The organism is Bacillus infantis (assembly GCF_020171945.1).
Classification (GTDB): Bacteria; Bacillota; Bacilli; order Bacillales; family Cytobacillaceae; genus Bacillus_AB; species Bacillus_AB infantis_A.
Genome location: NZ_JAIVAP010000003.1, coordinates 346,029 through 402,719 on the forward strand (window position 1 = coordinate 346,029; position 56,691 = coordinate 402,719).

The following is a 56,691-nucleotide window of genomic DNA, read 5'->3' on the forward strand; positions in this document are numbered from 1 at the left end:
TGGCACACAAGAAAATGATGCTGAAAAAATCAGTAAACCAAGCCTGTCGTTCTGGAAAGATGTTACACTTAGATTCCGAAAAAACAAGCTTGCCATGTTCGGGATTGTGCTTTTGGCCATCCTTGTATTTATGGCAATCTTTGGACCATATATGACACCATACGATTATGCATCAAATGATCTTGGCAATAAAAATCAGTCGCCATCATCCGAGCACTGGTTCGGTACAGATGACCTTGGACGGGATGTATTTGCCCGTACATGGGAAGGTGCGCGAATTTCCCTGTTCATCGGTCTGGCAGCTGCTTTGATTGATCTCTTCATCGGCGTACTATGGGGCGGCATCGCCGGATTCAAAGGCGGACGCACCGATGAATATATGATGCGTGCAGCGGATGTCCTTTATGGTATTCCTTACTTGCTGCTTGTTATCCTTCTTATGGTTGTATTAGGACAGAGTGTCGGCACAATGATCCTTGCCATGACCATTACCGGATGGATCAATATGTCCCGTATAGTCCGTGGACAAGTCCTGTCACTCAAAAACCAGGAATATGTTCTCGCTTCACGCACCTTGGGAGCAAATGTATCGCGCATCATGTTCAAGCACCTGATCCCGAATACAATGGGCCCAATTCTGGTAACCATGACACTTACAGTGCCTTCAGCAATCTTTACTGAAGCATTCCTTAGCTATCTGGGACTTGGTTTGACACCGCCTGTAGCGAGCTGGGGAACCATGGCAAATGACGGCCTTCCGGCACTTAGATATTATCCTTGGCGCTTGTTCTTCCCTGCAACGTTTATCTGCTTAACCATCTTTGCATTTAACGTAATCGGAGACGGACTTCGTGATGCGCTAGATCCGCGACTACGCAAATAAGGAGTGAGATAAATGGAAAAATTACTCGAAGTAAAAGATTTAAGAGTCTCATTCCAGACTTATGGAGGAGAGGTCCAGGCTGTCCGCGGCGTGTCCTTCGATCTTCATAAAGGTGAGACCCTGGCGATTGTCGGCGAGTCCGGTTCAGGTAAAAGTGTTACCTCCCAGACAATCATGAAATTGATTCCAATGCCGCCGGGCAGAATAGCTGGAGGACAAATCCTCCTTAATGGCGACGATATTGTTCCAAAGTCAGAAAAGGAAATGGAAAAGATCCGCGGTAAAGAAATCAGCATGATCTTCCAGGATCCAATGACTTCCCTCAATCCAACGATGAAGATCGGCCGCCAGATCATGGAGGTGCTGATCAAGCACCAGAATATGTCATCTTCCACTGCTAAGGAGAGGGCAACAGAACTTCTGCGCCTTGTTGGAATTCCTATGCCGGAGAAGCGTGTAAACCAATATCCACACGAATTCTCAGGCGGTATGAGGCAGCGTGCCATGATCGCCATTGCACTTGCTGCGAGTCCAAAGCTCTTGATTGCCGATGAGCCTACAACAGCACTTGATGTAACAATCCAGGCTCAAATCCTTGATTTAATGAAGGATCTGCAGAGCAAAATGGATACTTCTATTATCTTCATTACCCATGACCTTGGCGTAGTTGCCAATGTAGCTGACCGTGTTGCTGTTATGTATGCCGGACAGATTGTTGAGATGGGCACGGTCGATGAAATTTTCTATGACCCGCGCCATCCTTATACATGGGGATTGCTGGCATCCATGCCTAGCCTGGAGAACAGCAACCAGACTGAACTGACAGCTATTCCTGGAACTCCTCCTGATTTGACAAATCCTCCAGCAGGAGATGCATTTGCAGCGAGGAACCAGTTTGCATTGGCCATAGACTTTGAAGAAGAGCCGCCAATGTACCAAATCTCTGAAACGCACTTTGCAAAAACATGGCTGCTTCACCCGGATGCACCGGAAGTAGAACCGCCTGAAGCTGTCAAGCGCAGGATCCGCAAGCTCTCTTCCACATTTGATAAGCCCGTTTTAGTGAAGGAGGGCAAATAAAATGGCTGAAAAATTAATTGAAATCAAGAACCTCAAGCAGCACTTTAATGTCGGCCGCCCTAATATGGTAAGAGCAGTAGACGGCATTACATTCGACATCTACAAAGGTGAAACACTCGGCCTTGTAGGCGAGTCAGGCTGCGGTAAGTCGACGACTGGGAGAACAATCATCAGACTGTACGATGCTACAGACGGACAAGTCCTTTTTGAAGGCGAGAATGTCCATGGAAGGAAATCTGCTAAAGAGCTGAAGAAATTCAACCGCAAAATGCAGATGATTTTCCAGGATCCATACGCTTCCCTGAATCCAAGGATGACTGTAGCCGACATCATCGCTGAAGGCATTGACATCCATGGGCTTGCCGCAAGCAAGAAAGAACGCATGGAAAGAGTCTATGAACTCCTGGAAACAGTCGGCTTGAACAAAGAGCACGCTAACCGTTACCCGCATGAGTTCTCAGGCGGACAGCGCCAGCGTATCGGGATTGCCCGCGCTCTTGCCGTAGAGCCTGAATTCATTATTGCTGATGAGCCTATTTCTGCTCTTGATGTTTCCATCCAGGCACAGGTAGTAAACCTGATGAAGCAACTGCAGCGTGATAAAGGGCTGACATATCTGTTTATTGCCCATGACCTTTCCATGGTTAAATATATCAGTGACAGAATTGGGGTTATGTACTTCGGCAAGCTGGTTGAAATCGCTCCAGCTGATGATCTGTATAACAACCCGCTTCATCCATACACACAGTCCCTCCTTTCCGCCATTCCTCTTCCGGACCCGGAAACAGAGAGGACAAGAAAGCGTACAACCTATGATCCTGCTGTTCATGGCTACTCTGACAGCGATCAGCTGGAAATGCGTGAAATTGCACCAGGACATTATGTTTACTGCTCTGAAAAGGAAGCAGTCCAATATAAGGCCCAATACAAAAAATAACAAAAGACGATCTCGTTCCGAGATCGTCTTTTGGCTTTTAATTACATCAAAAAAAGAGAACAGCAAAATTTCAAAAATTCGTTGCAGGTGATGTAAAAAGCCAAGTTGTAAAAACGATCTATTTCGGAATGTGAAGTATCACTTTACCCCTTTTTCTCGTTAACGCATTTATCTTGTAATAATAATACAACATTTTGATAACAATTACTATTACAAATTTTCTATATATTCATTAAAGCAACTAAAAACTAAAAAATACTAGTTTTCATGTGTAACAGGAAAGAAGAAAGGGAATGAGTACCATGTTGTTGCTTTTTACATATATAAATGAAAGCAGGCTGCCTTTATAATGAAATTATAAGGATAGAAGGGAGAAGAATATGAAGGCTTTAAAAATGACTGCAGCTGCAGCTGCTTTGTCTTCACTTATCACAATACATGCCAGTGCTGAAGAGAGTGAAAGACTGTCAAACAGCTCCATGCCCGTAAGAGAATACATAGAATTGAAAAAAGAACTGCCAGCAGCCATGGCACGATTTAAATATGATTCAGGCTACACATTTGAATATCCTGATGCTGTAAGGGGAGTCTATGTTACTGGACATTCTGCCGGCGGAGAAAAATTTAATAAGTTAGTAGACCTGATGGATAAAACAGACTTGAATGCCATGGTCATCGATATAAAGGATGACTGGGGCAATCTTACTTATATTCCTGAAGGAGATTCGCCTTACAGTTCCATCGGCAAACCTTACATCAAAGAGCCTGCGAAGGTTTTGAAAACGATGGAGGAGAAGAAAATTTATCCTATTGCCCGTGTGGTTGTCTTCAAAGACAGCGTATTGGCCAATAGCAAGCCGGAATGGTCCTACAAGGATGGAAATAAGGTTTGGTCAAATGGCAGAGGTGAATCATTCGTAAACCCATTCCTGAAAGAGGTATGGGATTATAATGTCGGGATTGCCATTGAAGCTGCAAAGATGGGCTTCCAGGAAATTCAGTTTGATTATGTCCGTTTTCCTGAAGGGTTTGAAAAACGTGAAGACACTTTAACCTATTCTACTGGAAAGTATAATGGCGCTGAAGACAATGTGCAAAAAAGGGTTCAGGCTGTCACAGACTTTGTAGCCTATGCCAGGGAACAGCTTGAGCCATATGATGTCCAGGTTTCCGTTGATATATTTGGCTACAGCGCAACACTGCCGGAAGCACCGGGGATCGGCCAGAATTTCTCTAAGATATCCTCTAATGTTGATGTGATTTCTTCCATGATATATCCTAGTCACTGGACATCCTATTTCGGGATCAGCAAGCCTGATCTAGAGCCATATAAGCTTGTGGCTGAATATTCTAAGCTGGAAAAGAAGAAGCTTGCAGAGCTGGAAGAAGCTCCTGTATCAAGGCCATGGCTCCAGGACTTTACAGCTTCGTGGCTGGGGGCAGGGAATTACAAGGCATACGGCAAGCAAGAGGTAGAAGCCCAGATCAAGGCGCTTAAAGACCAGGGCATCAATGAATATCTCCTTTGGAATGCAGGCAATTCCTACACAGAAGGCGTTGACTATACACCAGGGGAATAACAAGAGAGAAGCCGGGCAAATTTGGCCCGGCTTCATCTTTGTTCAATGGAACGGCCTTTTTACAGGATAAGGCCGCATATGAATGATGTTTTCCAAAGAGCATTAACAGCATGCTGTTATTTGACACAGGATCTGTATGCGGTATCATAGTATATGGCAGGATCAGTTTTGCTTTCTGCCGCCTACATTTTTCCACCCAGTCTGCACCTTTGCGGATTGATCCACAAATTCGGATTTTCGTTTACCGCCGAACAGCTTCTCGCCGATTCCATTCGCTGCAACTCCAATTATAGCAGTAATCCCAATCACGAGCAGGGCAACAATCGATAAATCCGCAGCAAATTCAATCATATAAACCTCCATCTTTCTTTTCACAGCGGCGCTGCGAATAATTTGTATTGCCAAATGTCAGTATCCCTTTCTATTTATTGTAAAAGAACCGCAGTTATTAGAAAAGGTTTATTGTATAAATACTTTACAATTTGGCAAATTATTAGTGTATTTTACGTGTGCGTTTCCAAGCGGGGAAATTATGCCCTGCATCAGCCGGGAAAGTGTGGAGAAAGATGGATGCTTATCGGACTGGACTATTAAATAAAAGGAGTTAAAATATGCATTGGTATGAAAAATTAAATCAATATTTCCCTATTGAAGAAATGAAGTCCCGCGAGCATATGGAGACACTTCTCAAGGAACGCTCTGAAATCTATCATAAGGACGAAGGCGATAACCATGTTCTGATGTATGTTGAACTGGATAACTTCGTGTTCATCGACTACCTGTTTGTTTCAAAGGCAGCCAGGGGACAGGGGCTGGGCCATAAACTCCTTGATAAGCTTAAGAAAAAGCGAAAGCCGATCATCCTTGAAGTAGAGCCGGTTGATTATGAAGACACCGACACGGAAAAAAGGCTCAAGTTTTACAAGCGGGAAGGCTTTGAGCATGCCCAATCGATCGGATACAGAAGGCGTTCGCTGGCAACAAAGGAAATCAACAGCATGGAAATCCTTTATTGGGCCCCTGGAAATGAATCGGAAGAACTGATTTACGACAGCATGAAGAAGACATATGAGCTGATTCATACGTATAAAGATGCTCACTTTTACGGAGAATCGTACCAGCCGGTAGAGGAAGTGCTGACATTTGAAGAAGATAAAAGTTCTGAAGACGTTTTGAAAGGTCTTTAGGAAAAGTGCTGCTATTTTTAATAGCAGCATTTTCATTTTCATAAATTAATTGAGAATTAAAAATAAGGTTTACTGCCTGGGCAGCATGGGTATAAAACATATAAAGGTCATTTAAGGCATCAGGCCATTAAAAGTTCTACATAAATATGGCCATCAAGCAGGGAAAGGTAGAATCTATTAAAATTTTTGAAACTTTTGTCTCTCTCGTACGTCTTATATAGTAGAATGCTTTAGAAAAATGAACTGTAGAACCTTTGCATAAGTCTTTTAGCATATTTCTAAAAAGGTATACCAAATGCATGTTTAATGGTGTATAATAATTAATATAAATTACTAATTTAAAGTAATTTTAATTAAGGGTTCATATTTTCTGAGTATAATTCTTGTAAAAGATCTTTATATATGTCTAATTTAAGGAGTGTGAATTTGTAAAATGGTCACATTATACACTTCACCAAGTTGCACATCTTGCAGGAAAGCGAAATCATGGCTTGAAGAGCATGAAATAGGCTATAAAGAGCGGAATATTTTTTCCGAACCCCTTTCAATTGATGAAATCAAGGAAATCCTCCGTATGACGGAAGATGGTACGGATGAAATTATCTCTACGAGATCAAAAACGTTCCAAAAACTTGACGTAAACCTCGAAACCATGCCGCTTCAAGAGCTGTTTGAATTGATTAAGGATAACCCGGGCCTGCTCCGCCGTCCAATCATTATTGATGAAAAGCGCCTTCAGGTTGGCTATAATGAAGATGAAATCAGACGATTCCTTCCGCGCAAAGTACGTACGTATCAGCTGCGGGAAGCACAGCGTATGGTTAACTGATGAATCAGCTCTTTATCTCTTTGAGATAGGGGGCTTTTTATTTTGTGCTTTTTTGTTCTTTTCCGCTGATTTATATATACATAAGCCATACTGGCTTATCGGCAAGCTCAGTTGTTTGTACACAATTAAAATTTTTGGTAAGATTAAATGTACTAAAATGAAGCATATAGGCATACAATGGTTTTTTAAAACCTGCTTCGTTTTAATTCCCTTTATCCCCTTTTTGTCATAAAATAGGAGTATAAGGCAACAATACAGTTACCTTCCTAGAAAGATTAAAGCCAACTTTATTGGGTAAAGGATATAAACAACATCTTATGGGGGTATTTAGTCCCTTCAACAATCGCCGGAAGGGAGAGTTCTGAATGGAAATTGAACGGATTAATGATAATACTGTCAAGTTTTACATTTCTTATATTGATATAGAAGAGAGAGGCTTTGACCGGGATGAAATCTGGTACAACAGGGAGCGGAGCGAGGAACTCTTTTGGGAAATGATGGACGAAGTGCATCAGGAAGAAGAGTTCATGGTGGAAGGGCCTTTATGGATTCAGGTACAAGCTTTGGATAAAGGGCTCGAGGTGCTTGTTACCAAGGCGCAGCTTTCCAAAGACGGCCAGAAATTCGAACTTCCCGTCCCTGAGGATAAGCTGAAAGATCTGCCTGTTGAAGAGAGGATCGAGGATTTGCTGGATCAGCATTTCACAAAGCATGAAGATGAAGAAGACTCTTCTTATGAAGATAATCTTGAGTTTCTTCTGAAATTCGATGATTTTGAGGATATCATTTCCCTTTCCAAAACCTCCAGCCTTGATTCCTTGGCGACAAAGCTTTATTCATTTGAAAATAAATATTATTTGTATGTTGAATTTCCTGACGAGGAAGATCTTGATGAAGAGCAGATTGATAATGCTTTAAGCATCCTGCTTGAATTCGGCCATGAAACCCAGACGACGATCCACCGGATTGAAGAATACGGTAATCTTATCATAGCTGAGAATGTATTCGGGGAGCTCAGGAAATATTTTGATTAAACAATGCCGATTTCTGAATGAAATCGGTGTTTTCTTTGTATATAGAAGGCAGCATGATTTTGCCGGTTGGGACAGGTGACAGCAATAATGAAAAACGCCGTTAGGGTTACCATATTCAGCGGATCCCTGATCTTACTCCTTTTTGCAATCAACAAATTTTTTCCGGTCAATGGCGGCTTTCTGGGTTATTTCAGCCTATTGGTAACTTTATCCGTCATTTTTATTGGGTTCATCATTTTCCTTGAAAACCGCCATCCCTCACAGACTTTGACCTGGCTGGTGGTATTAGGGGGGTTTCCCCTGCTCGGATTTATTTTCTACCTCCTTTTCGGGCGGAACTACCGGAAAGAAAAGATGTTCCGGAAAAAATATTTTTTGGATAAAGAAGCTTTCAGGAAAGTGCAGGAAAACCATGGGAGAAATTACGCTGAAAAAGTACGGCAGATGGGAGAGCATCAAAGGAAGCTTTTCCGTTTGGCCCATGAAATCGGGAACAGCCCTATCTCCTTTGCCACCAGCACAAGAGTTCTTACAAATGGAGAAGAAACCTTTGATCAGATCCTTGGAGCTCTCAGGAGTGCCACCCATCACATCCATTTGGAATATTATATTGTCCGGGATGATCAAATCGGGATGGAGATTAAAGAGATACTCATGCAAAAGGCAAGGGAAGGGGTCAAAGTGAAATTTTTGTATGATGCGGTGGGCTCCTGGAAAATGTCCAAGAAGTATATTCGCGACTTAAGGTCATCAGGGGTGGAGACAGTTGCATTTGGGCCAGTAAAAATGCCGCTGCTGAACAGCAAGTTCAACTTCCGCAATCACCGTAAGATCATTGTCATTGACGGCAATACAGGTTTTATGGGCGGCCTTAACATCGGTGATGAGTATCTGGGGCGCAATCCTTATTTTGGTTTTTGGCGCGATACCCATCTGATGCTCCAGGGGGAAGCGGTGCGTACATTGCAGCTCATATTTCTGCAGGACTGGTATTATATGACCAATGACAGCTTTTTGACAGCTGAATATCTGACCCCGGTTCCCGAGGAAAACAATCATGGCGGGGTACAGCTGATTGCCGGGGGACCGGATAATGAATGGAGTGTCATTAAGAATATCTTCTTCTCGATGATTACTTCTGCGAAAGAATCGGTATGGATTGCCTCTCCTTACTTTATCCCTGATGAAGATATATTCACCGCCATCAAAGTAGCTGCGCTGAGCGGGGTTGATGTCCGCCTGCTGGTGCCGCATCGGCCGGATAAGCGTATTGTTTTTCATGCTTCAAGATCTTATTTTCCTGAGTTGCTTGACGCAGGCGTGAAGATTTATGAGTATCAAAAGGGCTTTATGCACAGCAAGATTGTGATTGTCGACAATGAGCTGGCTTCTATCGGAACATCAAATATGGATATGAGGAGCTTTCACCTGAATTTTGAAGTCAATGCTTTCCTGTTTAAAACTCACAGTACACAAAAGCTTGCTTCTGAATATCTGCTTGATCTTAATGATTCCCAGGAAATGACAAGTGCTCTTTTCGGCAAGCGGCATATTGGGTACAGGCTGCTGGAATCAACTGCCCGCCTGTTGTCACCTCTGCTTTAGGGATTAAGCAGCTAATATATCAAGGGGGAATGCCGCAGCAGCTGCTGCGGCATTTTTCTATGAAGGGACGATCCCTGGCAGGATATCCATTTTAAACAGCGAATTAGTAATAATGAAAAAGAAAGGAGGCGAAACTATGCTGACAGCAATCCGTAAATCAGGCAAGTATATCAATACTGCTGACTTCACGGACAGGGAAATGCTCAGGAACCTTAAGCTAAAAGAGGACAGCTTTCATTGTCCCGTCTGCAGGGAAAAGGTAATGCTGAAGGTGGGCAGGCGGAAGATCCCCCACTTTGCCCATTATAAGGAACTTTCCTGTGAAGCATCCTTTGAAAATGAGTCAGAGTACCATATGAAGGGAAAGCTTGATATTTACCGGTGGCTGATGGCCAATAATGTGCATGCCAGGCTGGAAACATATATAAAAAGCATCAAACAGCGCCCGGATGTCTGCTTTGTTTACGGCGGAAAGAAATTTGCCGTTGAATTCCAGTGCTCCCCTATTCCGGAAACACTGTTTGCCAGCAGGACGAGGGCTTACAAAGAGGCAGGCTTCACGCCCATCTGGATACTGGGAGGAAAAGAGATCAGGCGGACCTCTGCCCGAAAAGCAAGCTTCTCTGAGTTTCATTATTCGTTTGTCAACCGTTCATCAGATACTCCCTATCACTTGCTTTCTTACTGCCCCGATGCACAGAGCTTTATTTTCCTCTCCAATATCTGCCCGCTTACCACCCGTAATGTCCTGACAGACATCTCTGTTATACCGCTGCATAAAATGAATCTTCCAAGTCTAATAACTCCCCCATGGATTGTCCGTTTTCCGCCGGCAGGCTGGCATGAGGAAATCTCCAGGCTGCTGCAAACTTATACGCTGACTCCCAACACATTCAAACATCCCTACTATATGGCCATATATCAAGCTGGACTAAATATCTCCCTGCTCCCGCCGCATATCGGCATTCCTGTCAACCATTCTCCATGGATTTCAACACCTCCGCTAGTCTGGCAGGGGTATCTGCATACTGACTGTTTCATAGGCCTGGAACTTGGAGGGAAGGTGACTGAGGATGAAATCCTGCAGTCACTGAAGCGGCGGATTTTGGCTGGCGATGTGAAAGTCAGGGTGCTTCCCCTTGCAAAAGGAGAATTCAGCCTGGCTATTTCAGAATATTTAAGCCATTTGTCAGCCAACGGAATCTTTAAGTATGAGGGAGGAGGGAGGTACAGTCTCGCGCAGGAATGGACTGTCCCCAGGACAATGGGTGAAGCCGAGATGTTGAGAATGTGTTTTTATAAAAGAATGGAGGAACATTGGCAATCATGTGGAATGGGCAATAATGAAAACAGCTTCACTGACATACAATAAGGGGAGATTTATAATAAAGAAGGAATTTCCCTTTGAAGGTAGAAATAACTAGTAAACCGATTTTTTATGCGGACCACGAAATAAATGAAATGGAGGATATAGACATGGCAAATGAAACTGCAGTAAAGAAATTGCCTTCAAGAAGTGAAATAAAGACCGAAGACACATGGAGGCTTGAAGATATTTTTTCAAATGACGATGCCTGGGAAAAAGAATTCCAGGAAGTTAAGCAGCTGCTTCCTGAAGCAGGCGGGTTCCAGGGCAAATTGGGGGACAGTGCAGACAAGTTATATGAAGCCCTCCAATACCAGGATCATCTGCTTGAAAGGCTGGGCAGGCTATACTCTTATGCCCATATGAGATATGACCAGGATACGACTAATTCCTTTTATCAGGGACTGGATGACCGCATTAAAAATCTATATTCTCAGGCAGCGAGCAGCCTGGCCTATATTGTGCCCGAGATCCTGGCAATCGATGAAAACAAGATCAGCAGCTTTCTTAACGAAAAAGAAGAGCTGAAGCTATATGAGCACTCTTTGGAGGAAATCAACCTTCAAAGGCCCCATGTATTATCTGCAGAAGCAGAAGCGCTGCTTGCTCAGGCTTCAGAAGTCCTTGATGCACCAGGAAACACGTTTGGCATGCTGAATAATGCCGATCTTGAATTTCCATCCATTAAAGATGAAAACGGGGAAGAAGTCGAGGTTACACATGGCCGATATATCCGTTTTCTGGAGAGCGACGACCAGCGTGTCCGCAGGGATGCCTTCAAAGCGGTGTATGATACTTACGGAAAGTTCAAAAATACTTTTTCGAGCACCTTGAGCAGCAATGTAAAAAAAGACAATTTCTATGCCCGTGTCAGGAATTATGATTCTGCACGCCACGCTGCACTTTCGGATAATAATATCCCTGAAAGCGTCTATGAAAATCTGGTCAATACAGTCAACGACAACCTCCATCTTCTCCACCGCTACATTAAGCTGAGAAAAGAGGTCCTGGGCCTTGAAAAGCTTCATATGTATGATCTCTTCACACCTCTTGTCAAAGATGTGAAAATGGAAATTCCTTATGATGAAGCAAAGGATTATGTTTTAAAAGGGCTGGAGCCGCTTGGAGAAGAATATCTTTCCGTATTGAAGGAAGGGTTTGAAAACCGCTGGGTCGATGTCCATGAAAATAAAGGTAAAAGAAGCGGAGCCTACTCTTCAGGTGCATATGGCACAAATCCATATATTCTGATGAACTGGCAGGACAATGTGAACAATCTGTTCACCCTGGCCCATGAATTCGGGCATTCTGTCCATAGTTACTATACAAGAAAAACGCAGCCATATCCTTATGGCAATTATTCAATCTTTGTGGCAGAGGTGGCTTCCACATGCAATGAAGCCCTGCTTAACGACTATCTGCTGAAAACGATTGATGATGACCAAAAAAGACTGTATCTGCTGAACCATTATTTAGAAGGATTCAGGGGCACGGTGTTCCGCCAGACAATGTTCGCAGAATTCGAACATCAGATCCACCAGAAAGCCCAAAATAATGAGGCATTGACTGCAGATGCTCTGACCCAGGACTATTATGAGCTGAACAAAAAGTATTTCGGCGAAGAAGATATTGTCATCGACGAGGAAATCGGGCTGGAATGGTCCCGGATCCCTCATTTCTATTACAATTACTATGTTTATCAATATGCTACAGGCTTCAGCGCCGCAACTGCACTAAGCAAGCAGATCCTTGAAGAAGGTAAGCCGGCTGTTGAAAGGTATATCAACTTCCTGAAGGCAGGAAGCTCAGATTATCCGATCGAAGTGCTGAAAAAAGCGGGTGTTGACATGACAAGCCCTGCTCCGATTGCAGATGCCTGCAAAGTATTCGAGGAGAAGCTGAATGAGATGGAGGCCCTATTGAAGAGGGTTAAGCAGTAAAACAAAGAAGGGGATAGACTTATTCCCTTAGTGAAATGCACAACGTGAAAAACGCTCAAAAAGCATGTTAAATCGTCTATGATTTAGCGTGCTTTTTTTATTGGTAGGAAGAAATGCTGCCGGTGAAGCATTTTGATGGGCTGATGCATGCGGGGGACGTGCGACAGTGAAGGTATAAGGTGAGTAAGGCGCTGAATCTGTAGATTTGGCGCTTTATTTGTGGACTGGAGATAGTTTGATCGGAGGGGGAGGGCGTTTATTTGCGAGTTTGTGAGGATATTTGCGGGATTTTTAATATATTTGCGAGTTTTAGGAAATATTTGCGACTTTGCTGAGTTTATTTGCGGGTTTTCGTTTTTATTTGCGAGCAGGGATGAGAGGGACTGGCGAAGTTGAGCGGACATCTGGCAGGAAGGAAGCTGCTGCAGGACGATATTAGCAACTTTTCCTGTTTATTAGCAACTTTCCTGGTTTACTAGCAACTTTCACCATATATTAGCAACTTTTCAATTATATTAGCAACTTCCGCCATATATTAGCAACTCTGCAAACCTTCACCCCGGCATCCCCTTAAAACCGCTCCAAACTTGCTGGTCACACCTGGACAATCGCCTCCATTTTTCCGCTTAAAAACCTTTAAACCGCCTCCTTTCATTTATATACAGTACCAGAATTAGAAGGGCCACGAATAAGAGCGGCGAGGTGATGATGAGGGGCAGCATTTTCATGAGGCCCAATATATTCAGAATGAAAGCAGCAGTGACTGCCAGGATGATCAAAAATAAGATGGCTTTGCTTTTAAGCATACTTAACCTCCTGGTTATGGTTTCAAGGCTTGTATATGTATATGCAAAAAGCGGGGGATAATTTCGTACCAAATTTGCGAAGAGATGAGCAAACCCTTGTTTATTCTGCAGCCATTATAACTTCGCGCCAATTATCTGAAGAAATGAACAATATTTTGTTTTTCTGCACTCATTATGATTTAGTGACAATTCTGTGAAGAGATGAACAATCTCTTGTTTAATCTTCAGCCTGTATGATAAGATTTACTTGTGACATAGTTCACAAACAAACAAAAAATCAAACCCCCTTTCTATTATTGAAACATAAAACTCCCATCCTGAAATATAAGAAAAGCCCTGCAGATGCAGGGCTTTTCTTATATCCTGTTATTCCCCGGAATACCTCCAAAAAGTCCCGTATTTTGCAGGAAGCTGTTCGACCAGCTGCTTTAATTGGAGTTTTTTCATTTCTTTTTCCACCTGGGAAACCGTCATATTGTAGACAACTGCAATTTCCTTGGTTGCTACCAGCTTAAAGTATTTCAGGAATGCTTCCAGGGAAGGCGGCTCAGAAGGTTCAGGCTTCATCTGCAGCATTTCTTCAATGATCTGGACATACACCTCATAAGGGTAATATCCTGTGACTTTAATACCTTCATCTTCAATATTTTCATTAAAGAATACAAGAGTAGGTATTTCCTGTACATCCATTTCTGAAGTGATTTTCAAGTCGCACTGAAAAGCTTTAGCTGCGCTGTCTGAGTGGATATCAGCAACAAATTCGACAACATCAAGTCCGACACTCTGTGCACAGGATTTGAGTACATCGAAGTTTGAAACATTCTGCTTTTCAAGGAAAAGCACCTCCTGCAGCTTCCGCAGAAAGCGGATTCCTGCTTTTCTTCCCTGCAGCTCGGCTGCCTTTATGGCAATGGAGGCCAGGTGCGGGGATGAGACCGGGTTTTCAAACCAGAGATTGCCATCGCATGACATCCCTGAACGGCTTGCGGTTTTTTCCCAATAGTCCGCGAGGCTTTCCAGCTTCTGCTTCCTTCCCATGTTAAGGGAGGCAAGCCTGCCGCTAAGGACATGCTTAAAGGAAAAATAGCTTCCATATTCAATCATCAGTTTCTTAATAATCGGCTCCAGCGCCCAGCACTCGGGACAGAGAGGATCGACGAACATGTAAATCTCAATCCGCTTTTTCTCGCTGCCCTGGCAATGAGGAGATGCATACATGAATTGAGATGTTTCTTTTTCCCTCACTTGCTCTCACCTTTCATCATATCTTTTTCTGGTGTATTGATCATATGCTGTGCCGTTAATGCGAGCCGGGAGAAGAAATGCTGCCTGAAGTCGCCTTCCAATCCTGTTTCATCCATAGCCTGTTCCATGCATGACAGCCATGCCTTTGCCCTTGTTTCTGTAATTTGGAAGGGGAGGTGGCGGGCTCTTAGCATAGGGTGCCCATGTTCGGATGTATATAAAGCAGGTCCTCCAAGATATTGTGTCAGGAACTGCTTTTGCTTTCTGGCCGTTTCAGTTAAATCATCAGGGAAGATAGGAGCGAGATCAGGGTGCTGTCCAACCAGGCTGTAAAAAACATCAACAAGCCGGTGAAGTTTTTCTTCGCCAATAGCATCGAACGGTACAGTCATTTTCTCGGCCATTATAAAAACTCCTTTTCGAGTTTAATGAGTAAGTTTCCAAAAGATTCGTTATAGCAGGAACATAATTTTTCTTTTAATCTTCCTGTGCTTTCTTTATTTTAACAACGCCCTTTTTATATCTCAAACAAATAGCTTAAGGACAAGCAGAACAAAGGGGCGGCATTCATTACTTTAACCAATATCACGGAATATTTCCAGCGTGAGCCATTGTCAGATCAATATGAGGGGGAAAAGAGGTGTTTTTCGCAAAAAAAGCCTTTTGCAGAGCCAGGGGCTGCAAAAGGCTTACTTCAGAATTTCTTCAAGAGAAGAAGCTGCCGGTCACTTTTTTTACATAGTTCAAAGTTTCTTTAAAAGGAGGGATGCCTCCGTATTTATCAACATTTCCTGGGCCAGCATTGTATGCTGCAAGCGCCTTTTCAATGTTTCCGTCATATCTGTCCATCATTTCCCGTAAATATTTGCTGCCGCCCAATATATTGTCACGGGGATCGAATACATTTTTGACGCCAAGGCCTTTGGCTGTTTCCGGCATAAGCTGCATCAGCCCGGAAGCCCCGGCAGCACTGGAAGCCCCGGGATTAAAGTTGGATTCCTGCTTGATGACGGAATGGATGAGCTTGGCAGGAAGCTTGTACAGCTCTGCTGCCTCATTGATAATTTCTGAAAAAGGTTCTCCATTTCCGCCTGAAAGCTTTGTAAAGCTGGCAGGGGGCAGGGCGGCAGCCATTTTTCCAGACAGGAATGTTTCTGCTCCCGCTTCCGCAGCTGCCAGAACTTTGGGTGCCTCATCTGCTGCCATCATCTCATTCATGATGCTGGTAAAGACACTGCCCAAGCCTGAGTCTGAAGGGGCACTGTTTCCGCCGAAATTCTGGAGGGCCTGGAGTTCAAGCATCACTTTCAGTTGGTCAATGTTCATTGCTGGCTCCTTTTATATAACTGCCAAAGCTGTTTAATCATTCAGCAGTGTTCATTTTTAATTTTTGACGGTAAAACCTCTTAATTTTATTTTCGGTCTTTCTTTCGGGAATGTTTAGATGTTTCAGGAAAAGGATAAATTCCTTCTTTCCTTTTTCGCTGTCACTTACCTCATATTCTAATTCATAATCCTCGCAATTTAAATAGGAACTATGGTCGAGAACCATCAGGCCGCCTTTGTAAGCTTTTTCGGCCCGTCTGGTAGAGAGGGATCCAAAGTATTCGAGTTCGGCAACAGGAATGCGCATGGTTTCCAGCGCTTCTTTTATAAGGCCGTCCGGAATGGCTCCTGCCTGCATGCAGGCATCTGCTTCTATATGCGAAAGCTGTATATTTGTCTCGAGCAGGCCTTCATCTGCAGGCTGCTTGAGCGTCATTTCATAGGTCCCGTTTTTCATGCGGATTCTTAACGCGCTCTTCCTGTCCTTGAGTTTAAAGTCAGGTGTATCAAAATAATGGTTTTCCTGCGTGAAAAAATCTGCCGGTTTAAACTGCAGGAAGGCTGCCGCCTTCTCAAATTCATGCTGTTCCAGCATGTTTTTAAATTCTATTTCAATGTGCTGTGAATGGCTCATATCATTTGTGCTCCCCTGAGTATAGTCAGTTTTATTATCTCTTTCTTTCAGCCAGACTTCAATCCTTAGGATATGGAAACAACCTGTGATAAAATAAGGGAGAGTATTGGAGGTTGGAATTCATGAATAAAAAAATAGACATAATCAAGGCGGCACTGACAGAAAAGAACGAGCTGCTGCTGGAAACAGAACAGGATATTAATGGGCTTAAGGCGAATGGACAAATGCTGGTCGATTCAGATAATCTGGCATTTGTTTATATTGCGGAAAGCAATGATGAATATACATACATAGTCCTTTCAGAAGGCATATGGGCCTTGATGAGCCAGGCTCTTGCAGCAGGGGCGGATGCCTATCTGGCAAACGGTCCCGAAAGGCTGCCTCTTCCGCAATTCAGGGAGGAACTCGGCTATCTTATCGAGAATATTAAAGGCAACAGTAATTATGGAGATGAAATGGTGGCAAAGGTAGAGGCCGCCTTCTGACAAGCGCAGTAGCCCCCGGCAAGAGGCTGGTGCACCGCGGCCTTCCTCCGGAAAATAGAGAAAATGGGATGAGGTGAAGATGCGCATGAAGCATTGGGATCAATTTTTAGCACCTTATAAGCAGGCTGTCGAGGAATTGAAGGTAAAACTGAAAGGGATGAGGGGCCAGTTCGAACTGGATTCCTCAAATTCCCCGATTGAATTTGTGACAGGCAGGGTAAAGCCGATTGCGAGCATATTGGATAAAGCCAATCAAAAAGGGATCCCGCTTGATAAGCTGGAAACCGAAATGCAGGATATCGCCGGTTTGAGGATGATGTGCCAGTTTGTGGATGATATAAAACTGGTTGTTGAAATGCTCCGCCGCAGGAACGATTTCGAGCTGATAGAGGAAAGGGATTATATTTCCCACAAAAAGGCAAGCGGCTACCGTTCCTATCATGTTGTCATAAGGTATCCTGTCCAAACGATCAATGGCGAGAAAAAAATTCTTGTTGAAATCCAGATCAGGACACTGGCCATGAACTTTTGGGCGACCATAGAACACTCATTGAATTATAAATACCGCGGCCAATTCCCGAAGGATATACAGATGAGGCTGAAAAGGGCAGCTGAGGCCGCCTTTCGCCTGGATGAAGAAATGTCCTTGATCAGGGGAGAAATACAGGATGCACAGGCGTTCTTCACCCGGAAGAAAGAGCATCAGAAGGAAGGCGGAAGCTGACGGCGGCAAGGCTTCTGACCTGCACCCGGGCAAGGGGCAAACAGCGATTTTGAAAAGGAGAGAAAAAGCATAATGAAATTTGCCATTACGTCTAAAGGCGACTCCAAATCAAATACACTTATGCATAAAATGAAAACGTATTTACTGGACTTTGATTTAATATATGATGAGGATCAGCCGGATATTGTTGTATCCATAGGCGGGGATGGCACGCTTCTCTATGCTTTCCACCGGTACAGCAGCAGGCTGGAAAAAACGGCTTTTGTCGGAATCCATACAGGACATCTTGGCTTTTATGCTGACTGGGTGCCGGAAGAAATCGAAAAGCTGGTTATTGCCATTGCCAAAACGCCGTACCAGGTGATTGAATATCCGCTTCTTGAAGTGATCATCCGCTACCAGCATGGAGGAAGGGAAACGAGATATCTGGCCTTGAATGAGTCGACAGTCAAGAGCATCGAAGGCACACTGGTGATGGATGTTGAAATCAGGGGACAGCATTTCGAGCGCTTCAGGGGAGACGGCCTTTGCCTGTCCACACCTTCAGGAAGTACGGCTTATAATAAAGCGCTTGGAGGGGCGATCCTCCATCCTTCGCTTCCTGCCATCCAGTTTGCGGAAATGGCTTCCATCAATAACCGGGTATTCAGGACACTGGGTTCACCTCTTGTTCTGCCGGCCCACCATACTTGCATGCTAAAACCGGTCAATGTACCGGATTTTCAGATCACAATCGATCATTTGACGCTCCTGCACAAGGATGTAAAGTCGATCCAGTTCAGGGTGGCGGATGAGAAGATCAGGTTTGCCCGTTTCCGTCCATTTCCATTCTGGAAAAGGGTCCATGATTCATTTATTACCGACAACTAAGAAGGGATGAGCCCGTCCATGGATTCGTTCACATTAAATTGGAGAATCGAGAAGCAGGACAGCGGACAGTCCATAAAAGAGTATCTGAAGCAGCGTGAAATTTCCAAAGCTGCCCTGACTGATATAAAGTTCAGCGGCGGGAAGATCGAAGTGAATGGCAATGAGGAAAATGTGCGCTATCTGCTAAAGGAGGGGGACTGCCTTTACCTCAGTTTTCCTTCCGAAAAGCCGAGTCCAGGGATGGAAGCAGAAGACATCCCCCTGGATATTGTGTATGAAGACCCCTATGTACTGGTCGTCAATAAGCCATCCGCTATGAGCACCATCCCCTCAAGAGAGCATCCCCGCGGCAGTCTTGCGAATGCACTCATCGGCTATTACAGGAAAATCGGTCTTGCGTCGACGGTCCATATTGTCACAAGGCTTGACCGCGATACTTCAGGGCTGGTCCTGGTTGCCAAGCACCGCCATGTCCATCATTTAATGAGCACACTTCAAAGAGAAGGCAGGGTAAAGAGAACCTATGAAGCCTTTGCAGAAGGGAAGCTATTCCCGGAGGAAGGGTCCATACAGGCACCGATTGCCCGCAAAAAGGACAGCATCATTGAAAGGGAAGTCAACTTCCTTGATGGCCAGTATGCCTGCACGCATTATAAGGTAAAAGGAACCGGGGATTTCACTTATGTGGAGCTGGTGCTTGAAACAGGGAGGACCCACCAGATCAGGGTCCATCTTTCCCATCTCGGCCATCCCCTGCTTGGGGACGGGCTGTATGGAGGGAATAAAAATCAAATCAGCCGCCAGGCCCTTCATTGCCGGGAGCTCCGTTTTTTTCATCCGTTCCTGGACAGACAGCTTTGTTTTTCAGCAGAGCTGCCTGATGATATGAAGAACTTGCTGGAATAGAAGACAGCCGCCTTTTTTAGGCGGCCTTTTTACTATTCCAGGCAGATATTTAAAGGATGTCCCGGAACTTTTCTGCAGTGAAAGGCATGGAGGAGCCGACAGAAGCCAATTCCATTTCCGGGTATCTTAAGGCCGTAAGCTTATTGCCAAAAACAGCACCAGTATCAATATTATAGGTAGAATTGATGATGCGGGGTTCCTTCACGGGCGTGTGGCCATAGACAATGACCCTCTCTCCCTTATACTCCTTTGCCCAGTCTCTTCTTTCAGGAGTGCCGTCCGCGTTGTTTTTTCCGGTAATGTCTCCGTACAAAACAAAGGTTTTCACCTTTGCATTATTTTTCCCGATATACTCTTCCTTAATCCCGGCATGGGCAATGATGAGCTTTCCGCCGTCAAGCACCTGATAGAGGGGGGCCTTTTCATACAGTTCCATAAATTTTCTTCTTATTTCCTTTTTATCCTTATGGGGAAGGGCTTCATATTCTGCAGCCGTCGTTTCAAGTCCATGGGTGATCTGCACTTTGTTGCCCAGGAAAAAGCGGTAAAGCTTATTGCAGTGGTTGCCCGGTGAATAATAGGCTTCCTGCCGCCGGGCTGCAAGCTCCCAGACAACCTCAACCGTTTTCAGCGACTCGGGGCCCCTGTCTGTCAGATCACCGACAAATGCAAGCTTTCTCCCATCAGGATGTGTGGGGATGCCGGTTTCCCAGGAATAGCCCATTTTCACAGTAAGCTCTTTGAATTCTGCAAAGCATCCGTGAATATCCCCAATGATATCAAACTTCATTCTGTTCCTCCTCCGCCTATAAGCAGGCTTCACTCAGTATATTTGAAATCCTCAAAATATTCCTGTGGGAAGATTTTAATGACGACAAAAAAACAAACATTTGCTAGTATAGTAAAGACTGTTTTAGTATACCCGGAAGGAGGGGGAAATCATGCCCGATATGCAAGAAAGGCCTTCGGAGCAATATAACCGCGAGCTGCTGCTCCAGTCTTTACAAAATGAAGATTTAGATGTTTTCAGGGAGGAGTTCCTTGATCTGCACCCTTATGATCAAGCTTCATTTTTTAAGGAGCTGGAGGAAGAGGCCCGTTCAGTCATCTATCAGTTCCTGTCCCCTGAGGAAATGGCAGATCTCTTTGAAAATCTGGAAGTGGATGAGGAAGAATACAAAGATGTACTGGCTGAAATGAATCCCAGCTATGCAGCAGATATGCTGTCAAATATGTATGCCGATGATGCGGTCGATGTGCTTAATGAATTGGACAAAGACCAGGCTGCAAGCTATCTGACCATAATGGACAGTGATGCAGCCCAGGAAATCAAAGACCTGCTGCATTATGAAGAATATACAGCAGGAAGCATCATGACGACCGAATTCATTTCAATCTCCGCTAATCAGACGGTCCGTTCCGCTATGTATATCCTGAAAAATGAAGCCCCCCGGGCAGAAACAATCTATTATGTATACGTAGTGGATGAGGACAAGAAGCTGGCAGGGGTCATCTCCCTCCGTGATCTGATTGTGAACGATGATGACACAATGATCGCGGAAATCACTAATGACCGGGTCGTCTCAGTGTCAGTGGGCGAAGATCAGGAGGATGTTGCCAGAAAAATAAAGGATTATAATTTCCTGGCCCTGCCGGTCGTGGATTTTCAAAATCATTTATTGGGAATTATAACAGTTGATGATGTCATGGATGTCATGGAAGAAGAGGCATCGGACGATTATTCCAAGCTCGCAGCCGTTTCTGACATGGATACCCTTGATCGAAGTCCATTTGCTGCTGCCAGAAAGAGGCTGCCCTGGCTTATCATCCTTCTGTTTCTGGGGATGATGACTGCAAGTCTGATTGGACGGTTTGAAGAAACGCTGAGCAAGGTGTCAATACTGGCTGTGTTTATACCGCTTATCGCCGGCATGGCTGGAAATACGGGCACACAGGCCCTGGCGGTCGCTGTACGCGGGATTGCAACAGGCGACCTTGAAAGAGAGAACAAATCAAAGCTTATTTTCAGGGAAGCCGGGACGGGTGTCATTACAGGGACGATCTGCGGGATATTGGTCAGTCTGGCTGTATGGCTATGGCATGGCGATATCTATCTTGGCCTGCTTGTCGGCATTTCCATTTTCTCTACATTGATTGTTGCAACACTTGCAGGGGCGCTCGTACCATTGATCATGCACCGCATGAATATAGACCCGGCAGTTGCTTCAGGACCTTTTATTACTACTATAAATGATATTATCAGTATTTTAATTTATTTTGGGATGGCGACTTTATTCATGAGCTATCTGATTTAGGAATGGAGGAGGAATAGATATGGAGCATGGAGCATCTGTTGCTTCTCTTGTTATAGTCATTCTTGCAGCGTTTATAACACCTATTGTGCTGCATCGATTGAAATTAAGCTTTATCCCTGTCGTCGTGGCAGAAATCATTGTCGGCCTTATCATTGGCAAGAGCGGGTTCGATCTGGTCCATGAAGATATGTGGCTGGAGACCCTTTCGACACTCGGCTTTATTTTCCTGATGTTTTTAAGCGGGCTTGAAATTGATTTTTCAGCTTTTAAAAAGAGCAAGAAAAAGGCAGTCCTGCCAAATGGAAAGCCTGAGCCAAACACGTTTTTTGTTGCGTCCATTGTTTTTATCGGGATTTTCGCTGTTTCGCTGCTGCTTTCTTATTTGTTTGTCCTGGCAGGTTTCATTGACAATGCCTTCCTGATGACCTTGATCATTTCGACCATATCCCTTGGGGTGGTAGTCCCTACATTGAAAGAAGCCCATTTGATGAAAACGGGGATCGGGCAGATCATCCTGTTGATTGCAGTCATTGCCGACTTGGCGACAATGATCCTCCTGGCGGTCTTTGTGTCGCTTAATGATGGCGGCGAAGGAAATACCTGGCTTCTGCTCGTATTATTCGGAGCCGGTGTCATCCTGTTCTTTGTCGGAAAGAAGTTCCAGAAACGCAATTTCATTGAAGCAATGTCAACCGGTACAGTCCAGATTGGAACCAGGGCAGTTTTCACACTTATTCTGCTCTTGGTTGGGCTTTCTGAAACGGTTGGCGCTGAGAATATCCTGGGTGCATTCCTGGCAGGTGTGCTTGTATCCCTTCTTGCGCCAAATCAGGAAATGATCCATAAACTGGATTCATTCGGCTATGGCTTCCTGATACCGATCTTCTTTGTAATGGTCGGTGTTGACCTTAATGTGTGGTCGTTATTCAGCGACCAGAAGATGCTTATGCTTATTCCGCTTCTGCTGATTGCCCTGCTTGCTTCCAAGCTTGTTCCTGTTCTCATTCTCAAGAAATGGTATGACGCAAAAACCGTGATATCATCGGGGTTTCTGCTGACGTCCACGCTGTCCCTTGTCATTGCGGCAGCAACCATCGGGGAAAGAATGGAAATCATCACAGCAGAGATGAGCGGAACGCTGATTCTGGTTGCAATCATCACTTGTGTGCTGACTCCGATCGTTTTCAAAAAGCTTTTTCCAAAAGAAGCTGCAGAGGAAAAAATGCTCAAGGTCGCCTTTATTGGCGCCAACCAGCTTACACTCCCGGTTTACAGCGAACTGAAATCCTCGCTGTATGAGCCAAAGCTGTATCATAAAAAGCAAGAGAAGTCTGATAAGCAGATTGCCGATTCCCTTTTTGAGATAGAAGAGGTTGAAGATTTCACAGTGGAAGTACTTGAAGGTACAGATGTTTTCAGTTCGGATATTGTCGTGATTTCTACAGGTGATGAGGAAGCTAATGCCACATTATCCGTCGCATTCAAAGAACGGGGAGTAGAGCGGGTGATCTGCCGCATCGAAAGTCCAGACCTGGAAGAATCCCTTCGTGAGCAGGAAGTGGAAGTCTTCTCGGTGCTTTTATCTACAAAGGCGCTTTTGCGTGCTTTAATCGAATCTCCGAGTGTGATGAATATCCTGACCAACCAGGAGACGTCCCTGTATGAGATCAAGCTGTTAAACAGCCAGTTTGACGGCATGACCTTAAGGAGATTTCCATTTACCGGGGATGTTATCTTTGTACGGATTTTCCGCGGAATGGATTCGATTGTCCCGCATGGGGATACTGAACTTCAAATGAATGACAGGCTGATTGTTACAGGTACTAAAGAGTATGTTGATGAATTAAAGCGTGAGCTTGAGTTCTGCGAATGGTGTTAGCATTAATGGAAAAGCCGGCCGTGTAAGAATGGCCGGCTTTCTTATATTCTCTTTCAGCACTTTCCTTTTGCCTGATACTGTAGTAATATTAGTACTAGGTACTAATAACATGTATTAATATAGGAGGCACCAAATATGACTCTGTCTTTAGCTGGAAAAACGTATGTTGTAATGGGAGTGGCCAATAAACGCAGCATAGCGTGGGGAATTGCCCGTTCATTGCATGAAGCAGGAGCGCGCCTGATATTCACATATGCAGGAGAACGCCTTGAAAAGAGCGTTAAAGAGCTGGCAGGCTCACTGGAAAATGCAGATAGCCTTGTTATCCCTTGCGATGTGACAAATGACGAAGAGGTAGCCAAATGCTTTGCAGAAATCAAAGCCCAGGCTGGAACCATCCACGGTGTGGCTCATTGCATCGCATTTGCCAATAAAGAGGAACTGCAGGGAGACTTCATGAACACGACCAGGGACGGATTCCTGCTTGCCCACAATATCAGCTCATATTCTTTGACAGCAGTGGCAAAGGAAGCAAAAGAATTGATGACTGATGGGGGAAGCATTGTCACTTTGACCTATCTGGGCGGAGAGCGAGTCATGCAGAACTATAATGTGATGGGAGTTGCCAAGGCGTCTCTGGATGCAAGTGTCAGATACCTCGCTTCAGATCTTGGAAAAGCCGGCATCCGTGTCAATTCTATTTCTGCCGGCCCGATCCGTACCTTGTCTGCAAAAGGTGTCAGCGACTTCAATTCCATTTTGAGGGAGATTGAAGAAAAGGCACCTCTGCGCCGCACCACAACGCAGGAAGAAGTCGGAGATACTGCGGTGTTCTTATTCAGCGATATGTCCAGAGGAATCACCGGGGAGAACATCCATGTTGACTCCGGATTCCATATCATGGGCTAAAAAAATCGGCAGGCCAGTCATGGCCTGCCTTTTCAATATGTAAATGGGGGGTATAACCTGAAGCAGGGGAATGTCTATCCCGCACCGAGGTTCCTTATATTCCAACAATAGCACAAGATTATGAACGATATATTCCCGCCGTGTTAATCCTTTGTAAAGCTGCTCATCTGATGTTTTTCTTTCTTTGCAGCAATATCTTTGAAACAAAGATCCTTGGCTGCCCTGTAAACGAATTGGCCCATTTTGCATACATATATGAAGGAGAATCAATGCGGAGGTGCACAGGGTGGAGAAAAAAACAAAAGAGCCTATGCTTTATATTCATCAGCCCAATTTTAAAATGCCTGAGATTAAAATGCAGGAGGTTTACTCTGCAAAAAATGCTAAAAAGCAGGATGCGGCGGATAGGCAGGCAAAAGATAACCACAAAAAAAGCAAGCCGGCCGGACAAAGGGAAGAGTCCATTTTCGGTCCAGCCAGTCCGGAACTTGGATCAGGAGAGAGAAAAGAGGAAGTGCAGTCGGCAATCGGTGATTATCAGGATGCTCATCTTGAAAAGAAGGAAGAAGAATCGCGGAAGCAGGGGTTCTTTTCTTTTCAAAGAGTAAAACCCTTCAAAGAAATGGATGTGGAAGAAAGGCTGGAGTATCTGCTTAATTTTCCGAAGCAGCTGCCGCCTGTTCCCTGCCTGATTTCCACAGAAGAAAAGACTTACAGGGGTATAGTGCAGAGTATGCCTACTGTAAGTGAGGTAGAAATAAAGCTCATGGATCAATCCTTAGAAACGATTAACGTAAAGTCTATAAAAGAAATCAGGATGATTGGCTTTACAAAATAATAAGAACGTAAGAAAGCCAGCCCTCGGGCTGGCTTTCTTAATGAATGGAAATGAATTGGTTATTATGATTCTGAGCAGCATCTCCGCATCCGAATTGTTCAGCTTAATGGAGAAGCGCCTTCCGCATTTCAAAATGTCCAGCTCCAGGCGCTAGCCCCTCGAGTCATAAGCCACTTCAGGATTGAAGGCAAAGAACGCCTTCTATCCTGAAGCGTCTTATGCTTGTCGGGGCTGAGCAAGCGCCTTCCGCATTTCAAAATGTCCAGCTCCAGCGGCTAGAGCCTCGAGTCATAAGCCACAGTAGAATTAAAGGCAAAGTACGCCTTTTATTCTACCGCGTCTTATGCTTGTCGGCTCTGGGCAAGCCGCCTCCGCTTTTCTGCACCAAAACAAAGCGGTTCGCCGGTCATAGCCGGCGAACGCCAAGTGATTGACTTGCCTGACTTATGCAAAGAAGGTTCTAACTCAGATGTGCCATTCAGAATGGCCTGTATGCTAGTCACAGATGTCTAGGTTAACATCGGCGATGCACTGAACAGCACAGAAGCATTTCAGGTCGACTGTAATGCAGTCATTCGTCTTGGCAAAGCGGTCTACCTGGCAGACCTTTTTGAGGTCGATGCAGCAGTCTTCTGTAAGATCCACTGTATCATAGCCGTCATGTGTTCTTTTTTGCGGTTCAAGGACGCGGAGCACTGCGCAGCAGTTATCAAAAATATCTTCTACACGGAAGAAGATGGATACGCAAGAGCATTCGCTGCCTCTGAAGAAAGCATGGAATGGAGATCCGTCAGCTGTTTTAAGGACAAATACGCGCGTATCGGCATTTTGCCTTTTAGACGGAGAAACCAGTGTCCCAAGCGGCTCCAGGAAACAATTCGTTGGGCACTCACATACATCTTCGGCATTATCTTGAATATCTTTAATCGCACGAACCACTTCGCAGACACAGCTGTTTGAGCTTAAAACATTGTCTTTTTTTCCACAACCCATTATCTTTTCCTCCTTTGTTTCTTGTGATACTACACTAATAACATATTGCCGGAAGGGCTTATGGGTTACGGACAAACGCCTTGTTTCTGAAAATTAGGCAGTTTTTTTTCTGCTGTGCATAAAGTGTAGTACTGCATAAGCTTTAGGAAAAAACTCAGAAGAGGGGTACATGATGTTCATATCATTATGGGAATTCACTGTGCTGGCCTTTGCAGCCTTCCGGCTGACAAGGCTGATTGTATTTGATTCTATCACCGAATTCTTCAGGCAGATTTTTTTGGATGAGGTAGTGGAAGAAGGAGAGGCTTATTATGTGCCGAGGCCAGGGTTCATCAGAGGCTTTATCGGCGAGCTTATTAGCTGCTATTGGTGCACAGGCGTATGGGCCACTGCATTGCTTTACCTCTCATATCTTTATTTCCCGATGGCGGCGGTCCCTGTCATCTTTATACTTGCCATCGCCGGTGCTGCAGCTTTTATTGAATCTGTCATTCAGCGGCTTATCTGATACTGGACTGTGGCACTATGCCGGCACAGGCACTGGTTTGCATGCATAAAATAGCATTGTGTACAAGAAATTAAATATTGGAGGCATCCTTATGTTAAATGCTGATAAACCGGTACAGGGGACAGTGTCCCGGCCTGTCAAAAAGAAAAAAAAGAAGAAGGGCTGCGGCTGCGGCAAAAAGAAGGGAAACAGCTGAATAAAAAGGCAAAATATGCCTATCCAGAAGCCGCGCATGCGGCTTTTTGTTTTTACATTTTTTTCAAGTCCGTTTTATTCATAAAATAACAATGACGTGAGGAAAATATAAGAGCGATTAAATCATTATACATAGGAAGGACAGCTTATGAACAGGACACAGATGTTTAGAAAGTCAATCATCATCGTAGCGGCCATTCTTTATGTGAGCGGCTGCAGCAACGAACAAAAAACTGCGGAAAGCCGCCTTGCGCTGATAAAAACGACCAATCCGCAGCCTTTGCTTCTTGATGAAAAGAAGGAGAAGCGGAAGGATTTGGCGCCGAAAGTTAAAAAAGAAATTGAAGCGATAAAAGAGGTTTATGATGTAGCGGTGGTTGTTGGCGAGAAAGAAGTCCTTGTGGCTTATAAGGTCAAGCATCTTCAGCGTTTTCATATGAAAAAGATTGAAAAGGCGATCAATAAGCGTCTGGAGGAAAAGTTTCCTAAAGAAGATTTCATCGTTTCCAGCGACTATAAGATCTTTCTTGAAGCCGTTGAACTGAAGGAACAGCTGAAGGATCCAGATTTCACACGTAAAAAGGCCAATGATAAGCTGAAAGAAATTATAAATATGAAAAAAGAGCTGACATAGAAAGGGGCGGAGGGCAGTGGCAAAGAGCAGCAAAACACCTGAGCAGAAGAAATATGAAAAGCTGGAACAAAAGCATGAAACAAAACGCCCCGTTCTGAAGAACTGTTTGAAGGCGTTCTGGGTGGGTGGCGTAATCTGTATGATTGGCCAGGCCATCACTTATTTTTATATATATTTCTTTGATTTTACAGAGCAGACAGCAGGCAACCCTACAGTCGCCACCATGATTTTCATTTCCATGCTGCTGACAGGCTTTGGTGTATACGACCATATCGGCCAATATGCCGGAGCTGGGTCGGCTGTGCCGGTTACAGGGTTTGGTAATGCAGTTATTTCTGCTGCCATAGAGCACCGTACTGAAGGATTTGTGCTGGGTGTCGGAGGAAATATGTTTAAGCTGGCCGGTTCTGTTATCTTATTTGGGGTTTTTTCCGCTTTTGTCGTGGCTCTTGTCAAAACACTATTAGTCATGTGGGGGGTGCTGTGAATGCTGAAAGGTAAACAATCATGGGCTTTTCAGAATAAGCCTGTTATTCTCTCGACAGGCGTTTCAGGGGGGCCCTTTGAAGCAAAAGGCAACCTGGCTGAGGACTTTGATATTCTTCACGATGACCTGTGGATGGGGGAGGATTCCTATGAAAAAGCCCACAGGGTTCTCATGGAGGAAGCAGCCCGGACAGCTATGCAAAAAGGTTCTGTACAGAAAGATGATGTACAGTTTTTTATTGCCGGAGACCTGATTAACCAGATTACGCCCAGCAGCCTTGCAGCAAGGACTATCCAGCTCCCGTATTTCGGCGTATTCGGAGCATGTTCGACTTCAATGGAAGGCCTGGCATTATCTGCTTTCATCATCAATTACGGAGGGGCAAAGAAAATCATTACCGGCGCTTCAAGCCATAACTCTGCCGTAGAAAAACAGTTCCGCTATCCAACCGAATACGGGGGCCAGAAGCCTCCTACTGCCCAATGGACCGTAACGGGCGGGGGTGCTGCGCTTGTAGGTGAAAATACAGGACAAAAAGATATGCCGGCTGCCGTTTCTGCTACAATCGGAAAAGTCATCGACATGGGGCTCACAGATCCATTTAATATGGGAGGCGCCATGGCACCGGCAGCAGCTGATACAATTTCGGCCCACTTCAGGGATATGGAAATAGATCCTTCTTATTACGACCTGATTGTCACAGGTGATCTTGGAAAGATTGGGAGGGAGACAGTCCTTGAGCTTTTACAGAATGACGGGCTTAAAATTGATGAGAAAAGGTTTGCAGACTGCGGACTTTTAATCTACAAAGATGATCAGCCAGTACAGTCAGGGGGAAGCGGGGCTGGCTGTTCAGCTTCCGTGCTTTACGGGCATCTATTGAACAGGATGAAGCGGGGGGAACTGAAAAGGATCCTTGTAGTGGCAACAGGTGCTCTCTTATCTCCGCTGACTTTTCAGCAGAAGGAAAGCATTCCCTGCATTGCCCATGCTGTAGCGATTGAAATGATTCAGTGAAGAAGAACCGGGAGTTCAGAAAGGAGATTTGTGCATGCTAGCAATGTTTTTTTGGGCGTTTGTCGTAGGAGGTATCATTTGTGTGATCGGCCAGCTAATTCTTGATATCGGCAAGCTGACCCCAGGCCATACTTTAAGTATATTTGTGGTAATCGGGGCGATACTTGACGGGCTTGGCCTTTATGAGCCTTTTGCAGACTTTGCCGGTGCAGGCGCCACTATTCCTATTACAAGCTTTGGGAACTCACTGGTCCATGGAGCCCTTCAGGAGGCGGAACAGCACGGGCTTGTCGGGGTGCTGACCGGGATGTTTGAAGTGACAAGCTCTGGTATATCTGCTGCTATTGTATTTGGCTTTATAGGCGCTTTGCTGTTCAAGCCAAAAGGATAAGCCAGGATCCGCAGAGGTATAGGAAAGCAGGGTGCTGCGGATCCGCCATTTAAGGTTATTAAGAGGAGGCTGGCAGGGTGCCGGACTTTGGAGCTGCAATCATTAGATCGGTCTTGATCATTATCGCTTTATTTTTTATTACTAAAGTGCTCGGAAAAAAACAGCTCTCTTCTTTATCATTTTATGAGTATATTGTCGGCATCACTATTGGCGATATTGCCGGCAGCATCTCGATGGACCCGAGGCTCAGGCTGGCATCCAGCCTCCCGGCGCTCCTGATCTGGTCCGCGACGCCCTTGATTGTATCGCTTTTATCCCTCCGTTTCCCAAAATTCCGGGCTGCTGTGGAAGGAAAAGCCACTGTATTCATTCAAAATGGCAGTCTGCTGAAGGAAAAGGTAAAAAAGGAAAAGTATACGATGGATGAACTCCAGGAGCAGCTGAGGCTGAATAGTATTTTTGAGCTTGAAGATGTCGAGTTTGCCCAGCTTGAAACAAATGGACAGATTAGTGTCCTCTTAAAGAAAGAAAAACAGCCTGTCATCTATAAAGATTTGGAATCGGTTCGGCCGGCTGTGCATGATCCTAAGGACACTGGTCATACCGGACAGGAATTGTCAGCTGTAAATTTACTGTCTTGCATAACAAAGTGGCAAGAACAGTTCGAGCGATTTTCTCAAGAAGCACCGCAATTTTCCGAAGCCTGCAGGCAGTTTTCTGCTGAGATGGAAACCTTCCGCAAACAAATTCAGCCGGTACGGAAAATCCAAAAAGAAAATTGAAAGCAATACTGGGAGCTTGCCCACACACCTTTCGTCATTTCTCATATGTTATAAGTGAGTAAAGACAAAGTGAGGTGACTTTGATGGGCTACGGATATGGCGGATGCGGCTACGGCGGCGGTGGCGGCGGCTATTACGGAGGAGGTTCAACTTTCGTACTAATCGTTGTATTGTTCATTTTGTTGATTGTTGTTGGAGCTAGCTTCTATAACTAAAAGCGGGAAAAAGAGCTGCCTCAGGGCAGTTCTTTTATTTTTGTATAGGAATTTATAAATTGTAAGCCTGGTGGATAAATATCAATTCTTAAGCAACGTCCACCAGCTGCGCAGAGATCACAGGCCAAACCTCCCAAAAAGGCAAAGAACGCCTTTCTGGGAGGTTCGTCTTGAGGGCCCAGGAAGCTGGTCATGGAGACGCTGCCACAGGACGTGGCGTTCTCAGTCTTCGTTCCTTTGGGTGATCAAGGCGCTTGCACTTTGGTTTTGACAGAATTTTTAGAACAATAGTTGAATAATTTTCTGAAAAGAGTATACTATTTTACATACCGACCGGTTAGTAAGTAGAGGAAGGAGCTTGAAAGAATGGATTTTTCTTATTCAGGCAGAGTGAGGGAATTGCAGGATAAGCTTACAGAATTCATGGAAAGGCATGTATACCCTGCTGAACATGTATATGAAAAGCAGCTTAATGAGCAGGCTTCGCGCTGGAGCCAGGTCCCGCAAATTATGGAAGAGCTGAAGGGGAAGGCAAAGGCTGAAGGATTGTGGAATCTGTTCCTGCCGGAAAGTGAATATGGGGCAGGCCTGTCAAATCTGGAATACGCCCCGCTATGCGAAATCATGGGCAGGTCCCTGATTGGCCCGGAGGTGTTCAATTGCAGCGCCCCTGATACAGGCAATATGGAGGTGCTGGTCCGATATGGGAGCGATGAACAAAAAAAACAGTGGCTTGCTCCCCTTTTGGCAGGAGAGATCAGGTCTTGCTTTTCAATGACCGAACCTGGAACTGCTTCCTCTGATGCGACAAATATTGAGGCAAGCATCGAGCAGGATGGAGATGAGTACGTCATAAACGGAAGAAAGTGGTGGTCTTCGGGGGCGGGCGATCCAAGGTGCAGTGTGGCCATTGTGATGGGAAAAACAGACCAAAACGCCGCACGGCATGAGCAGCAGTCAATGATCCTTGTGCCCCTTGATGCTCCGGGAGTTTCGATTGAACGGATGCTCCCTGTATTCGGCTATGACCATGCACCGCACGGTCATGCAGAGATTACATACAAAAACGTCAGGGTCCCAAAAGAAAATATCATCTGGGGGGAAGGGAAAGGCTTTGCCATCGCCCAGGGCAGGCTTGGCCCGGGAAGGATCCATCATTGCATGAGGCTGATCGGGGCGGCAGAACGTGCTCTTGAAATCATGTGCAGGAGGGTCCAGACAAGGACTGCATTTGGAAAGCCGCTCTCAAGACAGGGAGTGATAGGCGAATGGATTGCAGACTCCCGCATTGAGATTGAGCAGGCGAGGCTGCTGACGCTTAAAGCTGCTTATATGATGGATACAGTCGGAAACAAAGAGGCAAAAGCAGAAATTGCAATGATAAAAGTCACTGCCCCCTCTATGGCACTCCGGGTCTTGGACAGGAGCATCCAGGCTATGGGAGGAGCGGGCGTTTCCGATGATTACCCGCTGGCTGCGCATTGGGCAAATGCCAGGACACTGAGGCTGGCTGACGGTCCTGATGAAGTGCACAGGGCACAGATCGCAAAACTGGAAATGCGGAAGCATCAATAACTAATGGAGGTTTTAAAGATGAATGTGATGGGACTTTTTGATCTTAAAGGGAAAACGGCGATTGTCACCGGCGGCGGAAGAGGCCTGGGGGCCCAGATTGCTGAAGGGCTGGCAGAAGCAGGCGCCAATATCGTAATCTGTTCACGGAAGGTTGAGGCCTGCAGGGAAACCGCTGCCCATCTTGAAAGCCTTGGTGTAAGAGCTCTTGCGCTGCAGTGTGATATATCTAATCCGGACGAGGTTCAGCAGACTGTAGACAGAACAGTGGAGGAGTTCGGCACAATTGATATCCTTGTCAATAATTCCGGTGCGACCTGGGGGGCGCCTGCCGCAGAAATGCCTCTTGAAGCATGGAAGAAAGTCATCGATGTCAATGTGACCGGAACCTTCCTCATGAGCCAGGCTGCTGGGAAGGTGATGATAGAGCAGAAGAGCGGCAAAATCATCAATATAGCTTCAGTTGCAGGCCTCGGAGGGACAGATCCGCGTGTCATGGATACACTCGGTTATAACACGAGCAAAGGTGCAGTCATCATCATGACAAAAGATTTGGCAGTTAAATGGGGGAAATACAATATTAATGTGAATAGCATTGCCCCTGGTTTCTTCCCTACAAAAATGTCGCAGGCCATCATTGAACATGGAAAAGATCCTATCCTTGATGCAACACCCCTCAAGCGCTTCGGTACTGACCAGGATCTGAAGGGGGCAGCGCTTTTCCTTGCATCGGAGGCATCAAGCTATGTAACAGGCAATGTACTGGTGGTAGACGGAGGGACACACGCAATGTAGAAGATGGATGTGTCTGCTGACTGCAGAAAAAATTGTAAGCCTTTTCATTTTCCTTTGGTATTCCGCTATTAAACTATGCTTTTAATACAGGAGGTATAAAGATGAGCACAAAGAACTGGCTTGCCCATTATCCGGATTCTGCTGAAAGAGAGGTGGAGATCCCTGACATTACTCTCCCGAAAATGCTGGAAGATACAGCAGAAAAATATCCGGAGCATATCGCATTATCTTTTTACGGAAAGAAGATTACCTACCAGGAACTTCAGCAGCATGTCAGACTGTTTGCTGCTTCCCTGCAGGCAAGCGGGCTTGAGAAAGGCGGAAGAGTCGCTGTCATGCTCCCTAACTGTCCGCAATATGTCATTTCCTATTACGGCATCCTTGCCGCCGGCGGGATCGTCACCCAAGTGAACCCGATGAGTGTGGAAAGGGAAATTGAATATATTTTAAATGATTCGGGTGCAGAAAGAATGGTTGCCCTCGATGCATTTTATCCAAAAGTAAACAGTGTCCGCAGCAGCACGCCACTTAAAGAAATCATAGCAGTAAGCCTCCAGCCTACCGCCGTGGATTTTGGCGAAGACAGCACCTTTGAGAGCTTTCTGCAGCGGGGCAAGGGAAATTTTGCACCGGCAGTGCTGGAGCCGGAGCATGATACAGCCGTACTCCAATATACAGGGGGTACGACAGGCCGGTCCAAGGGGGCCATGCTGACCCACAGAAATATTATTGCCAATGTAGTGCAGTCTTACGAGTTCTTCAAGCAGACTATTGATATTGGTGAAGAACGCTATCTGACTGTCATTCCGCTGTTCCATGTATTTGGCATGACATCCTGCATGAATCTATCGATTTATACTGCTTCTGAATCCATCATGCTGCCAAGGTTCGAACTTGAAGAGGTGCTGGAAACGATTAAAAATGAGCAGCCGACAGTCTTCCCGGGTGTTCCGACGATGTACGGAGCTATTACAAATCACCCCAGGGCGGAGGAATACGGCATCGACAGCATTGAAGTCTGCAACAGCGGCAGCGCCCCGATGCCTGTCGAGGTGCTGAAGGAGTTTGAAAGAAAGACGGGTGCTGTCATCCTGGAGGGCTACGGGCTTTCTGAAGCCTCTCCTACCACACACTGCAACCCGGTATTTGCAGCCCGCAAAGCGGGGAGTGTAGGGATCGGTTTTCCTTCAACTGACTATAAAATAGTGGATTTGGCATCAGGAAGCGAGGAAGTCCCTGCCGGTGAGCTCGGCGAAGTTATCATAAAGGGGCCGCAGGTGATGAAGGGCTATTGGAATATGCCTGAGGAGACGGCTCATGCGCTGCGGGACGGCTGGCTTTATACAGGGGACATTGCAAGGGTGGACGAAGAAGGCTACCTATATATCGTCGACCGGAAAAAAGATATGATCATTGCGAGCGGCTATAACATCTATCCGCGTGATATCGAAGAAGTGCTCTATGAGCACCCTGCCGTCCAGGAAGCAGTGGTGATCGGCGTTCCTGACGCTTACAGGGGAGAGAATGTCAAAGCGGTCATCGTCCTTAAATCGGGCAAACTGGCGGACGAAAAGGAAATCATTGAATTCTGCCGCGCCAATATGGCTGCCTATAAGGTGCCGGGCATCATTGAATTCAGGGATGCACTCCCAAAAACAAGTGTTGGAAAAATCCTCCGCAGAGCATTGCGGGAGGAAGCCGGAACAGGCAGGCGCTAGGCATGGCAGTGCACGGCACCTTTCCCGGCATCTGAAAAAAAGGCTTTCCGATGGGCATTCCTTAGGAAGGGACATCCAATTCATGGTATAATCTCTGGCGATATTCAAAGATTGAGAGGACATCATTATGAAGGAAAAAATAACAGAACAGAGCATCCGCTTATTTGACAAAAAAGGGTTCAGCGAGACATCAATCCAGGATATAGTCGATTCAATCGGAGTGACCAAAGGAACCTTCTATTATTATTTTTCAAGCAAGGAAGAACTGCTGATGGATATACACCTCCGTTATATAGACGATCTTCTGTCACAGCAGGAAAAAATCCTGAAAGACAGCAATGCCGATTGCAAAGGGAAATTGTATGATGTAGTCGCCATGCTGATCGGAAGCATTGAAAATCAGGGGGCAAGCGCCAAAGTCTTCTTCAGGGAAATCAGGAATCTGAGTGAAGAGAGGCTGAGTCAGATTATTCCGAAGAGGGACCGGTTCAGGACCAATATTGAAGCGTTGATATCGGAAGGCATCAGGACGGGGGAGTTCAGAGCCGATCTTAATGCCCCCATCATTACATTCGGCATTCTGGGTGCTGCCAACTGGAGCTACCAATGGTTCAATCCCAAAGGAAGTGCTCCGGACTATGAAGTAGCACGCATATTTACCGATATGATCCTGAATGGAATTAATGCTTAAAAGCAGGCAGGAACATCTCTTCTTATAGAAAACAAGAGGTGCGGAATAGTGATATTAAAGGAGGAAATGCTGATGGCTTTGACAGTGAAAAACATTACTGTGGTTGGTGCAGGGCAGATGGGCCACCAAATTGCGATGCTTTGTGCATTGGGAGGATTTGAAACCACCCTGCATGACATGCAGGAAGAAGCGTTGGATCAGGCACAGGAAAAGCTGCGCGGAATTATGGATAAATGGGCAGCCAAAGGGAAGCTGCCTTCAGAAAAGATAGAGGCTGCATTCAGCAGGCTCCGCTGCACATCTGATTTTGGGGAAGCTGTTAAGTCTGCCGATTTTATCATTGAGGCGGTCGTTGAAAAGCTTGAGGTTAAGAGAGAAGTATTTTCAAGGCTTGAGGAACTGGCGCCGCCGCATGCCATATTTGCGACGAACAGCTCAACCATTGTCAACAGCCTGCTGGCCGATGCGGCAGACAGGCCGGAAAAGACAGTCAATATGCATTTCTTCTTTCCGCCGCTTGTGATGGACTGCGTAGAGGTTGTTATGAGCAGCCGGACTTCCGGAGAAACGGCTGAGACAGCGATGGAAGTATGCAAGGCAATCAACCGGACGGCTGTCCTCCTGAAAAAAGAGATTTCAGGGTTTGTCGCCAATCGTATTCTTGGGGCGCTGCAGCGTGAGGCTGTTCAATTATATGAACAGGGCATTGCAGACTACAAGGATATTGACATCATCTGCAGAAAAGCGCTTAACCATCCGATCGGCCCCTTTGAGCTGATGGACTTGTCAGGAATAGATGTCGGCTATTATGTAATGGAGCAGCGCTATGCAGAAACAGGGGATCCACTAGACAAGCCTGCCGCCTGTATTGAAGAAAAAGTGAAGGAAGGCCACCTGGGCAGAAAGACAGGAAAAGGCTGGTATGAGTATGGGAAAGAGGGAGCGGTGCGCTGATGGGAAATTATGTGGATATTCATTTGGAAGATAAAACCGCGGTTCTGACAATCATGAATCCGCCGCTTAATGTGCTGAGCAAAAAGGTATTCCAGGAGCTGGGCGAAGCCTTTGAATCTCTTAGAACCAATGACGAGATAGTGGCTGTCCTTCTAACTGGGGCTGGAGATAAAGCATTTGTTGCAGGGGCTGACATTAAGGAATTTCCGGAGATGATGAGCAATCCCCGCATGATTGATGATGTAATGGCTACGCATGAAGTGCTAGACAGCATAGACCTGTTTCCAAAGCCTACTATCGCTGTACTGAATGGCCTTACATTCGGAGGCGGATGCGAGCTTGCCCTTGCATGTGATATCAGGATTGCGGAAGAGCATGCTCAAATCGGTCTCCCGGAAATAAAGCTGGGCCTTTTTCCCGGCGGCGGGGGAACCCAGAGGCTGCCACGGCTGATCGGTGAAGCAAAGGCCAAGGAACTGATGTACACAGGTGAGCCTGTTTCGGCAGAAGAGGCTGCAAGGATTGGCCTCGTCAATAAGACGGCAGCTTCCGGGGAAGGCATGAAAACCGCAAGAGAGCTTGCAGACAAAATAGCCGGCCATTCGCTTCAGGCCCTTTCCAGAATCAAGCAGGCGGTGGATGGAGGCCTTGACAGGACTTTAGAAGAGGGCGTGAAGCTTGAAGCCAGCCTGTTTGAAGAGGTCTTCCGCACAGATGATATAAAAGAAGGAGTTAAGGCCTTCATCGAAAAAAGAAAAGCGGAATTCAAGCACCGTTAAGGGAGGATGCCCCATGCAGGAAACACAGGTCAAAGTCCGGTTTTGTGAAACAGATGCCCTGGGCCATGTGAATAACACAAGCTACTTCGTTTACTTGGAGGAAGCCAGGATAGAGCTCTTTGAATCGCTTGGCTACAGCATGGATACCAGGAAGTGGAGCTTCATCCTTGCTTCCACAAAATGCGATTTTCTGAATCAGGGCTATTTCAATCAAAAACTTTCCATCACAACTTATGTTTCGAAAATAGGGAATAAGAGCTTTCAGCTGGAGCATGAAATTCTTTGCGCACAAACAAAAGAGCCTATAGCCAAAGGGAATGCTGTCATCGTTTATTTTGACTTTGAAGCACAAGAGAGCAGCTCCTTGCCGGATCACCTCAGGGAAGGGCTAAAAGCATACCTCTACGAAAAGAATAATTTGAAAATTTGAAAAAGGAGGCGCTGTACATGCCTGCCGGCAAAGACACAATAATGGTAAGAAAAGGGGAAGAGCTGGATTTGGACAGCCTTGTCATGTTCCTGGAGAGCAAAGTGGACTCATTCCCGGGCGGGCCTCTTGAAGTACTTCAATTCTCAGCCGGGCATTCAAATTTAACCTACCAGCTGAGATCGGGGGATTGGGAGGCAGTCCTGAGGCGTCCGCCCCTCGGCCCGGTGGCTGCCAAAGCCCATGATATGGAACGTGAATTCATCATTCTGAAGGAACTGAACAGCATGTTCTCCCCTGCACCTAAGCCCATCATCTATACGGGGGACGACAGCATTATCGGAAGTCCATTCTTCCTGATGGAAAGGAAGAATGGGATTGTATTGGATACAGAATTTCCAGGGCATATCGCTCCATCCGTGGAGGTTTGCCGGCATCTGTCACAGACCATGGTCGATAAGCTCTCTGAGCTGCACTCTCTTCCTTACCGGGATACGGGACTTGAAAAGATCAGCCGTCCTGTAGGGTTCATGGAGAGACAGGTCCACGGATGGATCAGCCGTTATGAGAAGGCGAAGACTGAGGAAATCAAAGAGGCAGCTGCGCTCACCAAATGGCTTTCGGCAAACGTCCCTTCCGAGAGCGGATATAGCATCATCCATTATGATTATAAGCTGAATAACAGCATGTTCGATCATAAATTGGAAGCTATGACAGGGCTGTTCGACTGGGAAATGTCAACGGTTGGGGACCCGCTTGCAGACCTGGGGGCTGCCATGAGCTATTGGATTCAGGAGGACGATCCCGATCTGCTGAAATATGGTCTTGGCAAACCGCCGGTAACTGCCTTGAAGGGCTTTTATTCCCGGAAGGAATTTATGGAGGCGTATGCAAAGCGAAGCGGGAGGGATATAAGCGGCATGAACTTCTACCTGACCTTCGCCTACTTTAAGCTTGCTGTCATTTGCCAGCAAATCTATTACCGCTATAAGAAAGGGCAGACAGCCGATAAGAGATTTTCCCAGTTTGACAGGTTTGTCAGAAGCCTTATCCAGCACAGCTCAAGTATTGCTTATGAAAAGATATAACAGGAATGCAGGTCAGTATTTTACCGGGAGGCACCTATGGGCAAGATTCATCTGCTGCTGAAAAAGGAAGAAATCAATGAACAGAAACTGCGGGAAGGCAGCAAAATAGCAGTTGTGCTGGATATCCTGCTTGCAACTACAAGCATCACCTCGGCATTAAAGGATGGAGCGGCCAATGTCATCCCTGCAGAAAGCTGTGAAAAAGCGAAAACCCGGTTTGACTCGGGAGATTCCGGCGGGATGCTCCTTGCCGGGGAATCTAACGCACGTCCTGTCGCAGGCTTTGTTTATCCAAGTCCGAAGATTCTTAGGCGGCAGGTAAGCGGAAGAACGCTTATCCTTGCGACTACGAACGGGACGGTTGCCCTTGCAAAGGCAGAGGCGGCAAAAAAGGTATATGCTTCGTCCCTATTAAATAACTTTGCGGTAGCGGAAGCAATCAGTGAAGAAGATGGGGATCCAACCATTGTCATCATCTGCGCAGGAAATTCGGGGGAATTCAGCCTTGAGGATTTCTTTGGAGCAGGGCATTTGATTGATTGCCTCAAAAGAGCAGGAAGGGAGCCTTATGAGCTGACAGATGCAGCCCTGGCGGCGTTGCTCTTCTTTCAGGCAAAGCGGGAAGATGCGGAAGAAATTTTATCCAATTCCTATGTCGGCGGCCTGCTGGCCCGCCATGGCCTCAGTGATGACCTTTCCTTTGCGGCCGGCTTAGACAGTATTCATATTGTCCCGGTTTATAAGAATGGCCTTATTTCGGCAGCAAAGGTGTGCAAATAGGAAGGCATATTTTTAAAAAAGAGGAGTGAGCAGCATGGCAAAAACAAAGAGCATGGGCTCCGGGTTTCTGTTAACGGAGATTGATGAAGGCCAATTGTTTACACCAGAAGATTTTACTGAAGAACACAAAATGATCGGCACTTCAGCGAGGCAGTTCATTGAGCAGGAAGTGGCCCCTTTAAAAGAAGAAATCGAAAGCCAGGATTTCGGGCTTGTAAAGGAGCTGCTGAAGAAAGCCGGAGATCTCGGGCTGCTGGCACACAGCATCCCTGAACAGTACGGCGGGCTTGGGCTGGATAAAATCACCAAAGGGATTGTGGGTGAAAATATCGGCGCCTCCAGCGGCTATGGTGTAGCCCATTCCAATCATACTTGTATTGCCACCCTGCCGATCACATATTTTGGAACAGAAGAGCAAAAAAATAAATATCTGCCTAAGATGGCGTCCGGAGAGTATATCGGCGCCTATTGCCTGACAGAGCCGAATGCAGGATCTGACGCTCTTTCCTCCCAGACTGTGGCACGCCTCAATGAAGAGGGGACACACTATATTTTGAACGGGACGAAGCTTTATATCACCAATGCGGCATTTTCAGATACCTTCATTGTCTACGCCAAGATTGATGGAAAGGATTTTACCGCCTTTATCCTGGAAAAGGATTTTCCAGGCCTGATTCTGGGGCCTGAAGAAAACAAAATGGGCATCAAAGGCTCCTCAACCAGGTCTGTCATTTTGGAAGATTGCGAGGTGCCGGCTGAAAATATGCTCGGGGAGCAGGGGAAAGGCCATGTAATCGCCCTGAACGTCCTCAATCTGGGCCGCTTCAATCTGGGGTCGGCCTGCATGGGTGCAGCCAAATACAGCCTAAAGAAAGCAGTGCAATATACCCAGGAGCGGATGCAGTTTAAACGAAAGATTTCTGACTTCCATGCCACAAAAGAAAAAGTGGGAAAAATGGCAGCACGGATATATGCCTCAGAATCTATGCAATACAGAACAGCAGGCCTGCTTGAAGAGGCGCTGGGCGATATAGGGGACAGCGCTGATTCACGCCTTGCAGGAAAGAGGATGAGCGAGTATGCATCAGAGTGTGCTGTCTGCAAGGTATTTGGATCAGAAACCCTTGATTATGCAGCAGATGAAACATTGCAGCTTTATGGGGGAGCCGGATTTATAAAAGAATACGGCATCGAACAGATATACAGGGACTCCAGGATCAACCGGATCTTTGAAGGAACGAACGAAATCAACCGGCTCCTCATTCCGGCGGGCTTGTTTAAGAAAGCAGCAAAGGGAGAAGTGGATTTCAGGGAGCTGACCGAAGAAGCGGCATCCGCCATCCTGCAGCCTGCATCGTTTAATGGGGCCCTGGCAATGGAAAGGGAAGCAGTCTCTCTGATGAGAAATGCGTTTCTGCTCGCTGCTGGCCTGGCTCTGCAGGTTCACGGCCAGCAGATTTCTGAGGAACAGGAAACGCTGATGAAGCTTTCTGATATGGCTATATCATTATATGCGGCCGAGTCGGCAGTCTACAGAACATATAAAAGCATCAATAAAGCCGGGGAAGATGCAGCTGCTTTAAAAATCGACCTTGCCGGATCCTATCTGGAAGAGGCGCTGTGGGAATGCGAAAAAGCCTTCAGGACTCTCTCTTCTGAACTGGCATTACGGGAAGGTGAAAAAAAGCTCGCTTCCGCTGTTGAAACCGGGTTCAGAAGAATACAGCTTGAAGGGGGGGGCTTCAGCCGAAACCGGAGAATTGCTGAAAGGATCTATAAAGCAAACCGTTATGTATGCTAGAAGGAGCAGAAAAACCTTGAGGAGCTTTGCAATGTGGACCGGCTGTTCCTGCCGATCGAGGCTTTCTCATGTCCAAACCTTTTACGACTGAATGGGGGAGAAAACATGGATAATAGACATCTGCTTTCTGAAAAAAAAGACAGTGTCCTGCTTTTAACGCTGAACAGGCCGGACAGCCTGAATGCTTTCAGCAGTGAAATGATTACCGGCCTGACACAAGCATTCCGCCAGGCAGATGAGGATGAGGAAATTAAGGCAATCGTCTTATCCGGCGCAGGCAGATCTTTCACTGCAGGCGGAGATGTAAAGACAATGGGGCAGGCGGGGCCTGCAGAAATCTATGAACATATCGGAAAGCTCAATGAGTGCATTTTAAGCATAAAAGCGTCAAGCAAGCCTGTCATCGCAGCTGTTCATGGATTTGCAGCAGGTGCTGGCTTCAATCTGGCACTGGCATGTGATTTGATCATCGCGGCAGATGACAGCCGCTTTGCAATGAGTTTTTCACAAGTAGGACTTATTTCAGATGGAGGGGGATCATTTTTCCTTCCCCGGCTGATCGGGCCGCATCTCGCTAAGGAGTTTTTCTTTTCTGCTGAAGCGATTCCCGCGGACAGGCTGCTGCAGATGGGAATTGTCAGCAGAATTGTACCAGTCACCGAGCTAAGAGGTGAAGCATTGGCAATGGCAGAAAAGCTGGCATCAGGCCCTGTCAAAGCATATGGGATGATGAAGAAGGTGATTGACCGCGCCCATTCCTCTACGCTTGATGAGATATTGGAACAGGAACGCCTCATCCAGACGATGATGGCCGGTACAGAAGATCATTTAGAGGGAATTGCTGCATTCAAAGAAAAACGGAAGCCGCAATTCCAGGGAAAGTGAGGGGGAACCTATATGAAGGCAATTCAGTTAAAGGAATACGGAGGACCTGGTGTCCTGAAGCTCGTTGAACTGGACATTCCAGAGCCAAGGGGGCATGAGGTGCTGATTCAAATCCACTCGATTGGCGTTAACTATGCCGATACTGCAAGGAGAGAAGGCCAGTATGTGGTAAAAACCCCTCTCCCCTTCATTCCTGGGGCGGAAGTGGCAGGAGTGGTCAAGGCAGCTGGCGAAAAAGCGGGATTAGTGCCGGGGACAAGGGTAGTGGCACTGATTGAATCCGGCGGATATTCGGAATATGCCATTGCCGACAGCAGGGGGCTCATTCCCATTCCGGAAGGACTGAACTTTCATGAGGCAGCGGCACTGCCCCTCCAGGGACTGAGCGCCTATCATATTTTAAAGACAATGGGGAGGCTTCAAAAAGGAGAAACTGTTCTTGTCCATGCAGCTGCAGGAGGTGTGGGAACACTGGCTGTCCAGCTTGCCAGGATATTCGGGGCTGGAAAGATTATTGCGACAGCCAGCTCAGAGCAAAAACTCGGGCTGGCCCGGGACCTGGGAGCTGACGTTCTGGTGGACTATACAGAAAGCGGATGGGAAGAGAAAGTAATGGAAGCAACAGGGGGCAAGGGGGCCGACCTGGCACTTGAAATGGCCGGAGGAGAGGTATTCGCTAAAACCATGAAGTGTCTCGCTCCGTTTGGAAGGGTGGTCGTCTATGGAGTGGCGAGCGGAGAGCAATACAGAATGTACCCATCCTCTCTGATGGCACGGAACCAGTCTGTGATTGGGTTCTTCCTTCCGCAAATCATGAAAATGCCGGAGCTTCTTCATACAAGCATGACGGAACTGCTCGGCTACCTGGCAGAAGGAAAATTAAAGCTGACGGTAGGCGGAATCTATCCGCTGGAGGAGGCTTCATTTGTCCATGAACAGATGCAGGGGAGGAAAACGAGCGGCAAACTGATTTTAACGCCTTAAAGCAGGATGAAGGCCACTTTTTAGGCTTTTCTTCTTATTCATTTCACCTTTTCAGCCCTCCTTCATACTATATAAAGTAGTTTAAGAAGGAGGCTTGAATTCAGCATGGATAATGGATTCTTTAAAAATATCGAGAAGAAAACGGGCGTTAATATGAAAGATATTCTGGATTTGGCGAATTCTTTGCAGAATGCAAATTTCAAGGATGAACAAACAGTCCGCAGCGTAATCCGCAGGGTATCCCAAATTGCCAATAAGCCGGTCCCAAAAGCAACAGAGGATAAAATTGTACAATCCATCGTCGCGGACGGCAAACAGCTGGATTTTAACACAATCAGCCAGATGATTAATAAAAAATAATCTGCAGAAAAGGACTTGGAGCGAGCCAAGTCCTTCTTTGCCTTCTTATGGGAATTTCAGCTCCTTACCGGTGCAAGGAACCTGGAGGGCTTCGCCTTTTTGCCCCGCCTTTTCTGCGGGACAGATATAAACAGCTCCTCCTGTGCCCGTGTAACCGCTACATATAATAGCCTTCTCTCCTCTTCCAGCGGATCAGGGTCCCCATTCCTGTAAGCTTCAAGGGCAAAATCATGGGGGATACTCCCGTCAACAGCCCCAATGATATAGACAGTCTTATATTCAAGGCCTTTTGACCGGTGGATTGTACTGAGGGTTATGCTGTTGTCCCTAATATTGCCAGGCTTTTTCATTTCTTTATTCATGGCGCGCATATGCTCGGCATGCTCAAGAAATTCCGCTATGCTCTCAAAATTATTTGCAGCTACCTTCAGGTCGCGGATATCATCCGAGCCTTTTTCCATGCTGGAGCCTTCCAGCCCGCGCTTTTTAAGAAAGTCATTAAATCCAAGTTCTTTTCCAATCATATCAATAGCAGCGGCAGGGGTCTTCGACTTGATGGAACGAATCGATGGGACGGCCCTTGCCAGCTTTTTCTCCTGAAAAGCAAATCCGGTTTTCACATCAGCAAGGCACTCGAGAAGAGTCCTGTCGGTCAGGATGCTTTCTGCTTTCAAGTCCTGCAGCACCGATTGCTTCAGGAAGAGCGCCGGCAGAATACTCTTGATGGATTCCTGGCTATCCTCATCAAGAGACAATCTTAAGAAAGCCAGGAGGGTCCGCACTAGATAACGGTCATAAAATGACTCGGCATCCTGGTCGATCCTGAATGGCAGGCTGGAATTGGCCAGCCTTTCAAAAATGGCCCTCATGCCTGCATGTGTCCTGAACAATACCGCGAATTCCCCTGGACTTCCGCCCTGGGAAATCTTCTCCTGGATATCGGTCACAATCATCGTCGCTTCTTCTTCCTCATCTATCGGGAAGAAGAGGAGCGGCTTTCTTGCCTTTGAATACTGGGCCTTCATCTTTTTGTCGCGCCGCTGTTTATTTTTGACAATAATGCTGTTTGCGGCGGTCACGATTTCATGTGCGGAACGGTAGTTCTGTTCGAGAACAACGACACTGGCAGCCGGGAAATCTTTTTCAAATTCGAGCAGGTACCGCGGGTCGCTTCCCCGGAACGCATAAATGGACTGATCATCATCCCCGACTGCACAAACATTATTGCTTTTGGCGGAAAGCATCTTGATCAGCTCATACTGGACTTTGTTGATATCCTGGAATTCATCAATAAGAAAATATTGAAAGCGGTTTTGATACGATTCCAAAATATGGGGGTGCTCCTGGAAAAGCCGGTAACAGCCAAGAAGCATATCATCAAAATCGAAGAGCCTGTGATTCTCTTTATATTGTTCATAGAGCTTGTATAATTCTGTGACCGTTTTATCCCAATCAGTCTCAGGCTTTGTATGATGGGGAAGAATAAGAGAGTTCTTCCAGAAGCCGATTTTCTGCAGAGCCAGATCAAAAGCGAATTCCTTTTCATCGATTTTCAGCTCTTTTGCTGCTCCTTTTAAAATCTGCTCGCGCTGCCATTCTTTTTTTAGCAGCTTTTGGGAGTTCCATCCTTCTCTGTCATGGAAGGAGAGAATCCGGTAAAAAATGCTGTGGAAGGTGCCGGCAAGGAGCTGCTGCGCCTGGGCAGACTTTATGCCTGGATAGTCAATCAGCCTTCTTTTCATTTCAGCAGCAGCTTTAGCCGTGAATGTAACCAGCATAATGGATTTTGGGTCTATTTTCAGCTCTTGGAGCATATAAGCAGTACGGGTGGTTAATACCCTCGTTTTTCCGCTGCCGGCCCCGGCCAGTACAAGGAGAGGTCCGTCAATATGCGATACAGCAGCAGACTGTGAAGCATCCAATTTGAATCCATTGTCTGCGAGATCTTTTAAGTACCCGCTGCCAGCTTTGTTTTTAGAAGGCATAGACTGGAAAGGGGCACCTGTTTTTACAAAAGAAGCTTCCTGGAACACAGAAGGAGGAGTTGTCTCAGCTGTGATTGACCTCGACTTTGGCAGCCTGAACCCGCCCGCAGAGACCTCCGCTTCAACCGGCTCTTTTTTCACCTCGTTCAATGCCTCCTCTGCATCACGGCATTCAGCATTGGAATGAAGATGGTAGAAGTGGGGGGGACCCTGTATCCCCAAGTACATCCTCACCCGCTCTCCGCATGCAGGACAGAATAGATGGCCCTTTTTGCCTGCATCATAGATTTTTTGGAATTCTTCGCGGCTGTAGTTTTCTATATTAATAGTCTGTTGCCGGTAAACAGCAGTTTTCATGAACAGTCATCCCCGTTTTTCTAATTCATCTTAATATGTATTGAATACCCAAAAACTGGGCTTCCTACTTGAAAAAATTAAATATTTTATACCCATAAACATGCCGAAGCCGGCGAAATCTATCATAACAAAACCAGTCACTTAAAAAAAGGAGTTTCCGCAGTTTATCTCCCGGGCCAGGGGGGTAAGGAAGAACAATATACATTTTCGGAAAAGTATGGAAAAGAGCTTGAAATGGAGGAATGGACTATGGGGTATATCGTGCCTTTCAATCATTATCAATACAATCAGTATGCTGTGAGGGACTTGGATAAAAAGCAGGATCCATTCCGGCTGTATCCAGTTTCAAGGGTGAACAGAGTGGAGAATGACACACAATGGTTCCAGCCGGAGCAGCTGTTCCAATTTTCACGTCCTGCCGAGGCGCGATACTCGGAGGAAAAGCCGGCGAGAAAGGTCAATGAACAGACCGTTGAAAGAGTGTACGGGGACATGACAGGTAAAGGAACACTTTTCAGTGAATCTGTTTAGTGGCATAAAGAAAGGGAGAGCCTAGAAGGTCTGCACATGCAGAGGCTCTCCCTTTTTCCATTCAGCATAAAGCACATCTTTGACAGTTTCAGCTCCCCAGCCCTTCAATTCCGATTGAAGTTTGTTTTCATCCCAATGAATCATATGAAGATTATCCAGAACAATTTCACCGTCAAGCACCAGTGTGACAGGAAGCTCTTCCGGCTGCAGCTGGATATTGAAATCCTTGGCTGCAGGGGAGCTGTATGGCGGCTTTTTCAGCACACTTACTGTCCCATCCGTCTCCAGTATCGCATATTCGCATTCACGTATAGAGAAAATATCCTTGGACCTCAGCAGATGCTGCAGCTGATTGATGTCAAGGTGATTCTTCTTTAAAGAATCGTACACAATCTGCCCCTTTTTAATGACGATCGATGGTTCTCCCTCCAGAAAACGGCGCATTCTTTTAAACCTCTGTGTCAGATACTCAGTGAAATAAATTAATATTCCCCATAAGAAGACGGCAAACAGGATCTGGCCCAGGCCGATTTTTTCATCGAATAATGCATTGCCCACCAGTTCCCCCAAGACAAGGGCAGATACAAAATCAAATGTCGTGATTTGGGTGATCTGCGTTTTACCCAGAAATTTAGTGATTAAAAAAAGAGCGGCAAATCCAACCACGAGCTCTGCGAAAATATGCAGATATTCCATCATTATTACTCCTTTTAGTCCATATTATTTTCATAGTATGTCCAGATATGGAGGGAATTATTGACTGGAATGAGTATTCAATAGGAAAGGCGCCCTTGAATAAGGGCGCCCTGGTTCTTGTATAGGAATTAATAAATTGTAAGCCTTGGGGATAAATATCAATTCTTGATCAACGTCCAGCAGCTGCGCCGAGGACACAAGCTAAACCTCCCAAAAAGGCAAAGAACGCCTTTCAGGGAGGTTCGTCTTGAGGCCCCGAGGAAGCTGGTCATGCAGATGTTGCCACAGGACGTGGCGTTCTTAGTCTGCGTTCCTTAAGGTGATCAAGGCGCTTGCGCTTTTGTTCTTATAAGTATTTTTTCATCGTGCGGTGAGGGATGCCTGCATCCATAAATTCCTCAGAAACCACTTCATAGCCCAGTTTACTGTAAAAAGGGATAGCCTGTGTCTGGGCATTCAACTTAACAGCAGGAAGTTTCTGCTCTCTGGCAAGCTCTTCAATTTTATCCATGACAGCCTTGCCAGCCCCGATTTTGCGTGAATCCTTAAGGACGCAGATCCTTTCTGCCTTCCCGACCCCATCCACGACCCTGTACCTTCCGGCTGCTGCCGGAAGCTGGCTGTCATCGTAGAGAATGATATGGACGGCTTTCTTTTCAAACTCATCGTACTCTTCTTCTTCTGGAACCTGCTGTTCGTCTATAAAGACGATTCTCCTGATTTTGTATACATCTTCAATCTCTTGCTGTTCAACTGCTTTCTTTACTATCACGATTTATGATTCCTTTCCAAAACGAAATGTTTCATATACTGTCCAAGAGCCGTTTTCCAGCTGATAAAGCAGATGGAATCGGTCGATTGTTTCCTCATAATTGATGCGCTCCATCCGGAGTGAGCCGAAGACATCGGAGTGCTCGTCATCCGAGAGCTTTTGCCCGACTGTAATATGCGGAACAAATGCATATTCCTGATTTTCGCCGCCAGGGAATATCTGATTAATTTCCGTATGGAGTGCATCCAGGTAATCATCAGGTTCAACCTTAAGATAAATAACGTTATTGACCGGCTGAAAAGAGCTGAACTTATTGACCTTCATATTGAAAGGCCTTGCATTCTCCGCTGCTTTATGAAGCCTATCGGAAAGCGATTCTGCCTGCTCATCAGTTGCCTCAAAAGCACCTTTCAATGTCAAGTGCGGCGGAATGAGAGCATAATGCGGGTCATAGCGCTTCCGGTAGGAATTGGCCAGATCTTGAAGTTTCTTTGCAGGAAATATAACTATTCCATATTTCATCCTGAATACCTCCATTGATAAAAATGATAAGCACATATATAAGATTTGTTTATCTATTATAACAAATTTTCCGACTTCAATGATAGTAGGTCCTTTTTTAAGACGTTTGTTTTGAAATCGAAAAAGTGTATTTAGGAGTGAAGACGTCTTATGCCGGGGCATGCAGGAAGCGGGCCATGCGGACGCTGTAACAGGGCTTGGCGTACTTAGTGCGCGTTCCTTGCTGGGCAAGCGCACTCCGTTTTTCTAATTGTCCAGCTCCAAAGCCTAGCCCCTCGAGTCATAAGCCACACAAGAATTAAAGGCAAAGAACGCCTTTTATTCTTATGCGTCTTATGCTTGTCGGGGCTGAACAAGGCTTTTCCGCATTTCTTATTGTCCAGCTCCGGGCGCTAGCCCCTCGAGTCATAAGCCGCTTCAGGATTGAAGGCAAAGAACGCCTTCTATCCTGAAGCGTCTTATGCTTGTCGGGGCTGGGCAAGCGCCCTCCGCTTTTCTTAAAGCATGTGCTTCAAAGCTCTTTTAAAGTCCGGCTGCCAGTATTTCCAGGTATGATTGCCTTCGAATTCGTCGTAGAAATATTGAAAGCCTCTTTCAGACAAAATGGAGGAGAGGCTTCTATTGGGTGTAAGGAAGTCTTCTATTTCTCCTTTTGTCGTTTTTACTTCTGTCTCTTGCGTGCCGATTACATGATAAATATTCAGCAGGCCGGGGGTTGGGAAGCTCCGGGCAGCTTCAAGGATGCTTTCGTCCACATAAGGAGATTGAAGGATCGTTTTCCCGAAGGTATTAGGATATTCCAGCGAAGCCAGGAGCGAGACGGAGGCGCCGAGGGAATCTCCTGCCAAGATGCGGCCCTGTCCCATTTGATAGGTAGGAAATTCTGCATCAAGGTAAGGCACAAGCTCATGTGCCAGGAATCGTATGTACGCCCTGTGCTTATCTCCCTCCGGATGGTATTTGCTTCTGCGGTCATGCACATTTTTATATGGGATGCCCGCAATGATAACGTTTTCTATTTCCCTGTTGTGAAGGAGCTCATCCGCTGCCCGTCCTGCCCGTCCCATTTGGAAATAATCCTTTCCATCCTGGGCGATAAGAAGGGAATATTTATAAAGGGGAGAATAAGAGGCAGGAAGATAGATAAGTATATCCAGCTCTTCTCCCAGCTCCCTGCTCTGAAAAGAGACCTCTTTTATCGTTCCTTTTTGAATTTCCATGCCAGACCTCCATAAACAGCTTTGTAAGCCTTTTAAAAGGAATTCTAACATAAGAATTTAATAATTGCCCAATCTGTGCATCTTATTGGTTCAGCTGGTCTGCAGGAATGTGTTATGATTGGATAATAAACCCAATTTTAAATAGGGGATAATCCTTTTTTAACAGAATGCCAAAATTGTTTTCCTCGCCGGCAAAACCGCTCCATTCCTGGTTTTCGGACCGCCCCGGGAGATGGTAATTGACAATTGTGTAAAAGTTTATGTTAAAATAAACTTGAGAAATTCTAAGTAAAAAAAGAGGGGGAAATTCTATGAAAAGAAAAAGTTTTCTACTTTCAGCAGCATTGCTGCTGGCGCTTTCTATGATTCTGGCTGCCTGCGGCGGCAATTCAGATGAAGGCGGTTCAGACAATGGAGGAGAAGGCGGATCAGAAAAGCCTAAATTCCTCAGCATCGTTACCGGTGGAACCGGCGGTACATACTTCCCGCTTGGAGGCGCATTCGCGGATATCATTTCCGATGAAACTGGCATCCAGGCCAATGCTGAAACATCAGGCGCTTCTGCCGAAAACATGAATACGCTTAAAGATGGAAATGCTGAAATTGCTTTTTCACAAACTGATATTGCCTCTTATGCAAAAGACGGAAAGCTGATGTTTGAAGGTGCTGCTGTTGACAATGTCAGCGCTATCGGAACGCTTTATCCTGAAACTATCCAAATTGTCACTACCGCTAAATCCGGCATCAAATCTGTTGAGGATTTGAAAGGCAAGAAGGTTTCTGTCGGTGCTCCTGGTTCAGGCACAAATCCGAATGCCGAGCAGATTCTTGAAGTGCACGGAATGACATTTGATGACATCGACAAGCAGGATCTTTCTTTTGACGAGTCTACTGCCGGTATTCAGGATGGAACTATCGATGCGGCTTTCGTAACTGCTGGGACTCCTACTGGTGCTGTTGAAGGTCTTTCAGCGACTGAAGATGTAGTCATTGTTCCGATTGAACAGGACAAAATCGATGCTCTGATTGAGAAGTATCCTTATTATATCCAGGATGAGGTTCCATCCGGCACTTATGGCCTGTCTGATGCAGTAGCAACTGTTGCTGTACAGGCGATGCTTGTGGTGTCAAATGACCTTTCTGATGATACTGTTTACGACATTACTAAGGCTATTTTCGAAAACACAGATAAGATCACACACGCAAAAGGCAAATTGATCACAGCTGAAAGTGCTCTGAACGGAGTAGGCATCGAGGTGCACCCGGGAGCTCAGAAGTATTTTGACGAAAAAGGCGTAAAAGCCGAATAGTCTGCTGATTTTTTCTAAATGGCTTCACCCTGGCCGGCGCTGAAAACCTGAACAGGTTACCGCGCCGGTCAATTCTCTTTAAGAGGACCTGAAGTTTAAGTCAGCCATAGCCCAATGAGAGATGGGCCTGGCGAAGGCGCCGCCCTTCATCCCATTTTCTAAAAGGGGGTCCTGATGAAAAAACGAACAAGATTGAAGAGAGCATTATTGCTGCTTCCCCTCTTAATTGCTGCCATTGCAATTATTATCTTTATCCCTTACAAAAAAGCACTCGTTATTCAATACCAAAATACAGGCAAAGTGCTTGCCTATATCCCTTTCACCGAGGAAGAATTTTTTAAAATAAAATATACCCATTCAATCCATCTTTCAGATGTGGTAGAGAGCTATAAACCAACCAAGGATTTGAAGATCCAGCAATACGAGCTTATGTATGAGGATTTTGCAATCGGCATGCCTGATAACGCCTCCGAAGGTGAGGTATTTGAACAAAAGGACGGGAAATACTATATCCGGAATATGAATAGAGTTTTCCCTCATTTTGATATGCGGACAGGCAAGGTCAGGGCAAATCATAGAATTATATATAATGGAACCGAGTATCCTATGGCAGGTTTTATCGAGCCGGGAACATGGGTAAGATTTACAATTGATAAAATAAACATTTACCAGCAGTTGGAAGGAGTGAATATCCTTGAGCAATAAAGGAGAAACACTGACTCAGGAACAGCAGCAGGAGCTGCTCGAAAAATATGATCCCGAAGCGGGGACGCGAAAGCTGAAGGGAGTGCTGGGATGGGTTGTCTTTTTAGGCTTGCTGTCCTTCTCTTTATTTCAGCTGTACACTGGAATATTCGGTGTATTGACTGCCCAGCTTCAGCGTTCCATCCACTTGGGATTTGCACTTGCGCTTATTTTTCTTCTTTTCCCGGCGAGGAAAAAGGACAGGGGAAAGAAGCATAAAGTAGCCTGGTATGACTTGATCCTTGCCATTGCTGCAGTTGCAGTGGGGGCATACTGGCCGCTTATGATCGATGAAATCGTAATGAGGGTCGGCCGTTTGACTGATCTTGATTTTTATATTGGACTTACAGCAATCATTCTTGTACTTGAGGCAACCAGGAGGGCAGTGGGGCTTCCTATAACCATCATTGCTGCACTTTTTCTTGCGTATGCCCTGTACGGCCCATATATGCCTGGATTCCTTGCGCACAGGGGACTCGATCTGCAGCGGCTGGTACAGACAATGTTCTTTACAACCGAAGGGATACTGGGGACGCCGCTAGGGGTCTCTGCTACCTTCATCTTCCTGTTCCTGCTGTTCGGGTCATTCCTGGTAAAAACGGGAGTGGGGCAATATTTCAATGACCTGGCTGTCAGCATCGCTGGAAAAAGGACAGGGGGACCTGCCAAGGTAGCGATTTTCTCCAGTGCACTGCAGGGAACAATCAGCGGAAGCTCAGTTGCCAATGTGGTAACTTCAGGTTCTTTTACAATACCGATGATGAAAAAGCTTGGATATAAGAAGGAATTTGCCGGAGCGGTGGAGGCTGCTGCTTCCACAGGCGGACAGCTTATGCCGCCAATCATGGGAGCGGCAGCATTTCTCATGGTCGAATTCATTGGCGGAGGCATCACCTACTGGGATATTGCCAAAGCAGCAGCGATTCCTGCCCTTCTTTATTTCACGGGAATATGGATCATGACCCATTTTGAAGCGAAAAGAATAGGGCTCAGGGGCCTTAAGAAAGAAGAAATGCCAAACCGCAAAGAAGTGCTGAGCAAGATCTATCTGCTTCTGCCTATCCTGGCAGTTGTGATCCTGCTTATGAGCGGTATGAGTGTAATTAGGGCGGCTCTTTGGTCTATCCTCATTACAATAGCAGTCAGCGCTATCAGAAAAGAAACCAGGATTAATTTTAAAGATGCTATTGACGCGCTCGTTGACGGGGCAAGGACTGCCCTTGGTGTAGCAGCTGCTACCGCGGCTGCCGGCATCATAGTCGGTGTGGTTACCAAAACGGGACTCGGTCTGAAGCTGGCAAATGGACTGCTTGATCTGGCTGGCGGTGCTTTAATACCGACGCTTATGCTGACCATGGTAGCTGCAATTGTCCTGGGAATGGGTTCTCCGACAACTGCGAACTATGTTATCACATCAACCATTGCAGCTCCGGCTATCATTTTACTTGGTGTGCCTGATTTATCAGCTCACTTGTTTGTTTTTTATTTCGGCATCATTGCCGATATCACACCGCCTGTTGCGCTTGCGGCTTTTGCCGCTGCAGGGGTCTCCGGAGGGGAGCCGATCAAGACCGGGGTCAATTCGGCGAAGCTGGCGATCGCGGCCTTCATCATTCCATATATGTTCGTTCTGTCACCAGAATTATTAATGATAGATACTACTTGGTATTATCTGATATGGGTGGTCTTTACCGCTTTGGCAGGAATGACCGCAATTGGGGCAGGTGTAATCGGCTACTGGTTCAGAAGATTGATGTGGTTTGAGCGTCTAATCGGAATTGTCGGCGGGTTATGCCTCATTTATCCGGAAGGGTACACAGATATTGTTGGTCTTGCGTTATTTGCAGCTCTTATCATCCTTCAGTTCGTTATTAAAAGGGATGATTCACTAAAGCCGCAGACTGCAGGCTGATTTACAAAGGGAGTCCAAATTAGGCTCCCTTTTTTTGAATGATTGAAATTGTGTTAATATGGTTTGGGAGGGAAATTTTTGAAATGATGGCTTGATCGTAAATTGCTGGTTACGGTGGGAGAAAAATTTTGATGGCTAAAGCAGAAGAGCTAATTCCAATACAAATATTGAAATTAGCTGATTTTCCGATATGTCTGCTCTTTTTCCGGCATGAGCGAGAGAATGTTTTCAAGCTTGAAGATTCTCATTTGCCTTCTTGTGAAGCAATAGGCAAGAACTGTAGTTCCGTTTATATCTTTCACTAGAATCTTCCTGTGTGTCAGTTTATTCTTGGCGGAAAGATAGATTACTTGAATAGCAATATTCTTTTCCATTGATCTGTATAAAATGCCTTTCATTTAGTTTTCCTCCTATTAAGCCATCCAGGGCTTTATTTCTTGTATTTTTATTATATGCGAACAGATGTTCTTTTTCAAGTGCAGAGCATTACTTTTTTCATTTTTTTACATTTTTAATGTCATTATAAGTAACTGGTGCTTGCTTTAGAGAAAATCGTCCAGGGGATTGTGATGAATAAACATATGATTGAATTAATTGGAGCAGAAAAAAACATAAAAGGGAACAGGATTCTCAATGGAATTCATATTAGGCTGGACCAGGGGGAGCGGGCAGCCATAATCGGGCACAACGGCTCTGGGAAAAGCACCTTATTGAAACTGATGGCGGGATTTATTGAACCTACTGCCGGGAGCGTAAAAAGGAGGACCAAGAAGATTGGGTTTGTTCCTGAACATTTCCCAGATCAAAATCGGTTCAGAATGAAAGAGTTTCTTTTGTATGCCGGAAGAATGGGAGGCCGAACGAAGCCAGAGCTTGAGGAGGAGATTGAATATTATGCTGAGTTATTCCATGCAGAGGGGTTTCTGGAAACTCCCTTGAAGAACTGCTCTAAGGGAACGATGCAGAAGGCTGGGATCATCCAGGCCCTTCTGCTGCAGCCGGATGTTCTCCTCCTGGACGAGCCTTTGACCGGACTGGACGAAGAAGCCCAGCAGGCATTCCTCAGATACCTTCCAGGCCTTAATGGAAAAATGGCCATTGCTTTTACTGCTCATGAAAGCTTTCTTGTCAGAGAGGCGGCGGACAGGGTGATTACATTGGAAAACGGTTCTGTTATATCTAATGTTAATAATATTGCAGAAGCCGTGAAATACATAAAAGTCCTAGTTCCGGATATTTCTATCCTAAAAGAGTTGCCGGCTGTTCAGTATAGCCAATTGGACCACAACCTCTTTATCATTAAAGAAGCAGCTTCGGCATCAGATATCCTTCTGAAAAGCCTTCTTAATTCTGGCTGTTCAATAGTTGAAGTGATAGAAAGGGGGGGAGTGTTTTGATGGCTTTTCTTCAGTATCAGCTCAGGAGTGTAATCAGATCATACAGATTCCTGCCTCCCTATACTGTTTATCTGGTCTGGATTTTCGTATTGTACACCTACGAAGGGGCACCCGTCCTTAGCAGCTACGCGGTCTCATCGATTGCTTTATATTTGTGTACAGCCTGGCTGGGCATGCTTTTCTTTCCGCTGGATCAGGAACAGGAGAAGTTTATCCTGATGTCACACCTGGGCAGCAAAAAGAAATACCTTGCTGGCAAGGCGGCTGCTGTGTTTGTTTCCTCCCTGCCGCTTATGCTAATTGCCATCTACTTTCCTGTGATCACAGGCAGATTTAGATTGGAAATGGAAGTTTCATTTTACCTGCTGGCTTTCTATGCCCATATTATGCTGGCCATACTCGGGCTGCTTGTATCAATGCTTTTCTCTGGCGGAAAGACCGCGGACAAAAGGTATGCCTGGCTGGCTGCCGTTCTCATACTGACAGCTTCATTAGCAGCGGAATCAGTTGAGGATGAGTGGAAGGGATCTTCCTGGTTCCTATGGCTGCTGCCCCCTGTCATGAGGGCACTGAGCTATCTAAGCCAGGGGGAAACAGCAGTGAAGCTGGTCCCATTACTTAAAGACAGCCTGTTTATAGTCACTTATTGCTTGGCAGCAGCTGCTGCAGGAATTCGTTTATACTTAAAAAAGGAAGCGTGAATAGAACATAGCCGGTTAAGATCCCAGTTTAACAATGTGGTTAGGGGGGGCTGTTGAAAATGCCTTTCAGGCAATAGAGACTTTCTCCCCAAAATGTCTTAAACCGGCAGTAATAAAAAAGTATATAGCAAAATGAAAAAATCTCTGAAAAAGTATTGACTTTGACCTGAAAATGAATATAATTAAATATGTAGTTAAGACACGATCTGATAGTTCAGCGGGAGAATACTTCCTTGACAGGGAAGGGGTCGGGGGTTCGAATCCCTCTCAGATCATACTTGTGAAATGCCCGGCAGTATAATGCCGGGCATTTTTTATTTTGGAAAGTTCGGGGATTAGTGTAGGATGCAAAAAAAGAGCTGCCGAGTCGATCGGCAGCTCTTTTTTTATTGTTTTTTCATAATCTCACTAACGATTTCAAATGAACGCAATCGGGCTTTATGATCATAAATTTGGGCATTTACCATAAATTCATTAGCCTGGGTTTTATCCAGGAATTCCTGCAGCTTTTTCTGCACCGTTTCTGCATCTCCGATAATGGATGAGCCAAGCTGCTGCTGAAGCAGGGCCTTTTCATATTCACTCCATAATTCATCCATGTTGTCGACAGGCGGCTTTAGGGCGCCCGGAGTATTGCGGATCAGGTTGAGGAATTGCTGCTGCATGCTTGTGGCGAGCCTTTCAGCTTCTTCCTGTGTATCAGCGGCAATTACATTGACCCCTACCATTGCATAAGGCTCAGATAAAACATCTGATGGCGTGAAATGGCTGCGGTAAAGCTGAAGGGCAGGCAGGGTATTATCAGGAGAGAAGTGGCTTGCAAATGCAAAGGGAAGTCCCAGCTGGGCAGAGAGCCTGGCACTGAATCCGCTTGAGCCCAAAAGCCAGATCGGTATATTCAAGCCTTCGCCTGGTACAGCTCTTACTCTTTTCCTTTCAGCCGGCGACTCTGCTTCGAAATACTCACGGAGTTCTTCAAGCTGTTCAGGAAAATCCTGCCCGTCGCTTCCGCGGTCCCTGCGCAGGGCATGTGCTGTTAACTGGTCTGTGCCCGGCGCCCGGCCCAGTCCAAGATCAATGCGCCCGGGATATAGGGACTCCAGTGTGCCG

Annotated in this window: 59 protein-coding genes and 1 tRNA gene (2 of these 60 running past the window's edge); 45 read left to right on the top strand and 15 right to left on the bottom strand. The window is 45.9% G+C overall.

Features of this window, described 5'->3' with window-relative positions:
* The 4 genes from LCM00_RS08480 to LCM00_RS08495 form a co-directional block, all read left to right on the top strand.
* On the top strand, positions 1-883 hold the 3' portion of the coding sequence (locus LCM00_RS08480) for an ABC transporter permease (RefSeq protein WP_224900140.1). 35 nt of this gene lie to the left of the window's left edge; only the last 883 of its 918 coding nucleotides appear in the window; its start codon lies off the left edge, out of view; it ends in the stop codon at positions 881-883.
* A gap of 12 nt (positions 884-895) precedes the next feature.
* Complete coding sequence (locus tag LCM00_RS08485) at positions 896-1,963, top strand: ABC transporter ATP-binding protein (RefSeq protein ID WP_224900142.1); 1,068 nt, start codon at positions 896-898, stop codon at positions 1,961-1,963.
* A 1-nt stretch (position 1,964) separates the two neighbouring features.
* Positions 1,965-2,900 carry an ABC transporter ATP-binding protein gene (locus LCM00_RS08490; protein ID WP_224900145.1) on the top strand — a complete coding sequence of 312 codons (936 nt, stop codon included), beginning with the start codon at positions 1,965-1,967 and terminating at the stop codon, positions 2,898-2,900.
* A gap of 380 nt (positions 2,901-3,280) precedes the next feature.
* Complete coding sequence (locus LCM00_RS08495) at positions 3,281-4,480, top strand: putative glycoside hydrolase (RefSeq protein WP_224900147.1); 1,200 nt, start codon at positions 3,281-3,283, stop codon at positions 4,478-4,480.
* A gap of 162 nt (positions 4,481-4,642) precedes the next feature.
* Here the strand turns inward: LCM00_RS08495 and LCM00_RS08500 are convergent, their stop codons facing one another.
* On the bottom strand, positions 4,643-4,831 hold the full coding sequence (locus tag LCM00_RS08500; RefSeq protein WP_224900150.1) for a hypothetical protein: 189 nt from the start codon (positions 4,829-4,831) through the stop codon (positions 4,643-4,645).
* A 260-nt stretch (positions 4,832-5,091) separates the two neighbouring features.
* Between LCM00_RS08500 and LCM00_RS08505 the strand changes: the two genes are divergently transcribed.
* The 6 genes from LCM00_RS08505 to pepF all read left to right on the top strand — a co-directional run bounded on the left by LCM00_RS08505 (position 5,092) and on the right by pepF (position 12,441).
* A complete protein-coding gene (locus LCM00_RS08505) occupies positions 5,092-5,667 on the top strand; it encodes a GNAT family N-acetyltransferase (RefSeq protein ID WP_224900153.1) in 576 nt (191 codons plus the stop codon).
* Positions 5,668-6,100: 433 nt separating this feature from the next.
* Positions 6,101-6,496, top strand: coding sequence for a transcriptional regulator SpxA (gene spxA / locus LCM00_RS08510; protein WP_009794105.1), 396 nt, complete (start codon positions 6,101-6,103; stop codon positions 6,494-6,496).
* Positions 6,497-6,861: 365 nt separating this feature from the next.
* On the top strand, positions 6,862-7,530 hold the full coding sequence (mecA, locus tag LCM00_RS08515) for an adaptor protein MecA (RefSeq protein ID WP_224900156.1): 669 nt from the start codon (positions 6,862-6,864) through the stop codon (positions 7,528-7,530).
* 87 nt (positions 7,531-7,617) lie between these two features.
* On the top strand, positions 7,618-9,135 hold the full coding sequence (gene cls / locus LCM00_RS08520; RefSeq protein WP_224900160.1) for a cardiolipin synthase: 1,518 nt from the start codon (positions 7,618-7,620) through the stop codon (positions 9,133-9,135).
* A 136-nt stretch (positions 9,136-9,271) separates the two neighbouring features.
* The gene (locus LCM00_RS08525) at positions 9,272-10,507 is read left to right on the top strand and encodes a competence protein CoiA (protein ID WP_224900163.1); all 1,236 of its coding nucleotides are present in this window, start codon (positions 9,272-9,274) and stop codon (positions 10,505-10,507) included.
* 104 nt (positions 10,508-10,611) lie between these two features.
* Positions 10,612-12,441, top strand: coding sequence for an oligoendopeptidase F (gene pepF, locus LCM00_RS08530; RefSeq protein ID WP_224900166.1), 1,830 nt, complete (start codon positions 10,612-10,614; stop codon positions 12,439-12,441).
* 626 nt (positions 12,442-13,067) lie between these two features.
* On the opposite strand, the gene LCM00_RS08535 is transcribed toward pepF, so the two are convergent.
* The 5 genes from LCM00_RS08535 to LCM00_RS08555 form a co-directional block, all read right to left on the bottom strand.
* Positions 13,068-13,247, bottom strand: a complete 180-nt coding sequence (locus LCM00_RS08535; protein WP_224900168.1) for a hypothetical protein — start codon at positions 13,245-13,247, stop codon at positions 13,068-13,070.
* 366 nt (positions 13,248-13,613) lie between these two features.
* A complete protein-coding gene (locus LCM00_RS08540; RefSeq protein WP_224900609.1) occupies positions 13,614-14,465 on the bottom strand; it encodes a ClpXP adapter SpxH family protein in 852 nt (283 codons plus the stop codon).
* 23 nt (positions 14,466-14,488) lie between these two features.
* Positions 14,489-14,896 carry a globin domain-containing protein gene (locus tag LCM00_RS08545; RefSeq protein WP_276541775.1) on the bottom strand — a complete coding sequence of 136 codons (408 nt, stop codon included), beginning with the start codon at positions 14,894-14,896 and terminating at the stop codon, positions 14,489-14,491.
* 301 nt (positions 14,897-15,197) lie between these two features.
* The gene (locus LCM00_RS08550) at positions 15,198-15,818 is read right to left on the bottom strand and encodes a lytic transglycosylase domain-containing protein (RefSeq protein ID WP_224900171.1); all 621 of its coding nucleotides are present in this window, start codon (positions 15,816-15,818) and stop codon (positions 15,198-15,200) included.
* 37 nt (positions 15,819-15,855) lie between these two features.
* Entirely contained in the window at positions 15,856-16,452 is a 597-nt protein-coding gene (locus LCM00_RS08555) for a CYTH domain-containing protein (protein ID WP_224900174.1), read from the bottom strand.
* Positions 16,453-16,574: 122 nt separating this feature from the next.
* On the opposite strand from LCM00_RS08555, the gene LCM00_RS08560 reads away from it, so the two are divergent.
* From LCM00_RS08560 to LCM00_RS08575, 4 genes are all read left to right on the top strand, one after another.
* Positions 16,575-16,937 (top strand): UPF0738 family protein, encoded by a 363-nt coding sequence (locus tag LCM00_RS08560; protein WP_224900177.1) that lies wholly within the window; start codon positions 16,575-16,577, stop codon positions 16,935-16,937.
* A gap of 85 nt (positions 16,938-17,022) precedes the next feature.
* Positions 17,023-17,661, top strand: coding sequence for a GTP pyrophosphokinase (locus LCM00_RS08565; RefSeq protein WP_318247601.1), 639 nt, complete (start codon positions 17,023-17,025; stop codon positions 17,659-17,661).
* A 72-nt stretch (positions 17,662-17,733) separates the two neighbouring features.
* Positions 17,734-18,531 (top strand): NAD kinase, encoded by a 798-nt coding sequence (locus tag LCM00_RS08570; protein ID WP_009794119.1) that lies wholly within the window; start codon positions 17,734-17,736, stop codon positions 18,529-18,531.
* An 18-nt stretch (positions 18,532-18,549) separates the two neighbouring features.
* Positions 18,550-19,437, top strand: coding sequence for an RluA family pseudouridine synthase (locus LCM00_RS08575; RefSeq protein ID WP_224900183.1), 888 nt, complete (start codon positions 18,550-18,552; stop codon positions 19,435-19,437).
* Between the two features lie 49 nt (positions 19,438-19,486).
* Here the strand turns inward: LCM00_RS08575 and prpE are convergent, their stop codons facing one another.
* Positions 19,487-20,227 carry a bis(5'-nucleosyl)-tetraphosphatase PrpE gene (prpE, locus tag LCM00_RS08580; protein WP_224900186.1) on the bottom strand — a complete coding sequence of 247 codons (741 nt, stop codon included), beginning with the start codon at positions 20,225-20,227 and terminating at the stop codon, positions 19,487-19,489.
* Positions 20,228-20,378: 151 nt separating this feature from the next.
* Here prpE and mgtE point away from each other — a divergent pair, with 151 nt between their 5' ends.
* The 4 genes from mgtE (at position 20,379) to LCM00_RS08600 (ending at position 25,378) form a co-directional block, all read left to right on the top strand.
* Positions 20,379-21,752 (top strand): magnesium transporter, encoded by a 1,374-nt coding sequence (gene mgtE, locus LCM00_RS08585; protein ID WP_224900189.1) that lies wholly within the window; start codon positions 20,379-20,381, stop codon positions 21,750-21,752.
* A 19-nt stretch (positions 21,753-21,771) separates the two neighbouring features.
* Positions 21,772-23,631, top strand: a complete 1,860-nt coding sequence (locus LCM00_RS08590; protein ID WP_224900192.1) for a monovalent cation:proton antiporter family protein — start codon at positions 21,772-21,774, stop codon at positions 23,629-23,631.
* A 135-nt stretch (positions 23,632-23,766) separates the two neighbouring features.
* Complete coding sequence (fabI, locus tag LCM00_RS08595) at positions 23,767-24,540, top strand: enoyl-ACP reductase FabI (protein WP_148975839.1); 774 nt, start codon at positions 23,767-23,769, stop codon at positions 24,538-24,540.
* Between the two features lie 286 nt (positions 24,541-24,826).
* Entirely contained in the window at positions 24,827-25,378 is a 552-nt protein-coding gene (locus LCM00_RS08600; protein WP_224900195.1) for a CotO family spore coat protein, read from the top strand.
* A gap of 495 nt (positions 25,379-25,873) precedes the next feature.
* Here the strand turns inward: LCM00_RS08600 and LCM00_RS08605 are convergent, their stop codons facing one another.
* On the bottom strand, positions 25,874-26,371 hold the full coding sequence (locus LCM00_RS08605; RefSeq protein WP_224900198.1) for a CotY/CotZ family spore coat protein: 498 nt from the start codon (positions 26,369-26,371) through the stop codon (positions 25,874-25,876).
* 172 nt (positions 26,372-26,543) lie between these two features.
* On the opposite strand from LCM00_RS08605, the gene LCM00_RS08610 reads away from it, so the two are divergent.
* The 20 genes from LCM00_RS08610 (at position 26,544) to LCM00_RS08705 (ending at position 43,434) form a co-directional block, all read left to right on the top strand.
* Positions 26,544-26,879, top strand: a complete 336-nt coding sequence (locus LCM00_RS08610; RefSeq protein WP_224900201.1) for a DUF1360 domain-containing protein — start codon at positions 26,544-26,546, stop codon at positions 26,877-26,879.
* 358 nt (positions 26,880-27,237) lie between these two features.
* Entirely contained in the window at positions 27,238-27,708 is a 471-nt protein-coding gene (locus LCM00_RS08615) for a YhcN/YlaJ family sporulation lipoprotein (protein WP_224900204.1), read from the top strand.
* Positions 27,709-27,724: 16 nt separating this feature from the next.
* Positions 27,725-28,195, top strand: coding sequence for a stage V sporulation protein AC (gene spoVAC / locus LCM00_RS08620; protein WP_224900207.1), 471 nt, complete (start codon positions 27,725-27,727; stop codon positions 28,193-28,195).
* A complete protein-coding gene (gene spoVAD, locus LCM00_RS08625; RefSeq protein WP_224900210.1) occupies positions 28,196-29,212 on the top strand; it encodes a stage V sporulation protein AD in 1,017 nt (338 codons plus the stop codon).
* Positions 29,213-29,246: 34 nt separating this feature from the next.
* Positions 29,247-29,603 carry a stage V sporulation protein AE gene (gene spoVAE / locus LCM00_RS08630; RefSeq protein WP_224900213.1) on the top strand — a complete coding sequence of 119 codons (357 nt, stop codon included), beginning with the start codon at positions 29,247-29,249 and terminating at the stop codon, positions 29,601-29,603.
* Positions 29,604-29,680: 77 nt separating this feature from the next.
* Complete coding sequence (locus LCM00_RS08635) at positions 29,681-30,385, top strand: DUF421 domain-containing protein (RefSeq protein ID WP_224900216.1); 705 nt, start codon at positions 29,681-29,683, stop codon at positions 30,383-30,385.
* Positions 30,386-30,468: 83 nt separating this feature from the next.
* Complete coding sequence (locus LCM00_RS08640; protein ID WP_224900218.1) at positions 30,469-30,600, top strand: YjcZ family sporulation protein; 132 nt, start codon at positions 30,469-30,471, stop codon at positions 30,598-30,600.
* Positions 30,601-30,966: 366 nt separating this feature from the next.
* Positions 30,967-32,175, top strand: coding sequence for an acyl-CoA dehydrogenase family protein (locus LCM00_RS08645; protein WP_224900221.1), 1,209 nt, complete (start codon positions 30,967-30,969; stop codon positions 32,173-32,175).
* Between the two features lie 18 nt (positions 32,176-32,193).
* Entirely contained in the window at positions 32,194-32,967 is a 774-nt protein-coding gene (locus LCM00_RS08650) for an SDR family oxidoreductase (protein ID WP_224900224.1), read from the top strand.
* A 101-nt stretch (positions 32,968-33,068) separates the two neighbouring features.
* Positions 33,069-34,685, top strand: coding sequence for a long-chain-fatty-acid--CoA ligase (locus tag LCM00_RS08655; protein WP_224900227.1), 1,617 nt, complete (start codon positions 33,069-33,071; stop codon positions 34,683-34,685).
* Positions 34,686-34,812: 127 nt separating this feature from the next.
* Positions 34,813-35,376 (top strand): TetR/AcrR family transcriptional regulator, encoded by a 564-nt coding sequence (locus tag LCM00_RS08660; protein WP_224900230.1) that lies wholly within the window; start codon positions 34,813-34,815, stop codon positions 35,374-35,376.
* Between the two features lie 66 nt (positions 35,377-35,442).
* Entirely contained in the window at positions 35,443-36,330 is an 888-nt protein-coding gene (locus tag LCM00_RS08665; protein WP_224900615.1) for a 3-hydroxyacyl-CoA dehydrogenase family protein, read from the top strand.
* Positions 36,330-37,109: an enoyl-CoA hydratase gene (locus LCM00_RS08670; protein ID WP_224900233.1), complete on the top strand. Its 780-nt coding sequence runs from the start codon at positions 36,330-36,332 to the stop codon at positions 37,107-37,109. Before LCM00_RS08665 ends, LCM00_RS08670 begins: the two co-directional genes overlap by 1 nt.
* 13 nt (positions 37,110-37,122) lie before the next feature.
* On the top strand, positions 37,123-37,539 hold the full coding sequence (locus tag LCM00_RS08675; protein WP_224900235.1) for an acyl-CoA thioesterase: 417 nt from the start codon (positions 37,123-37,125) through the stop codon (positions 37,537-37,539).
* Positions 37,540-37,556: 17 nt separating this feature from the next.
* The gene (locus LCM00_RS08680; RefSeq protein ID WP_224900237.1) at positions 37,557-38,624 is read left to right on the top strand and encodes a phosphotransferase family protein; all 1,068 of its coding nucleotides are present in this window, start codon (positions 37,557-37,559) and stop codon (positions 38,622-38,624) included.
* A 36-nt stretch (positions 38,625-38,660) separates the two neighbouring features.
* Positions 38,661-39,404 (top strand): 2-phosphosulfolactate phosphatase, encoded by a 744-nt coding sequence (locus LCM00_RS08685; protein WP_224900239.1) that lies wholly within the window; start codon positions 38,661-38,663, stop codon positions 39,402-39,404.
* A gap of 34 nt (positions 39,405-39,438) precedes the next feature.
* Positions 39,439-41,205 (top strand): acyl-CoA dehydrogenase family protein, encoded by a 1,767-nt coding sequence (locus LCM00_RS08690; protein ID WP_224900242.1) that lies wholly within the window; start codon positions 39,439-39,441, stop codon positions 41,203-41,205.
* Positions 41,206-41,310: 105 nt separating this feature from the next.
* A complete protein-coding gene (locus LCM00_RS08695) occupies positions 41,311-42,090 on the top strand; it encodes an enoyl-CoA hydratase/isomerase family protein (protein WP_224900245.1) in 780 nt (259 codons plus the stop codon).
* Between the two features lie 12 nt (positions 42,091-42,102).
* Positions 42,103-43,074 carry a quinone oxidoreductase family protein gene (locus LCM00_RS08700; RefSeq protein WP_224900248.1) on the top strand — a complete coding sequence of 324 codons (972 nt, stop codon included), beginning with the start codon at positions 42,103-42,105 and terminating at the stop codon, positions 43,072-43,074.
* Between the two features lie 105 nt (positions 43,075-43,179).
* Complete coding sequence (locus LCM00_RS08705) at positions 43,180-43,434, top strand: stage VI sporulation protein F (RefSeq protein WP_224900255.1); 255 nt, start codon at positions 43,180-43,182, stop codon at positions 43,432-43,434.
* A gap of 56 nt (positions 43,435-43,490) precedes the next feature.
* Here the strand turns inward: LCM00_RS08705 and LCM00_RS08710 are convergent, their stop codons facing one another.
* Positions 43,491-45,776: a UvrD-helicase domain-containing protein gene (locus LCM00_RS08710; RefSeq protein ID WP_224900259.1), complete on the bottom strand. Its 2,286-nt coding sequence runs from the start codon at positions 45,774-45,776 to the stop codon at positions 43,491-43,493.
* Between the two features lie 234 nt (positions 45,777-46,010).
* On the opposite strand from LCM00_RS08710, the gene LCM00_RS08715 reads away from it, so the two are divergent.
* The gene (locus LCM00_RS08715) at positions 46,011-46,307 is read left to right on the top strand and encodes a hypothetical protein (RefSeq protein WP_224900261.1); all 297 of its coding nucleotides are present in this window, start codon (positions 46,011-46,013) and stop codon (positions 46,305-46,307) included.
* A gap of 21 nt (positions 46,308-46,328) precedes the next feature.
* Here the strand turns inward: LCM00_RS08715 and LCM00_RS08720 are convergent, their stop codons facing one another.
* The 4 genes from LCM00_RS08720 to LCM00_RS08735 all read right to left on the bottom strand — a co-directional run bounded on the left by LCM00_RS08720 (position 46,329) and on the right by LCM00_RS08735 (position 49,517).
* Complete coding sequence (locus tag LCM00_RS08720) at positions 46,329-47,003, bottom strand: DUF421 domain-containing protein (RefSeq protein ID WP_224900263.1); 675 nt, start codon at positions 47,001-47,003, stop codon at positions 46,329-46,331.
* 346 nt (positions 47,004-47,349) lie between these two features.
* Positions 47,350-47,775 (bottom strand): GNAT family N-acetyltransferase, encoded by a 426-nt coding sequence (locus LCM00_RS08725; RefSeq protein ID WP_224900265.1) that lies wholly within the window; start codon positions 47,773-47,775, stop codon positions 47,350-47,352.
* Positions 47,776-47,778: 3 nt separating this feature from the next.
* On the bottom strand, positions 47,779-48,297 hold the full coding sequence (locus LCM00_RS08730; protein WP_224900267.1) for a YjcG family protein: 519 nt from the start codon (positions 48,295-48,297) through the stop codon (positions 47,779-47,781).
* A gap of 497 nt (positions 48,298-48,794) precedes the next feature.
* On the bottom strand, positions 48,795-49,517 hold the full coding sequence (locus LCM00_RS08735; protein WP_224900269.1) for an alpha/beta hydrolase: 723 nt from the start codon (positions 49,515-49,517) through the stop codon (positions 48,795-48,797).
* A 311-nt stretch (positions 49,518-49,828) separates the two neighbouring features.
* Here LCM00_RS08735 and LCM00_RS08740 point away from each other — a divergent pair, with 311 nt between their 5' ends.
* From LCM00_RS08740 to LCM00_RS08750, 3 genes are all read left to right on the top strand, one after another.
* The gene (locus tag LCM00_RS08740; protein ID WP_224900271.1) at positions 49,829-50,827 is read left to right on the top strand and encodes a TAXI family TRAP transporter solute-binding subunit; all 999 of its coding nucleotides are present in this window, start codon (positions 49,829-49,831) and stop codon (positions 50,825-50,827) included.
* A gap of 174 nt (positions 50,828-51,001) precedes the next feature.
* The gene (locus tag LCM00_RS08745) at positions 51,002-51,532 is read left to right on the top strand and encodes a DUF1850 domain-containing protein (protein ID WP_224900274.1); all 531 of its coding nucleotides are present in this window, start codon (positions 51,002-51,004) and stop codon (positions 51,530-51,532) included.
* Positions 51,522-53,483, top strand: a complete 1,962-nt coding sequence (locus LCM00_RS08750; RefSeq protein WP_224900277.1) for a TRAP transporter permease — start codon at positions 51,522-51,524, stop codon at positions 53,481-53,483. Before LCM00_RS08745 ends, LCM00_RS08750 begins: the two co-directional genes overlap by 11 nt.
* Before the next feature lie 173 nt (positions 53,484-53,656).
* Here the strand turns inward: LCM00_RS08750 and LCM00_RS08755 are convergent, their stop codons facing one another.
* Positions 53,657-53,881: a WYL domain-containing protein gene (locus LCM00_RS08755; protein WP_224900280.1), complete on the bottom strand. Its 225-nt coding sequence runs from the start codon at positions 53,879-53,881 to the stop codon at positions 53,657-53,659.
* 171 nt (positions 53,882-54,052) lie between these two features.
* On the opposite strand from LCM00_RS08755, the gene LCM00_RS08760 reads away from it, so the two are divergent.
* From LCM00_RS08760 to LCM00_RS08770, 3 genes are all read left to right on the top strand, one after another.
* Positions 54,053-54,880, top strand: coding sequence for an ATP-binding cassette domain-containing protein (locus tag LCM00_RS08760; protein ID WP_224900283.1), 828 nt, complete (start codon positions 54,053-54,055; stop codon positions 54,878-54,880).
* A complete protein-coding gene (locus LCM00_RS08765) occupies positions 54,877-55,581 on the top strand; it encodes a hypothetical protein (protein WP_224900286.1) in 705 nt (234 codons plus the stop codon). The genes LCM00_RS08760 and LCM00_RS08765 overlap by 4 nt, the downstream gene beginning before the upstream one ends.
* 203 nt (positions 55,582-55,784) lie before the next feature.
* Positions 55,785-55,856 (top strand) — tRNA-Val (locus LCM00_RS08770).
* Between the two features lie 111 nt (positions 55,857-55,967).
* On the opposite strand, the gene LCM00_RS08775 is transcribed toward LCM00_RS08770, so the two are convergent.
* Positions 55,968-56,691 carry the 3' portion of an LLM class flavin-dependent oxidoreductase gene (locus tag LCM00_RS08775; protein WP_224900289.1) on the bottom strand. Its footprint extends 296 nt past the window's final position, so only the last 724 of its 1,020 coding nucleotides appear in the window; its start codon lies beyond the right edge, outside the window — the gene reads right to left on this strand; its stop codon occupies positions 55,968-55,970.

Excerpts from the sequence above, each read along its gene's own strand:
- LCM00_RS08695 (WP_224900245.1), top strand. The coding sequence starts at position 41,311 with ATGGATAATAGACATCTGCTTTCTGAAAAAAAAGACAGTGTCCTGCTT.
- LCM00_RS08720 (WP_224900263.1), bottom strand. The coding sequence starts at position 47,003 with ATGGAATATCTGCATATTTTCGCAGAGCTCGTGGTTGGATTTGCCGCT.
- cls (WP_224900160.1), top strand. The coding sequence starts at position 7,618 with ATGAAAAACGCCGTTAGGGTTACCATATTCAGCGGATCCCTGATCTTA.
- LCM00_RS08700 (WP_224900248.1), top strand. The coding sequence starts at position 42,103 with ATGAAGGCAATTCAGTTAAAGGAATACGGAGGACCTGGTGTCCTGAAG.
- LCM00_RS08485 (WP_224900142.1), top strand. The coding sequence starts at position 896 with ATGGAAAAATTACTCGAAGTAAAAGATTTAAGAGTCTCATTCCAGACT.
- spoVAD (WP_224900210.1), top strand. The coding sequence starts at position 28,196 with ATGCTGAAAGGTAAACAATCATGGGCTTTTCAGAATAAGCCTGTTATT.
- LCM00_RS08685 (WP_224900239.1), top strand. The coding sequence starts at position 38,661 with ATGGGCAAGATTCATCTGCTGCTGAAAAAGGAAGAAATCAATGAACAG.
- LCM00_RS08590 (WP_224900192.1), top strand. The coding sequence starts at position 21,772 with ATGGAGCATGGAGCATCTGTTGCTTCTCTTGTTATAGTCATTCTTGCA.
- LCM00_RS08760 (WP_224900283.1), top strand. The coding sequence starts at position 54,053 with ATGAATAAACATATGATTGAATTAATTGGAGCAGAAAAAAACATAAAA.
- LCM00_RS08490 (WP_224900145.1), top strand. The coding sequence starts at position 1,965 with ATGGCTGAAAAATTAATTGAAATCAAGAACCTCAAGCAGCACTTTAAT.
- LCM00_RS08495 (WP_224900147.1), top strand. The coding sequence starts at position 3,281 with ATGAAGGCTTTAAAAATGACTGCAGCTGCAGCTGCTTTGTCTTCACTT.
- LCM00_RS08650 (WP_224900224.1), top strand. The coding sequence starts at position 32,194 with ATGAATGTGATGGGACTTTTTGATCTTAAAGGGAAAACGGCGATTGTC.
- LCM00_RS08500 (WP_224900150.1), bottom strand. The coding sequence starts at position 4,831 with ATGATTGAATTTGCTGCGGATTTATCGATTGTTGCCCTGCTCGTGATT.
- mgtE (WP_224900189.1), top strand. The coding sequence starts at position 20,379 with ATGCCCGATATGCAAGAAAGGCCTTCGGAGCAATATAACCGCGAGCTG.
- pepF (WP_224900166.1), top strand. The coding sequence starts at position 10,612 with ATGGCAAATGAAACTGCAGTAAAGAAATTGCCTTCAAGAAGTGAAATA.
- LCM00_RS08525 (WP_224900163.1), top strand. The coding sequence starts at position 9,272 with ATGCTGACAGCAATCCGTAAATCAGGCAAGTATATCAATACTGCTGAC.
- LCM00_RS08555 (WP_224900174.1), bottom strand. The coding sequence starts at position 16,452 with ATGAGCCATTCACAGCACATTGAAATAGAATTTAAAAACATGCTGGAA.
- LCM00_RS08655 (WP_224900227.1), top strand. The coding sequence starts at position 33,069 with ATGAGCACAAAGAACTGGCTTGCCCATTATCCGGATTCTGCTGAAAGA.
- LCM00_RS08535 (WP_224900168.1), bottom strand. The coding sequence starts at position 13,247 with ATGCTTAAAAGCAAAGCCATCTTATTTTTGATCATCCTGGCAGTCACT.
- LCM00_RS08675 (WP_224900235.1), top strand. The coding sequence starts at position 37,123 with ATGCAGGAAACACAGGTCAAAGTCCGGTTTTGTGAAACAGATGCCCTG.
- LCM00_RS08545 (WP_276541775.1), bottom strand. The coding sequence starts at position 14,896 with ATGGCCGAGAAAATGACTGTACCGTTCGATGCTATTGGCGAAGAAAAA.
- LCM00_RS08560 (WP_224900177.1), top strand. The coding sequence starts at position 16,575 with ATGAATAAAAAAATAGACATAATCAAGGCGGCACTGACAGAAAAGAAC.
- LCM00_RS08680 (WP_224900237.1), top strand. The coding sequence starts at position 37,557 with ATGCCTGCCGGCAAAGACACAATAATGGTAAGAAAAGGGGAAGAGCTG.
- prpE (WP_224900186.1), bottom strand. The coding sequence starts at position 20,227 with ATGAAGTTTGATATCATTGGGGATATTCACGGATGCTTTGCAGAATTC.
- LCM00_RS08755 (WP_224900280.1), bottom strand. The coding sequence starts at position 53,881 with ATGAAAGGCATTTTATACAGATCAATGGAAAAGAATATTGCTATTCAA.
- LCM00_RS08640 (WP_224900218.1), top strand. The coding sequence starts at position 30,469 with ATGGGCTACGGATATGGCGGATGCGGCTACGGCGGCGGTGGCGGCGGC.
- fabI (WP_148975839.1), top strand. The coding sequence starts at position 23,767 with ATGACTCTGTCTTTAGCTGGAAAAACGTATGTTGTAATGGGAGTGGCC.
- LCM00_RS08690 (WP_224900242.1), top strand. The coding sequence starts at position 39,439 with ATGGCAAAAACAAAGAGCATGGGCTCCGGGTTTCTGTTAACGGAGATT.
- mecA (WP_224900156.1), top strand. The coding sequence starts at position 6,862 with ATGGAAATTGAACGGATTAATGATAATACTGTCAAGTTTTACATTTCT.
- LCM00_RS08570 (WP_009794119.1), top strand. The coding sequence starts at position 17,734 with ATGAAATTTGCCATTACGTCTAAAGGCGACTCCAAATCAAATACACTT.
- LCM00_RS08615 (WP_224900204.1), top strand. The coding sequence starts at position 27,238 with ATGTTTAGAAAGTCAATCATCATCGTAGCGGCCATTCTTTATGTGAGC.
- LCM00_RS08540 (WP_224900609.1), bottom strand. The coding sequence starts at position 14,465 with ATGTATGCATCTCCTCATTGCCAGGGCAGCGAGAAAAAGCGGATTGAG.
- LCM00_RS08705 (WP_224900255.1), top strand. The coding sequence starts at position 43,180 with ATGGATAATGGATTCTTTAAAAATATCGAGAAGAAAACGGGCGTTAAT.
- LCM00_RS08735 (WP_224900269.1), bottom strand. The coding sequence starts at position 49,517 with ATGGAAATTCAAAAAGGAACGATAAAAGAGGTCTCTTTTCAGAGCAGG.
- LCM00_RS08660 (WP_224900230.1), top strand. The coding sequence starts at position 34,813 with ATGAAGGAAAAAATAACAGAACAGAGCATCCGCTTATTTGACAAAAAA.
- LCM00_RS08715 (WP_224900261.1), top strand. The coding sequence starts at position 46,011 with ATGGAGGAATGGACTATGGGGTATATCGTGCCTTTCAATCATTATCAA.
- LCM00_RS08565 (WP_318247601.1), top strand. The coding sequence starts at position 17,023 with ATGAAGCATTGGGATCAATTTTTAGCACCTTATAAGCAGGCTGTCGAG.
- LCM00_RS08505 (WP_224900153.1), top strand. The coding sequence starts at position 5,092 with ATGCATTGGTATGAAAAATTAAATCAATATTTCCCTATTGAAGAAATG.
- LCM00_RS08605 (WP_224900198.1), bottom strand. The coding sequence starts at position 26,371 with ATGGGTTGTGGAAAAAAAGACAATGTTTTAAGCTCAAACAGCTGTGTC.
- LCM00_RS08670 (WP_224900233.1), top strand. The coding sequence starts at position 36,330 with ATGGGAAATTATGTGGATATTCATTTGGAAGATAAAACCGCGGTTCTG.
- LCM00_RS08575 (WP_224900183.1), top strand. The coding sequence starts at position 18,550 with ATGGATTCGTTCACATTAAATTGGAGAATCGAGAAGCAGGACAGCGGA.
- LCM00_RS08740 (WP_224900271.1), top strand. The coding sequence starts at position 49,829 with ATGAAAAGAAAAAGTTTTCTACTTTCAGCAGCATTGCTGCTGGCGCTT.
- LCM00_RS08710 (WP_224900259.1), bottom strand. The coding sequence starts at position 45,776 with ATGAAAACTGCTGTTTACCGGCAACAGACTATTAATATAGAAAACTAC.
- LCM00_RS08645 (WP_224900221.1), top strand. The coding sequence starts at position 30,967 with ATGGATTTTTCTTATTCAGGCAGAGTGAGGGAATTGCAGGATAAGCTT.
- spxA (WP_009794105.1), top strand. The coding sequence starts at position 6,101 with ATGGTCACATTATACACTTCACCAAGTTGCACATCTTGCAGGAAAGCG.
- LCM00_RS08665 (WP_224900615.1), top strand. The coding sequence starts at position 35,443 with ATGCTGATGGCTTTGACAGTGAAAAACATTACTGTGGTTGGTGCAGGG.
- spoVAE (WP_224900213.1), top strand. The coding sequence starts at position 29,247 with ATGCTAGCAATGTTTTTTTGGGCGTTTGTCGTAGGAGGTATCATTTGT.
- LCM00_RS08730 (WP_224900267.1), bottom strand. The coding sequence starts at position 48,297 with ATGAAATATGGAATAGTTATATTTCCTGCAAAGAAACTTCAAGATCTG.
- LCM00_RS08610 (WP_224900201.1), top strand. The coding sequence starts at position 26,544 with ATGTTCATATCATTATGGGAATTCACTGTGCTGGCCTTTGCAGCCTTC.
- LCM00_RS08550 (WP_224900171.1), bottom strand. The coding sequence starts at position 15,818 with ATGAACATTGACCAACTGAAAGTGATGCTTGAACTCCAGGCCCTCCAG.
- LCM00_RS08745 (WP_224900274.1), top strand. The coding sequence starts at position 51,002 with ATGAAAAAACGAACAAGATTGAAGAGAGCATTATTGCTGCTTCCCCTC.